Below are 55,616 nucleotides of genomic sequence, written 5' to 3'. Positions count from 1 at the left end.
GGTTCGACCTGCTGGAAGCGGTCGAGGACGCTGCGGGCGCCGAAGTCGGGGGCGCAGGAGGTCCACACGGCGCCGACGGCGGCGCTGGCGAGCAGGGCGACGACGGCCTGGGGGACGTTGGGCAGGTAGCCGCTGACGCGGTCGCCGGGGCGCACGCCGAGGCGGCGCAGGGCGGCGGCGAGGGAGCCGACCTGGCGGCGCAGGTCCGTCCAGGTGACCGGGTGCGGGTCGGTGCCGGTCTCGTCGGCGTGCAGCAGGGCGGGCTCGCCGGCCCGGGCGGGGTCCTCGGCGGCGCGCAGGGCGTGTTCGGCGTAGTTGAGGGTGGCGCCGGGGAACCACCGGGCGCCGGGCATGGAGCGGTCGGCGAGGACGCGCTCGTAGGGGCTGGAGAAGCGCACGTCCGTCCACTCGGTGACGGCGCGCCAGAAGCCTTCGAGGTCGGTGACGGACCAGCGGTGCAGGTCGGCGTAGCTCGCGACGGGGTCGCCGGGGCGCGGGGCGGGGGCGCCGTAGCGCTCGGCGGCGAGGGCGTGGAAGCGGGTGACCTGGGCGCGGGCGATGCGGTCCGCGCCGGGCCGCCACATCGGCTCGGGCTGTTCGGCGGGCTGCGGTGCGGTGGTCATCTCTCGGCTCCCGGCTGCTACGCGTCGTGGGCGGCACCGCGCACGGCGGGGTGGGCGCGTGTGGCGGCTGCCCAGACCATGCCATGTGATCGACTCGTGCACCAGGGCCGGTGTCACACGGGTGCGGGCGGGGCAGTCCCAAGCGGGGGTGAACGGGTGCGGAACGGTACGCGTGCCGGCCGGGGCCGGTGGCAGGGTGGGCGGCATGGACGTGGGTGACGTGGTGCGGTCGTCGAAGTGGGTGGCGTCGTTGCGGGCGGTGGGCAGCGCGCAGGGGTTGCGGTCCGTGCGGTCGGCGTGGCGGCGGCACCGGGCGGATGCGGTGGCGCTGCCGCGCCAGGGGGTGACCCGGGCGCGGGTGCCGGGGGCGGCGCAGGGCGCGGAGCCGGAGCCGGGTGGCGGGGTGGTGCGTTTCGCCCGGTCGTCGCTGCGGGTGCGGGTGGCGGCTGGCGGGGCGGTGTTCTGCGGCTGGGACGGGGCGGGGCCGGAGCCGTCGTACGCGCTGGCCGGCGGGGTGCCGGAGGTGGACGAGCGGGCGGTGCTGGAGCCGGACACCGACGGCGGCTGGCGGGTGGTCTCGGAGCGGGTGCTGGTGACGGTCTCGCGGCACGGGACGGTGGAGTTCCGTACGCCGGGCGGGGTGGTGCTGCGCCGAGACCTGCCGCCGCGCTGGTGGGAGGCGCCGGGCGGGCAGGCGGCCGCGCAGGCGGCGGGTGCCGGGCGGTGGATGCAGCGTTCGGAGGTGGCGGCGGACGCGCGGTTCTTCGGGCTGGGCGGCCGGGCGGCGGGGCCGCGGCTGCGCGACGGGGAGTACCGGCTGTGGAACACCGATCCGGGGGGCTCCTTCGAGCCGGGCGACGATCCGCTGTACATCACGATGCCGGTGCAGCTGGTGGTGGCGGACGCGGGCACGCACCTGGCGTTCCACGACAACACGTGGGACGGGCGGGTGCGGCTGTGGGAGGGCGAGGAGGGGGCGGGGTCGGGGCACGACCGGCCGGGCCGCTGCGAGGTGCGCATGGACGGCGGGCCGTTGCGCTCGTGGGTGCTGGTGGGCACTCCGGCGCGGGTGCTCGGCGGCTGGGCGGCGCTGACGGGGGGTGCGGCGGTGCCGCCGGCGTGGGCGCTGGGCCACCAGCATGCGCGGTGGGGGTTCGGCACCGAGCAGGAGGTGCGGCGGGTGGCGGCCGGCTACCGGGAGCGGGGGCTGGCGCTGTCGGCGTTGCACCTGGACATCGACCACTTCCGCGGGCACCGGGTGTTCACGGTGGACCGGGAGCGGTTCCCGGACCTGCCGGGTCTGGCGGAGGAGCTGCGCGCACAGGGGACGCGGCTGGTGTCGATCGTGGACCCGGCGGTGAAGGCGGAGCCGGGGCTGGCGGTGTACGACGCGGGGGTGCGGGCGGGGGCGTTCGTGAAGGACGCGCGGGGCCGCGAGGTGCGCGGCGAGGTGTGGCCGGGCGAGTCGGTCTATCCGGACTTCACCGATCCGAAGGTGCGTTCGTGGTGGGGTGGCTTGTACGAGGAGCGGCTGGCGCAGGGGTTCGCGGGCTTCTGGCACGACATGAACGAGCCGGTGTCCTTCGCGGCGTTCGGCGATCCGACGCTGCCGCGTTCGGCGCGGCATGCGCTGGAGGGCCGCGGCGGCGACCATCGCGAGGCGCACAACGTGTACGGGATGCAGATGGCGCGGGCCGGGTACGAGGGGCTGTGCGCGCTGCGGCCCGGTGAGCGGCCGTTCACGTTCTCGCGGTCGGGTTGGGCGGGGATGCAGCGCTACGGCGGGACGTGGTCGGGGGACGTGGCGACGGGCTGGCCGGGGCTGCGGGCGTCGCTGGGGCTGGTGCTGGGTCTGGGCCTGTGCGGGGTGCCGTACTCGGGGCCGGACGTCGGGGGGTTCACCGGTTCGCCGTCGCCGGAGTTGTACCTGCGCTGGTTCCAGCTGGGGTCGTACCTGCCGTTGTTCCGTACGCACGCGGCCATCGCGGCGGGGCGGCGGGAGCCGTGGGAGTTCGGGGCGGAGGTGCTGGAGCACGCGCGGGCGGCGCTGCGGGAGCGGGAGCGGCTGCTGCCGTACTTCATGACGCTGGCGCATCTGGCGCACCGCACGGGGGCGCCGTACGTGCGGCCGGTGTGGTGGCGCTCGCCGGAGGACCGGGCGCTGCGCGACTGCGAGGACGCCTTCCTGCTGGGCGACGCGCTGCTGGTGGCGCCGGTGCTGGAGCGGGGTGCGGACCGGCGGGCGGTGCGGCTGCCGCGGGGGCGGTGGTACGACACGGCGACGGGGCGGGCGTACGAGGGGCCGGGGCAGGTGCTGCTGGAGGCCCCGCCGGCGCGGGTGCCGGTGCTGGCGCGGGCGGGTGCGGTGATTCCGGTGGCGGGTGCGGAGGGCGGGGTGGAGCTGGAGGTGTGGGCGCCCGCGCCGGGTCGTACGGGTGGCGGGGTGCTGGTGCCGGACGCCGGGGACGGCTGGGAGCAGCCGCCGGTGGTGCGGTTCTCGACGCGGTGGCGGGACGGGGTGGTCGAGGTGGAGCGCGAGGGCGCGGCCGAGGTGGGTCATCGGGTGCGGCTGCTGGGCGGGTGAGGCATCGATTGCCGTTGCGGGGGTTCCCGGGGGCGGTGGCGGGCTGGTAAGCGAGGGGTATGCCGAGACTGTCCGCGCTGCGGCGCATGCTGATCGCCCTGGTGGCCGTGGTCTGTACGGCGGCGGTGTCCGTGCCGGCCTCCGCGCGGCCCCTGCCGTGCCCGGAGGCGCTGCCGCGGGGGTTCGTGGCCCTAGCGTCGGTGGACCCGACGATCCTTCAGGAGATGCGGTACATCACCCCGCACAACTTCACCGGTCACCGGGTGGCCGGCTACGAGCGGCCCCGGTGCCTGCTGACGCGGCCGGCGGCCGAGGGGCTGCACCGGGTGCAGCGGGCGCTGCTGCGGCGCGGTTATTCGCTGAAGGTGTACGACTGCTACCGCCCGCAGCGGGCGGTCGACGACTTCGTGGCGTGGGCGAAGGACCTGGGGGACGTGCGGATGAAGGAGGAGTTTTATCCGCGGGTGGACAAGTCGCGCCTGTTCGATGACGGCTACATCGCGGCGAAGTCCGGGCACTCGCGGGGCAGCACGATGGACCTGACGGTGGTGCGGCTGCCGGCGTGGCCCACGCGCCCGTACGTGCCCGGGGAGCCGCTGGTGAACTGCTACGCGCCGAAGGCGGCACGCTTCCCGGACAATTCCGTGGACATGGGGACGGGGTTCGACTGCTTCGACACGCTGGCGCACACCCTGGACCCGCGGGTCACGGGCGTGCAGCGGGCGAACCGGCTGCTGCTGAAGACGGCGATGGAGCGGGCCGGTTTCGTCAACCTGCCCGAGGAGTGGTGGCACTTCACGCTGCGCGGCGAGCCGTATCCGCAGACGTACTTCGACTTCCCCGTGCGCTGATCCGAATCGTCAGACCGCGGCCGGACTGCGGGTGATGCCGGTGGCCAGGGCGTGCTCGACGACGCAGACGAGCACCTCCTTGACGGACTCGCGGTCGCGGGCGTCGCACATGATCACGGGCACCTCCGGGTCGAGGTCGAGCGCGTCGCGCACGGCCTCCTCGGAGTGGCGGGCCGCGCCGTCGAAGCAGTTGACGGCGAGGGTGAAGGCGATGCCGCGGCGCTCGAAGTAGTCGACGGCGGCGAAGCAGTCGGCCAGGCGGCGGGTGTCGGCGAGCACGACGGCACCCAGCGCGCCCTGGGCCAGCTCGTCCCACAGGAACCAGAAGCGGTCCTGGCCGGGGGTGCCGAAGAGGTACAGCACGAGGTCCTCGCGCAGGGTGATGCGGCCGAAGTCCATGGCGACGGTCGTGGTGCGCTTGGCCTCCACGCCGGAGATGTCGTCGACGGGGCGGCCCGCCTCGGTGAGCAGTTCCTCGGTGCGCAGCGGCTGGATCTCGCTGATGGAGCCGACCAGCGTGGTCTTGCCGACGCCGAAGCCGCCGGCGACGAGCACCTTGAGGGCCACCGGCGGGACCGCGGGCCGTATGCGGCGGTCAGAGCGGCCGAACACCATGGGTTTTCCTCCGTCTTCAAGGGTCAGTGCGGCATCGCGCTCCCCCCGTGGTCCTGCTCTCCCCCGCGGTACTGATCGTTCCGCACGGACCGCCGCCTGTTCAACCCCCTTCCGGCCCCGTTCGGCCCCCTTCCGGCCCCGTCACAGGGCCCGCAGCCCGTCGATGACCTCGCGCAGGATGCCGGCGTCGGGCAGCTCGGCCGGCGGCACCGGGCGGCAGGCGCTGACGTAGCCGGCGTCGATGAGGTCGCCGATGAGGACGCGCACGACGCCGACGGGCAGGTCGAGCCCGGCGGCGAGTTCGGCGACGGACTGCGGCTCCTGCAGGACGAGCGCGGCGATGTCGAGGTGTTCCGGCGAGAGCGTCCGGTCGGCGATGGCGTGCGCGCCGCCGGGGTGGGCGAGCAGGAAGTCCTCGGCGACGACGAGCGCGATCAGGTCGAGCCGCTCGGCCGCCGCGGCCCGGGTGCGGCCGCGGGTCATCGTGTACGGGCGGACGACGGGGCCCGCCGCGTCGTCGTACCAGTGCGCGGCGTGCTCCGGTGCGTCCGGACCGGCCGGCCGCCGCGCGCCCGCGCCCGGGCCGGTCGCGGGGGCCGGCGGGCGGAAGGCGGCGGCGTCCTCGGTCATGCCGCCGGTCACGCGTCGGCGGCGCCGGCGCGCGGAGCAGTGGCCAGGTGCGCGCCCACGCGCTTGACGAGGAGGGTCATCTCGTAGGCGACCTGGCCGATGTCGGATTCGGCGTCGGCGAGGACGGCCAGACAGCTGCCGTCGCCGGCGGCGGTGACGAACAGGAAGGCCCGGTCGAGCTCGACGACGGTCTGGCGGACCTCGCCGGCCGCGAAGTGCCGGCCCACGCCCTTGGCGAGGCTGTGGAAGCCGGAGGCCACGGCGGCCAGGTGTTCGCCGTCCTCCCGGCTGAGCTCCTTGGAGGAGCCGGTGGCCAGTCCGTCGCCGGAGAGCACGAGCGCCTTGCGGATGCTGCCGACGCGTTCGACGAGGTCGTCGAGGAGCCAGTTGAGCCCGCCGGGTGCGGCATCCCCGCCCCCGGTGCGGTCAGTGGTGCGTATCGCGGCCTTCGGTGCGGTCATCGACCGTCCCCCTCGGTTGTCGTTCCTGGTGCGTTTCTGCCCGATGCCTTCGGTGGCGTCGTCGGTTCATTGTCCGCCCGGCCCCGTTGCCAGCCGCGCTGCAGCGCCGCCATGCGCGCGCGCACCTCCTCGGGGTCGCGCTCGGCGGGCCCGCCGGCCGGGTCGGGCACCGGCCGGGTGCGGGCGGCGGGCGGCTCCTTGAGCTGCGGGGCGAGGCTGGCCTGGCGCACCCGCCGGGGCAGGCCGCCGGGCGGGGTGGGGTCCGTCGCCGGGCCGTCGGCGGCCTGCTGGTGCTGCTCGCCGTCGGGTACGGCCCGGCGGGCGCTCCTGCGGCGCGGCAGCGGCACGGCGCGGGAGGTGTCGTCGTGGGCGCCGTCGGGCGACGGTTCGTACGGCGTGGCGTGCGAGCCGGTGGTGTACGGCTCGTCGTCCGGGTCCTCGTAGGCGTAGCCGGTGCGCCGCGCGGGGCGGCGGGTCGCGGGGCGGGGCACGGGCCGGCCGCCGGTGTCCTCCCGTCCGGCGCCCGGCGCGGTCTCGGTGAGCAGGCCGGAGGGGATGAGGACGACGGCGGTGGTGCCGCCGTACGGCGAGGGCTGCAGCGAGACCCGGACGCCCTGGCGCTGGGCGAGCCGGCTGACGACGAACAGGCCGAGCCGGTCGGTGTCGGACAGCTCGAACTCGGGCGTCTCGGCGAGGCGGAGGTTGGCCTCCAGCAGCGCCTCGGCGGGCATGCCCAGGCCGCGGTCGTGGATTTCGAGGGTGAAGCCGTTGGAGACGCGCTCGCCCGTCACGTGGACCGCGGTGTGGGGCGGGGAGAAGACGGTGGCGTTCTCCAGCAGTTCGGCGATCAGGTGGGTCAGGTCGGCGACGGCGGGGCCGGACACGGCCAGCCGCGGCAGCCGGCGCACCTCGATGCGCTCGTACGCCTCGACCTCGCCGACGGCGGCCCGCACGACGTCCATCAGCGGGACGGGCCGGCGCCACTGCCGGGAGGGGGCGGCGCCGGAGAGGATGACCAGACCCTCGGCATGGCGACGCATGCGCGTGGTGAGGTGGTCGATGCGGAAGAGGTCGGCGAGTTCCTCGGTGTCCTCGGTGCGGCGCTCCATGGCGTCCAGCAGCGTCAGCTGACGGTGCAGCAGGACCTGGCTGCGGCGGGCGAGGTTGACGAAGACCTCGGAGACGCCGCGGCGCAGCTCGGCCTGCTTGACGGCGGCCTCGACGGCGGCGCGTTGCAGGGTCTCCAGGGCCTGTCCGACCTGGCCGATCTCGTCCGAGCCGTGCTCGCGGCGGGGGGCCTCGGCCTCGATGTCGAGGCGGTCGCCGGCGGCGAGGCGGCGCATGACGCTCGGCAGTCGGACGCCGGAGACCTCGTGGGCCTCCTTGCGCAGCTGCTGCAGGTCCTTGACCAGGCCCCGGCCGATGCGCAGGGAGACGACGAGCGAGACGACGAGGGCGATGAGGCCCAGGATGCCGGCGACGATCGCCTTGGCCAGCACCCCGGCGGCCACCGGCCGCACCCGGCCGGCGAAGCGGTCGACGGTCTCGACGCTCATCCGGCTGAGGTCCTCCAGGACCGGGCCGGCGGTGCTCTGCCAGCGGTGCGCGTCCACGACGCGTACGGCCCTGGCCTGGCCGGAGAGGACGACGGCGTCCTCGGCGGCGACCAGGGCGCGGGCGTTGGCGCCGCGCCAGTAGTCCTCGTAGGTCTTCTGGTCGGAGGCGGGCAGGGCGGGCAGGTGGGTGGTGTAGAGGGTCCGGCGTTCGGCGATGCGGTCGGAGAAGGCGCGCAGGTCCTGGCGGGTCATGCTGCCGGCGGCCAGGGCGGCGGCCAGCAGGGCGTCCTCGCGGGCGACGGCCTCGCGGGCGCGGCCGAGGCCGACGACGGCCCGGCCCCAGCGGTCCATCTCGGTGTTCTGCAGGGGGCCGAGGCTGCCGAGGAAGTCGTAGTAGGGCTCGATGATGTCGTTGTAGGCCTGGAGGGCGTCGAGGCGGGTCAGTGCGCCGTCGGCGGCCTTGCGGCGCAGGTCGTCGAGACCGTCGAGGGCCCGCTCCAGGGCGCGGAACCGTTTCGCCGCGTCCGCGCCCATGTCCCCGCGCACATCGGCGTCCACGCCGGAGCGGAAGGAGGACACCGTCCGGTCGGTGGCGTGCTGCAGGGCCAGCAGCTCCGTGCGCACGTCCGCGCGGGCGGGGTCGGCGAGCTGGACGAGGGTCTGGCGACGCTCCTTCTGCAGGGCACGCACCATGTCGCCCGCCGGGTAACCGACCTTGCGCATGACGTCGGCGGCGGAGAGCAGCTGGACGGCCTCGCCGGCGGTGATGGACGTGGCGAAGACCCACAGCCCGGTCAGGGACACCAGGGGCACCAGCAGCAGCGCCACGATCTTCCGGCGGATCGACTTCCCGCGAAAGCGCATGGCCTCCCCCATGTCAACCCCCTTGGCGGGGGGTGGTGTTCCGTGTGCCGACAGCAACGCGGCGTGAGCCTACTACTGTGCGGTTCGGGACTCGAAGGCCAGTGCGGCCGAGGCACACCTCTCTGACCGGATTTCTCCTGCTGTTTCCCTCCCGCCGGGAACTTCCGGGCGCATTTGCGCGCTCTTTCCTTCAAGGAGGGGTCCGTTCGGGGCGTGCGTCCTGCCGCAAGGCATCGGCACCGGCCCGTCCGGGCAGCAGCCACATGGGGGAGGTGAGCCGCCATGGACCTGGAGCACGGCGCCCGGCCGTCCGGGCGCAGGCCGTTGTGGGTGGAGGAGAGCGCCGCCCGGCCGCGCATGCCCGATCCCGTGCGGGCCTCGGCGGTGCGCGCGGGGCTCATCGCCTCGGTCACCCTGATCGTCACCATGATCGCGATACTCTTCGCGCTCACCGGCAACTGGCTGGCGTTCCCCGCGGTGCTGCTGGCCGTGGCCGGCACCGTCGCGGCGACCTGGGCGGTCGCCGACGTCTGGGTGACGCGACAGGTGTGGCTGCAGCGGCACGGCGTGGTTTCCGTGCCGAGCAGCACGGCGCGGCCGGTGCGCCGCGCCCGCCACCCGCGCTACCCCTGACGGGCCGGCACGGCCGGCCCGCCGGGGGTGGCGGATGCGGGGTTACTGCACGGCCGGCACGGGCTCGGCCGGGGCCTCCTGCGCCGGGCGGCGGTACATCCGGGTCGCCGTGATCTGCCCGTGCACCTTCTCCTCCTGCGGGTCCTGCGGCTGCGGCAGACCGGGCCGCAGGTGCTCCTCGACGCTGATGTACTTCAGCCCCGCCCGCAGGTCCGCGTCGTTGCGCAGCCGGATCACCAGCGGGAACTCCGCCAGCGCCGTGGTGTCGAACAGGCCCGTGGTGTACAGCAGCTGCACGCCCAGCGCGTCCGCGACGGCCCGCTGCAGCTCCAGCAGGTACGTCGCGTTCGCCCGGCCGATGGGGTTGTCCAGGAACAGCGTGCCCGCGTGGCGCTGCTTGTCGCGGCCGCGGTCGTTGCTGCGCAGCGCGGCCATGGTGCAGTACAGCGCGATGGCCGCGGTCAGCAGCTGGCCGCCGGAGAAGACGTCGCCCATCTGGCCGACGGGGACGCGCTCGGCCCGCAGCACCGCGTCCGGCTTGAGGATCTCCACGGCCACCCCGCGCGGCAGCAGCGCCGCCCGCACCCCGCGCAGCAGCAGCGACATGCCGTCGCGGCGCAGGTCGGAGTTCTTCTTCACCGCCGAACGGGTCGCCTCGTCGATGACCTCGCCGAGGCGCTCGGTGAGCGTGGACTGGTCCGGGTCCTCGAAGCGGATGCGCAGGAACTCCTGCCCCGACCACTCCCCCAGGCCCTCCGGCAGCCGCGAGAGCCGCTGCGCGGAGCGCAGCGTGGTCAGCGACGACTCCACCAGGCCGCGCAGCCGGTCGACGATGCTGTCGCGGTTGCGCTCCAGCTGTTCGAGCTCGTCGGTCAGCACCCGCAGCCGCGGCGCGAACGCCTCCGCCCAGGCGGCGGCGTGCTCCGGCAGGGCGGCGGCGGGCAGTTCACGGATCTGCTGGCGGGCCGGGGTGCGCACCTGCTCGTAGCGGGTGGAGTTCGCGTGCCGCACGAGCACGTCCGACGCCTCGCGCACGGCCGCCTCCGCGGCCGACAGGTCGCCGGCACAGCCGCGCAGCGAGCGCCGGGCCTCGGCGGCGGCCTGCCGGGCCTCCTCCGGGCTGCCGGCGTACGGCTCGGCTTCCTCGGCCTCGTCCTCCGCGGAGTGGTCGCGCAGCAGGTCGCGCAGCATGGCCGCGGTGTCGTCGAAGCCGGTGGCCGCGTCCTCCGCGGCCCGGTGGGCGCGCAGCAGCCCGGCGTGGGCCGCGCGGGCCGCCTCCAGCGCCTCGGCGCGGGCGGCGAGGTCGGCGGTGGCGGTGCGCAGCAGCGCCCTGGCCTTGTCGGCATCGGCGGGCACCAGCTCCTCGGGGAGCTCGGTGTGGGCCTCGCCGTCCGCCGGGGCGAGGCGCTCGGCCTCGCCGCGCAGCCGGCCGAGCTGCTCGCTGGCGGCCGAGGCACGCGACTCCAGCGTCTGGACCAGCGCCTCGGCGCGGGCCGCGGCGGCCTGCCGGGAGGGGCCGTCGGCACCGTCGGTGCCTTCGAGCAACTGGGCGGCACGGGTGCGCACCTTGTTGGTGAGGCGGTCCAGCTCGGCGCGGGCCGCACTCTCGTCGCTCTCGGCCCGGGCCTGCTCGGCGCGCAGGTCGGCGCCGACGCCCACCTTCTCGTAGACCTGGGAGGCGGCCCGGTAGGCCTCGCGCAGGGCGGGCAGGGAGCCGGCCGGCGGCTCGGCGTCCCCCTCGACGTCGTCGGGGGCGCCCGCGATCTCCGCGCGCTCGGCGCGCAGCGCACGTGCCGTACGGCGCGCGTCGTCCGCGGCACGCTGGGCGGCGCGGCGCTCCTCGTCGGCGGCCCGGGCCCGGTCCACGCACTCCTCGGCGCGCTCCTCCGCCTCGGCGGCCTCCTCGGCGAGCTCGCGCAGCCTGCTCTGCCAGGTGGCGCGTTCGCGCAGCCGGTACGCGAGGCCGGCCAGGGCGTCGGCGACCCGGCGGGCGCGCTGGGCGGTCTCCTGCCGCTCGTCGCGCACGCGGGCCGTCTCGGCCGCCGCCTCCTCCGCCTCCGCACGGACCGTACGGGCCTCGGCGAGCGCCTGCTGTGCCGCGTCGGCGGCCAGGCGCGTGCGCTCGGCCTCGGCGGCCAGCTCGGCGAGCCGCCCCTGCGGGCAGCCGGCGCGCCAGGACGACAGCCGGGCGGCCAGCGCCCGGTCCCCGGCCAGCCGGGCGGCGACCGTGCGGATCTCCTCGTCGCGGGCCATGGCGCGCTCGCGCAGCGCATGCCGCTCCTCGTCGGCGGCCCGCTCGTCGTGCATGGCCGGGTTCGGCGGTACGAGGAAGACGCCGAAGACGCCCTCGCCCTCGCCCGCGGCGGCCGGGGCCGGCGCGAGCAGCGCGGCGGCCGTGCCGACGGCAACGGCCGAGCGCGGCAGCAGCGAGGCCGCGCCGAGCACCTCGCGGGCCCGGGCGTGCGAGTCGTTGTCGGTGATGACGACGCCGTCGACGAGCTCGGGACGGGCCGCCAGCACGGCCGCGTGCCGGGCCGGATCGACGGACTGGGCGAGATAGCGCCAACCCGGCAGGGCCGGGATGCCGTGCTCGCCGAGGAACTCCACGGTGGCCAGCACGTCGGGACCGGGCGGCAGCAGACCGCCGTCGCCGAGCGCACCGAGGATGCGCGAGTCCTCGGCGGCGGCCGTACGCAGCTCGAACAGCTGCCGCTCGGCGGCGGCGACGTTCTCGTCGAGCACCGCGCGCAGCGCATCGGCACTCCGGTCGAGCTCCTCGGCGGTCAGGGCACCGCCGGGTGCAAAGCCCTCGGGTGCGGGGTGTTCACCGTCGGCGTCGGCGGTCCCGCCGTCACCGGGAGCGCCCGCCCCGGAGGCGCTGCGCTGGGCGGGGACCTGGCCGGAGGGCGTCGGTTGGGGGAGGCCCAGGAGGTCGATCAGGCGCTGGTCGGCGCCGATGGACTCCGCCGCCCGGCGCTCGGCGTCGTACGCGTACTCCGCCGCCGTCGCCGCGTCGGCGGCCCGCGCCGCGGTGAGTTCGGCGCGGCTCTCGGCCGCGGCGGCCTCCTTCGCGCGGTCCGCGGCCTGCCGGGCCTCCTCGCGGGCCGCTTCGTACGCGGCCACGGCCGGCTTCTCGGCGTCGCTGGCGGCGAGCGCGGCCCTGGCCGGGTCGGCGTCCGGTGCGGTGTCGTCCAGCCAGCCGGCCCGTACGGCCTCGGCGGTCTCCTGCTCGACCTCGGCGAGGCGCTGGCGCAGGTGCTCGGCCTCGCTGCGGGCCCGCTGGGCGCCGGTGGCGGCGGCGGTGGCGTCGCGGTGGGCGGCCTCGCCGGTCTCCTGGAGGGCGGCCGAGCGCTCCTCGTGCTCGTTGGCGACGCGTTCGCCCTCTTCCGCAGCGGCGTTGAGGGCGCGTACGAGCTCGGTGGCCGCGCGGGAGCGGGCGGCGAGCGCGGGGGCGGCGTCGCGCTCGGCCTCGTGGATGGCCGCGGCGACGCGCGCCGAGCGGTCGGCGGCGGCGCGGTGGCGCAGCACGGTCTCGGCGGCCTGCCAGGCGGAGTGCAGCGTACGGGCGTCGTTGAGCTCGCGGCGCTGGGCGGCGGCGGCCTTCTCGCCGGCGGCCAGGGCGAGGGAGGCGTGGCGGTAGGCGAGTTCGGCGGCGATCAGGGAGCTGCGGTCGCGCTGCCGCTCGGCGTCGGTGACGGCATGCGCGGCGGCGGCGACCTGGCCGGCCAGTTCGACGGCGCGGCCGCGCTCGGCGGCGCCGCGGGCCGAGAGGCGGCGGGCGAGGGCGCGGGTGCGGCGCTCGGCGCCGGCGTGCACCCCGCGGGCGTGTTCGCGCTGCTCGGCGGCCTCGACGATGCGGGAGAGCAGGTCGAGGGAGCCGGCGGTGAAGTCCCGTTCGGCGGTGAGCTCGGCGCGCCGGCCGAGCTTGTGGGCGAAGCCGTGCACGAGGTCGGCGAGGCCGTCGGTGTCACGGGTGTCGGTGACGGCGCGCAGCAGCAGGTCGGTGAAGTCGGAGTCGTTCTTGACGGCGAAGAGGCCGGCGGCCTCGCCCTCGTCGGCGTTCATCTCGCGCTGGTAGCGGAAGAGTTCGGGGTCGAGGCCGAGCTCGCCGAGGTGCTCGTTCCAGCGCTCGTGGATCTCCTCCCAGACGACGTCCAGGTGGGGGTAGGCCTTGCCGGCCTCGGTGAGGGCGTCGCGGAAGCCCTTCATGGTGCGGCGGCGGCCGCGCGCGCCGGAGGCGCCGTCGGCGGACGGGCGCATGGCGGTGGATTCGGCCACGGGCAGCGAGTCCAGGCTCATGCCGGGGCCGGGGCGGAAGGAGTACCAGGCCTCGGCGAACTTGCGCGGGTCGTTGGAGACCTGGCGGCCGCGCCACTCGCTGACCTTGCCGACGACGACCGTCTCGCCGGTGAGCACGTGCTGCCACTCCAGGGCGACGTGGCCGCAGTCGTCGGCGAGGAGGAACTTGCGCAGCACGCCGGAGCTGGCGCCGCCGAGGGTGTTGCGGTGGCCGGGCAGCATGACCGAGAAGATCAGCTTGAGCAGCACGGACTTGCCGCCGCCGTTCTCCAGGAACAGCACGCCGGCGGGGGCCGGGCGGCGCGGCGGGCCGACGGGCTCCTCCGCGAAGAAATCCCCCTGCGCGGGTGCGGGGCTGGGCACCGGGGCGCCGACCCCGCGCAGGTCCAGCACGGTGTCGGCGTAGCGCGCACCGGCGGGTCCGATGGAGTAGAGACGGACCCGGGACAGCTCGTACATGGCGGACTCTCGTATGTCGGGAGGACTTCAGGAAGCGTGGAAGGGCAGGCCGGCGTCGGCGACCAGGTCGAGGGCGTCGGACTCGTCCGGCGGCAGGAGCGTGGCGCTGCCGTCGGCGACGGGCACGACGCCCAGCTCCAGCAGCTCGGCCATGGCGGCGCTGCCCGCCATGTCGCGGACCTGCAGCTGGTAGCGGGCCGTGGTGCGGTACGTGCCGCCGCCGTCGTCGCCGGTGCGCTGCAGGAAGCCGGAGTCGACGAGGAAGGCGACCGCCTTGGCGATGATGCCGGTGGTCGAGCCGGCCAGGCGGCGGGCGTCCTTGGTGGCGCCGGTGGCGCTGCGGCGGGCGTAGACCCGCCAGGCGGCCTCCAGGCCGGGGGCGTCGCTGACGGGGTCGGTGTTCTCGCCCTGCTCGGCGGCCCGCTCCTCCAGGCGGCGGCACGCCTGGCGGACGAAGGCGTCGACGCCGTTGACGGTGATGCGGCCGATGTAGCCGTCGTCGGCGAGGTCGGCGGGGCGGGGGAAGGCCATGGCGGCGACGGCGAGGTGGGCCAGGCCGTGCAGGAAGCGGTCGCCGGAGTCGGCGGTGGCCCGGCGCGCGTAGTCGCCCATGCGGACAGCGAAGACGGAGTCCTCGGCGGCGGTCACGGCCATGCCGGCACGGGTGGAGACCTCCAGCACGACGAGGCCGAGCCCGGCGGCGACGGCGTCGGCGAGCCGGGCGAAGGCCGGCTCGTCGCGGTGGCGGCGCAGCAGCTCGGCGTACTCGGCGTCGCGGGCGGGCTGCAGCTTGGGCTGCAGGCCGAAGGCGATCAGCCGCGCCGCGTCGGCGGCGTCGGCGGGCGTGACGGTGGCGCTCGCCGCTCGGGCCTCGCCGGTCTCACCGGTGCCGGCCTCGTCGGCGGCGCCCGGCTGGGCCGGGAGGTCGGCGTCGTACTCAGTCACGGTTGGTGCTCCTGCGGGGATCTGCGTGGGTTGCGGATGGTGCGGCACCGCCGGGCACGTCGCCGGGGGTCGCTCGCCGTTGCGGCGGGATGGGGCCCCGGTCCCGCCCTTTCACCGTTTCCCGGGGCTCCGCCCCGGACCCCGGCCGGGCCGGGAGGCTCGCTCCCAGGTCCCGGGACCGCGCCCTGGGGGTCCGGGGGCTCGCCCCTGGGGGCACCTCCCAGCGGTAGCCGGGGGAGAACCGGGAAGGGGCGGGGCTGGGGAACCTTCCTCCGCCGCGACGGCGCGCAACCACCGTGGCGGAGTGCGGCGGTGCCGAACCGGCAGCAACGCCGGGCAGCCCGGCGCCGCCGTTGTGCGCTCCGGCGCTCACGACGCCTCCTGCCGGTCCGCCGCCATGCCGGCCGCGTCGAGGAGGGCCGTGCCGACGACGAGGTCGGCGCCGCCGAATTCCGGGTCGTCCAGTTGCGTGCCGTCGTCGACGGCGAAGAGCAGGGACGGCTCGCCCTGGCGGTAGGCCGTGCCTACCGGGGGGCTGGCGGCGTGGACGGCGAGGAGGGCGACGAGGTAGGGCAGGTCGGGGTCGCGGCGGCGGGCCTCGGCCAGGAGGCCGGACAGCCGGCGGGGGGCGTCGGGCGGCAGGGTGAGCAGCTCGGTCGCGGCGGCGAGTTGTTCCTCGCTGAAGCGGCTGTCGTCGGGGGTCTCGACGAGGTCGGGCTCGGGCATCTCGGCGCCGAGGTGCTCGCGCTCGGCGGGCGGGGTGAGCAGCATCTCGACGAGGTCGCCGACGCGCACGGCGGCCGGTGTGCGCAGGCCCGTGCCGCGGGAGAAGAAGGCGTCGGTGACGCGGCCGGCCTGCTCCAGGGGCAGGGGCAGCAGGGGGGCGAGGAGCTGGCCGTACAGGTCGAGGCCGGCGCGGGCGGCGGGGGTGGAGAAGGCCTGGCGGTCCTGTTCGGCGCGGAAGAGGGGGCCGGCCTCCAGCAGCCGGGACTGCAGCTGGGTGTGGCGGCGGATGCAGTCCTTGACGATGTCGACGAGCTCGGCGGCGCGCCGCTTGTGCTCGGCGGTCTTCTCGTCGGGGCCGGCTTCCGCCTCGTCGCGCACCTTGCGGATGTTGGTGAGGATGGCGTTCTCGTGCCGGTAGCGGTCGGCGACGTGTTCGAGGGCCTCGGCGATCATGTCGGGCACGGCCTGCAGCCAGTCGACGGCGCGCACGTTGCGCCGGGTGGCGTCGAGGGTCTTGCGGAGCGTCTCGGCGTACTGGACGGTGCGGTAGCGGGCCTGCTCGGCGGCGAGCTGGGCGTCGGCGAGGCGGCCGCGGCTGATGAGGACCTCCAGCTTGACCTCGGCCGCGATCTGGGCGCTGGTGACGTCGGTGTCGAGGGCGCCGACGAGGACGTTGACGGCCTCGTCGGTGGTGCGCAGGAAGACGGTGCCGCCGGGGCCGGGCACTTCCTCGACGAGCTTGAAGTCGTAGTCGCGCCGCACGTAGACGCCGTCGGCGCCGAAGGTGCCGTAGACGGCGCGGAAGCCGCGGTCGGCGCTGCCGACGTTGATGAGGTTCTCCAGGACCCAGCGGGCGACGCGCTCGTGTTCGGCGGCGGGCCGCCCGGGGGCCTGGGCGGCGACGCGGGGCTGGAGCCTTGCGACTATCTGCTCGTGGTCGGCCCCGGTGTCGAAGTCCATGTTGAGGGTGACGAGGTCGATGGCGGCGAGCGCCACCTCGGCCATGGCGTAGACGCCGAACTCGCCCGCGAGGTTGGCCTTGCGGACGTCGAGGTCGTGCAGCGGCGCGGTGCAGGCGAGCGCGCGCAGGCGCCGGGCCAGGCCCTCGTCGGCGGCCGGGCCCGGGGCCGGGCGCAGCGGCCCGTTGAGCTGGGGCGGAACGGCCGCCGGGGCTGGAGAAGTCACGTCGCACAGAGTAGGCGGTCGCACCGACAACGGACGAAACGGCACGGGTGCGCCGGGCTGTCGGACGGCGGTCGGGGACGTCGATCCGGGGACGACAGTCTAGGACGACGGGGAACGGGCCGTTCCGCCCCCCACCCCCTCCCCTCTCCTCACACCGCAAAAGCAGACATGATGGCAATATTGCAACCGAGCAGGACGAATGCCGTGGGCAGTTGCGCCTTGATGGGCCCGTACCGGTCCGTCAGTTCCAAAAGGGCCGCCGGCACGAGGTTGTAGTTCGCGGCCATGGGCGTCACCAGCGTCCCGCAGAAGCCGGCGAGCATGCCGACGGCGAGGACGGCGGCGGGGTCGCCGTGCGCCTGTTCCACCAGGACCGGCCAGCCCACGGCGGCGGTCATGACGGGGAAGGCGGCGAAGCCGTTGCCCATGACGACGGTGAACAGGAACATCCCCGCGCAGTAGACGACGACGGCGAAGAAGACCGACCCGTGCGGCAGCACGGCGGTGGTGATGCGGCGGACCTGCTCGCCCACGCCGGCCTTGGCGAAGATGGCCCCGAGCGTGGCGAGCAGCTGCGGCAGCAGCAGGGCCCAGCCCGCGGACTCCAGGATCGAACGCCCGGCGTGCAGGGGCGCGAGCACGCGGCGCTCGCGCAGCAGCACCATGGCGACGACGAGGGCGGCCAGGGCGCCGATGCCCAGCCCCAGGATGGTCTCGCTGCCCTTCTGCAACAGCGGCTGACCGCCGGCGGTGACCTTCTTCAGGCCCACGGCGCACGCCAGGGCGACGGCCGGGATGGTCAGGGCGGGCACGAAGAGCCTGTTGCCGTGCCGGGCGGCGGCCGCCTCGCGCTGCTCGGGGCCCGGCGCGCGGGAGGTGCCGCGTCCGGTGCGGCCGAAGCCCGCCAGGCAGATCATGAGCAGGACGGCGGCGCCCAGGGGTTCGGCGGGCGCCCTGTGGTCCACGACCCAGGTGCTGTAGCAGAATCCGGCGCCCAGCAGGCCCCAGAAGGCGGCGCTGCCCAGGCGCTTGGGGTTGGTGCGGTCGGTGAGCATCTGCGCGGCCATGAGGAGGAAGATGCCGCCGACGAGCCAGTAGAACCACTCCGCCTTGATCATCGGAGGGTTCCGTCGAGCGTGCGGTCGAGGCGCAGCAGTCGCCAGCCGTGCACGGCCAGGGCGCACAGTGCCGTGGGCACGGCCCACAGCGCCAGCTGCAGGGGCTCCAGTTGCGTGTGGTACGTCGTGTTGACGAACCCGGTGATCAGCAGGATCGAGCCGACGGCGAGGAAGACGTCCTCGCCGAAGAAGAAGCCGACGTTGTCGGCGCTGGCCGCGAAGGAACGTATCTTCTCGCGTGCCGTGGCGCTCAGCTCGCCGTGCCGGCGCTCCGCGGCCCCCTCGGCCATGGGTGCGGCCAGCGGGCGCACGGTCTGGGCGTGCCCGAGGACGCCGCCGAGGCCGACGGCGGCCGTGACCTGCCGCAGCAGGAGGTACAGGGCGAGGAAGCGGCCGGTGGTGAGCCCGGTCAGGCGGCGGACGAGGTTGCGCGCCTGTTCCTGCAGGCCGTGGTGTTCCAGCAGGCCGATGACGGGCAGCGTGACGGCGAAGATGCTCACCGCGCGGCTGCCGGCGAAGCCGGTGCCGAAGGCGGCGAGGATCTCGCGGGGCGAGAGCCCGCCCAGCGCTCCGGTGACGATGCCGGCGGCACCGACCACGAGCAGCGGGTTGCGTCTCGTGGCGAAGCCGGCCACCACCACGAGGACGCCCAGGAGTACGAGCATGCGCGGGCCTTCCGCATTCTCGGACCTCACTCGACGAGGTGAGGCGACTGCGAGGACGCTAAGATATTGTTGAACAATCCTCAATGGGCTGAGCGGAAAACCTCCGTGGGATCCCCGGGAGAGGCCATGGCCAACTCCAGCGCCGCCTCGCAGCGCATCGCCTGCGCGCTGCGCGAGCGCATCGAGGGCGGCGGCCTGCCGCCCGGCACCCGGCTGTCGGAGGAGGCGCTCGGGCGGGAGCTCGGCGTCTCGCGCAACACCCTGCGCGAGGCCTTCCGGCTGCTGGTCCACGACGGTCTGGTGGTGCACCTGCTCAACCGCGGCGTGTTCGTCAGGGTCCTCGAACCCGCCGACGTCACCGACATCTACCGCATGCGCGCGGCGCTGCAGAGTGCGGGCGTACGGGCCGCGGCCATGGCACCGGCCGCGCTGCGGGAGGCCGTCACCGCGGCGGTGGCCGACGCCGAGGACGCCGCGCACGCCGGCGACTGGAGCCGCGTCGCCACCGCGGACCTGCGCTTCCACCGGGCGCTGGCCGCCCTGGCCGGCAGCGCCCGCATCGACGCGGCCATGGACCGGCTGCTGGCCGAACTGCGCCTGGCCTTCCACGCGATGCCCTCGCCCCGGCACTTCCACGCACCCTTCGTCGCCCGCAACCGCGCCCTGGCCACGCTGCTGGAGCGCGGCGAGCACACCGCGGCGGAGGCCGAGCTCGCCGCCTACCTGACGGACGCCTGCCGCCTGATCCTCGACGCCCTGCGGACCGGCCCCGCCGCACGAACCCCCGTCGTTCGGGCCGATGCCGCGCCCCCCGAGGAGGAGAGCCGATGACGACCGCAGCCCCGCAGGGCCCCGCCCCCTCCCCCCTCCTCGACCTCAACGCCGATCTCGGCGAGGGCTTCGGTCGCTGGCAGCTGACGGACGACGACGCCCTGCTCGCCGCCGTCACCAGCGCGAACGTCGCCTGCGGCTTCCACGCCGGCGACCCGTCGACCATGCGGCGGGTGTGCGAGCGGGCCGTCGAGCGCGGTGTGCGCATCGGTGCACAGGTCTCCTACCGCGACCTCGCCGGCTTCGGGCGGCGGGCGATGGACGTGCCGCCGCAGGAGCTCGCCGACGAAATCACGTACCAGATCGGTGCGTTGCGCGTCTTCGCGCAGGCGGCCGGCGCCGACGTGGCGTACGTCAAGCCGCACGGCGCCCTGTACAACCGCGTGGTGGCCGACGCCGAGCAGGCGGAGGCCGTGGTCGCCGGTGTCCTGCGGGCGGGCGGGCGGCTGCCGGTCCTGGGCCTGCCCGCGTCGCAGCTGCACGAGGCCGCCGCCCGGGCCGGACTGCCAGTGGTGGCCGAGGCGTTCGCCGACCGGGCCTACACGGCGCTGGGCACCCTGGTGCCGCGCCGGGAGCCCGGTGCGGTGGTGCCCGACCCGGACGCCGTCCTCGCCCGCAGCGTGCGCCTCGCCCGCGACGGCGCGGTCACGGCGCTCACCGGCGAGGAGGTGGCCGTACGGGCGCGTTCGCTGTGCGTGCACGGCGACACCCCCGGCGCGGCGCTGCTCGCCCGGCGCGTGCGGCAGGCGCTTGAGGCGGCGGGCGTGCGCGTGGAGGCGTTCGCATGACGGCCGGGGAGCACACGGCCCGGCGCGCGCTGCCCGTCGGCCGCGACGCGCTGCTGGTGGAGGTGGCCACCGCCGAGGAGGCCCAGGCCCTGCACGCCGAGTTGCTGCGCCGCCGCGCGGCGGGCGCGCTGCCGCCCGTACGGGAGATCGTGCCCGCCGCCCGGACGGTCCTGCTCGACGGGCTGGCCGACCCCCGCGCCCTGGCGGCGGACCTGGAGCGGTGGCACGTGCCGCCGCTGCCCGCCGCCGGTTCGGCGCCGCTGGTGCTGCCCGTCCGCTACGACGGCGCCGACCTGGCGCGGGTCGCCGAGCTGTGGGGCGTCGGCGAGCGCGAGGTGGCCCGCATCCACGCCGGCATCGAGTACCGGGTGGCGTTCTGCGGCTTCGCACCCGGTTTCGGCTACCTCACCGGGCTGCCGCCGCACCTGCACGTGCCACGCCGGGACACCCCGCGCACCGCCGTGCCGGCCGGCGCGGTGGGCCTGGCCGGCCCGTACACCGGCGTCTACCCCCGCTCCTCCCCGGGCGGCTGGCAGATCGTCGGCCGCACCGACGCCGTCCTGTGGGACCCGCGGCGCGAGCCCGCCGCCCTGCTGGCGCCCGGCACCCGGGTGCGCTTCGAGGAGCACGGCCGATGACGTTGACCGTCGTGCGCGCCGGGGCCCTGACCACCGTGCAGGACCTCGGCCGGCCCGGGTACGCACACCTGGGCGTGCCGCGCTCGGGCGCGCTGGACGAACCGGCGCACCGCCTCGCCAACCGCCTGGTCGGCAACCCCGACGGGGCGGCGACGCTGGAGACCACCGTGAACGGCTGCGCGGTGCGCACGGACGCCCCCGTCGTCGCCGCGGTGACCGGCGCGCCGTGCCCCGTACGGGTGGACGGCCGGCCGGCGGCCTGGGGCGAGCCGCTGTTCCTGCCGGCGGGCGCGGTGCTGGAGGCGGGGCCGGCCACCGCGGGGGTGCGCACCCACCTCGCCTTCGCCGGGGGCATCGCCGTACCGGAGGTCCTCGGCAGCCGGTCGCGCGACCTGCTGTCGGGCCTGGGCCCGGATCCGCTCGTGGACGGCGCGCTCCTCCCCCTGGGCCCGCCGTGCGGCCCCCCGGCCGCGGCGGACGTGGTGCCGTGGTCGGCTCCGGGGCCGGGCGGGCTGGTCCTGCCGCTGATACCGGGCCCGCGCGACGACTGGTTCGCGCCGGACGCGCTGCGCCTGTGGGCCGCCGGCGGTCTGGTGGTCTCGCCCGAGAGCAACCGCATCGGCCTGCGCACGCGCGGCCCGGCGCTCGCGAGGGTCCGCGAGGGCGAACTGCCCAGCGAGGGCGTGGTCCTGGGCGCGGTCCAGGTCCCCCCGGACGGCCTGCCGGTCCTCTTCCTGGCCGACCACCCCACCACGGGCGGCTACCCGGTCGTCGGCGTCATCCCGGCCGCCGCCCTGCCCGCCGCGGCCCAGGCCCCGCCGGGCACGCCCCTGCGGTTCGTGCCGGTGCGGACGTGACGGCCGTACTCCGCAAGGATGACAGCGAGCGGCACCGGAAGGTGATGTCCGGCGGCCCATCCGGGACCACCATGGTCCCGTGCCGAAAGACCATGCCTTACCGAACGTGCCGCGCTGGGCGCGGCGCTCCGCGCTCGGGGCGGCGCTGACCAACGTGCCGTCCGCCGTGTGGCGCATCGCCATCGCCGTGGGCCTTCCCGTGGGTCTGGGCCGGTCCGAGTACGAGCAGTTGCACGCCCCCGGCTGGGGCTCGTTCTACCTCGTCGGGCTCAGTCTGGTCTCCGAGTTCTTCGCCTTCCTCGCCCTCGGGCTCGTACGGCCCTGGGGGGAGGTCTGGCCGCGCTGGATGCCCTGGCTGGGCGGGCGCCGGGTGCCGGTCCTGCTGGCCACCACGCTGGCCGCCCTCGGCGCCGTGGCCGCCACTGTCTTCGGCGTGCTGTTCGTCCTGACGTCCCTCGACGCGGACATGGACACCACCGCCTGGGGCAGGTGGCTGCTCAACGCCGTCTACGCACCGCTGCTGCTGTGGGGTCCGCTGCTGGCCGCGGTTACCGTGCACTACCACCGGCGCCGGACCGCCGCCCCCGAGGCCACGGATCAGACCGCCAGGGCCCGGGTCGCGCGGGCGGCGAGGACCTCGTCGTAGTGCGTCAGCAGGCGGTCCACGACGGACGGCCAGGTGCGGGCGAGGACGGCGGCGCGGGCGGCGTGGGCGTAGCGGGAGCGGGTGCGGCGGGCCGCCTCCAGGGTCAGGACGGCCTCGCGCAGGGCCTCCGGGTCGCGGGGCCGCACCAGCAGCCCGGTGCGGGCGTGGTCGACGAGGTCGAGGGGGCCTCCGGCGGCGGGGGCGACGACGGGCACGCCGCTGGCCTGCGCCTCCTGGATCGTCTGGCAGAAGGTCTCGTGCGGGCCGGTGTGCACGAAGACGTCCAGCGAGGCGTAGATGCGGGCGAGTTCGTCGCCGGTGCGGGTGCCCAGGAAGCGGGCGCCGGGCAGCAGGGTGCGCAGCCGGGCCGCCTGCGGGCCGTCGCCGGCGACGACGACGCGGATGCCGGGCAGCGCACACACGGCCGCCAGCAGGTCCACGTGCTTCTCGGCCGCGAGGCGGCCCACGTAGCCGACGATGAGCTCCCCGCCCGGGGCGAGGGCGCGGCGCAGTTCGGGGTCGCGGCGGGCCGGGTGGAAGCGCTCGGAGTCGACGCCGCGCGGCCACAGTTCCACCCGGGGCACGCCGTGGGCGAGCAGGTCGCGCACGGCGGCCGAGGAGGGCGCGAGCGTCCGGTCGGCGGCGGCGTGGACGGCGCGGATGCGGTGCCAGGCGTACGTCCGGCCCATGCCCAGGTAGGTGCGGGCGTAGCCGCCGAGGTCGGTCTGGTAGACGGCGACGGCGGGCAGGCCCAGGCGGGCGGCCGCGGCCATGGCGCGGGCGCCCAGGACGAAGGGGCTGGCCAGGTGTACGACGTCGGGCCGGTGCGCGGCGAGGGCGGCGGTCGTGCGGCGGCTGGGCAGGGCCACGCGCAGTTGCGGGTAGCCGGGCAGCGGGGCGGACGGTATGCGCACGACGGGGCAGGGCATGGCGGCGTCCGGGGCGGCGGAGCGCCGGGCCGGGGCGGGGGCCACCACCAGCGGGTCGTGGCCCCGCAGGGCGAGGTGCCGGGCGGTCTGCCAGGCGCAGTGCGCGACGCCGTTGACGTCGGGCGGAAACGATTCGGTGACGATGACGACACGCATACCGCTGTTGTCGTCGGGCCGCGCGCCCGGTGGGTCACGTGGATCTTTCCGCCGGGGGAACGTCCCGTGAGCGTCAGTCCTCGCCGTCGGTCCGTACGGTCGTCCGTCGAGTCGGTCGGTCCGCGCCGTCAGTCCACGCCGCGGATGATGTGGGATTCGGGGTCCTCGTCCTCGGCCGCGGCCGAGGTCCGGCCGGTGGTCTCGGAGGCCTCGGTGCGGGTGCCGGTGCGTTCGTCGGGTCCGTCGGGATCCTGCATGGGTGGGTCGCCTCCCCCTCGAGTGGTCTTCCGGGACCTGTAAGCATTCCCCGCCGCCCCGACCACATACGCCGCCAACCGGGTGAATTGGCGGGCAATTGGGTTAAAATGCAAGTAGGTCGGACCTTTTCGCTGAAAGAAGGTGGCTGACGTGACCGCCCCTACGTCGCCGCGGATCGACCAGCACCCGGACATCGTGGCGCTTCGCGCCTACTCCGAGGAGACGACGTCGACCCCTGTCGCCCAGGCCGTCGAGGCCCTGGCGCTCCTGTGCGGCGTGTACCTGGCCGCTTCACCGTGGATCGTGGGCTTCAACGGCGCCACGACCCTGTCGGTCAACAACCTGATCACGGGCATCGCCTTCGCCTGCCTGGTCGGTGGATTCGGCCACGCCTACGAGCGCACGCACGCCATGAGCTGGGCCGCGCTGTGCCTGGCCGTGTGGACGATCATCACCCCGTGGGTCGTCTCGGGCCATCCGTTCACCACCGGCGCCGCGGTCAGCAACGTCATCGTCGGTGCCGTGGGCTGCCTGGTCGCGCTGGCCCTGGCGGGCATGGGGGTCCGGCGGGCGCGCCGCTGACACCGGCGCGCGCCCGGCACCGCACCGCCCGCCTTCCGCCCGCACCCGAGTTCCCTTCCCCCAGGCCCCGCCGCCCGCTGCTCCGGGCGGCGGGGCCGCGTACGGTCGCGGCCGGCCCGTCATGCCCGGCCGTCGTGCCGGCCCGTCATGCCCGGCCGTCGTGCCCGGCCGCGGCCGGCCGGTCGGCCGGCTGCCGGTCCGGTCCGGCGGTCACCGGGTCGTGCGCGGGCAGTTGGCCGCGGCCCTCGCCGCCCTCGCCCCGCACGGCCCAGCCCGACGGGGCGTCCTGGGCCCGGCGGGCCCGCTTGCGCAGCTCCGTGTTCATGTCCAGGCGAATACGTCGGATGATCTCATCCATGTCAGGCATGCGGGCGACGGTAGAAGCCGCGCGGCGGCAAGAGAACGCAGGCCAGAGGGTATTCACCCGCTCGGATGAATACTCAGCTGATCTTCGGCGGCCCCGGTTCGCCGGTCGGGAAGTGGCAATGCTCCCCTCCCCCATCGGCCCCCAGAACCGCAAGAGGTGTCAGGCATGACGACCGCGACGGTGTGCGGCACCCCGGGCTCCGCCGACCCGGCCCCCACCCAGGCCCTGCCCGCGGCCTCCCCGGGCGAGAACCTCCGACTCGCCCTGTGCTGCTTCCTGCCCGAGTACGCCCGCGGCATCTTCCGCACCCGCCCCCGGCTCGCCCGCCTCGTGGCCCGCACGGAGCCCGAGCGGCGCGGGGCGGAGCTGCTGCAGGCCCTGCGCCGGCGGCACGGCCGCGGCCCGGTGCGGGTGCGCGGCCTGTCCGGCCCCGCGCTGCTGGTGCTCGACGCCGAGGACGTCCGGCAGGTGCTCGAGGGCCCGGTCGCGCTCTACGCCGTCGACACCCGGGAGAAGGTGCGCGGCTTCGCCGCCGTGCAGCCGCAGTCGCTGCTCGCCTCGCACGGCCGCCAGCGCACCGCGCGGCGCGCCTTCAACGATGCGGTGCTGGACGCGGGCAGCGAAGTGCACCGGCTCGGCGGGCACTTCCTGCGCATCGCCGCCCACGAGGCCAGGGCCCTGCTCGGGCCCGAGGCGGAGGCCGGGCTCTCGCAGGAGCAGCTGCGCGAGCGGATCGAGCGCATGGGGCGGCGCTGCTTCCTGGGCGAGGCGGCCGCCGACGACCTGGAGTTCTCGCGCCTGCTCGGCGCCCTGCTCGCCGAGGCCAACTGGCTGGGGGCCCGGCCCCGGCGGGCCCGGCGCACCCGCCGCCTGCGGCGGGCGATGATGCAGCGTCAGGCGCGCTACCTGTGCGAGGCCGACCCGCGGAGCCTGGCCGGGCTGTTCCGCACCGCGCCCCGGGGGCCGGAGAGCGCCCCGGAGGGGCAGGTGGCCCAGTGGTTCATGGCGCTGGGCCTGGTGCACGCGGCGGTGGTGCGCACCCTGACCCTGCTGGCCACGCACCCGGAGCAGCACCGGCGCGCCGCCCAGGAGGTCCGCGAGGCCGACCGGCGGCACGCCACCCCCACGGTGCCGGGCTTCAAGGACATGCCGTACCTGCGGGCCTGTGTGCTGGACGCGGTGCGGCTGTGGCCCCCGGTGCCACAGCTGCTGCGGCGCACCACCGGCGAGACGCGCTGGCGCTCGGCAGTGGCCCCCGGCGGCATCGACGTACTGGTGCCCGCCGGCTTCCACGCCCGGGACGCCGAGCGCCTGGAGCACGCGCACCGCTTCGCGCCCGAGACATGGCTGGACGGCTCGGCCCGGGCCGACTGGGCGACGAGCCCGTTCGGGCGGGGCGAGGCGCGGTGCAGCGGCATGGAGGTGGGGCTGCTGCTGGCCACGGGGTTCGTCGCGGAGTTCCTGCGCGGTGGGGAGCTGGCGGTGGCGGGCGTACGGCTGGGGCCGGCGCGGCCCTTGCCGTACGCGCTGGACACGGGGCGGTTGCGCATCGGGTACCGGCCGTACCGGCGGGCGTAGCGTCCCCGCGCCGCCCCCGCCGCCCCGCCGCCCCGGCCGTCAGCGACTGGCTCCGGCCGCGTACCAGCGGTCGCCGCGGAGCTCGGCCAGGCCCTGGCCGGACAGGCCGGTCATGTGCTTGAGGATGGTGCGCGCCTGGTAGCCCACCGCCGCGCTCAGCTCCTCGATCGACGCGCCCCCGGTGCCGCTCGCGCGCAGCCCCTCCCAGGTGCGTGCCTCGTGGCGGCCCAGGCTGCGCGGCTCGGGCCCGGCCGCCGTGCGGGCCGGGGAGGTGCGCACGGGGCGGGGGGTGCGGTTGACCCTGCGGTGTCGGCGGCCCTTCTGGCGCTTGCTCATCGCTGAACCACTGCTCCGTCCTGCGTCGTCGATCCTGCGGTGCCGGTAGGGCAACCCGGGGCGGCACCGGCCGGTTACGTCCCTTCCACGAAGTGTGCGCGACATCACCCACCGTGACCCCGATGGCGGGCGCCGCGGCGCTTCCGGGGGGACGATGGGGGCATGCTGCTGGCCGAGGTCGCGCGGGTCTCCGGGCAGGTCGCGGCCACCACCGCCCGCACGGAGAAGACCGCGCTGCTGGCAGAGCTGTTCCGGCGCGCCGAGCCGGACGACGCCCCCGTCGTCATCCCCTACCTGGCGGGCCGGCTCCCCCAGCGCCGTACCGGCGTCGGCTGGAGCGCCCTGCGCCACCCCCCGCCGCCGGCCGCGGAGCCCACGCTGACCGTACGGGAGGTGGACCGCACCCTTCAGGCTCTCGCGGCGGTCGCGGGCCCGGGCGCCCGGGCCGAGCGGCAACGGCTGCTCACCGGGCTGCTGGGCGCCGCAACGGCCGGCGAGCAGGACTTCCTGGTGCGGCTGATCGTCGGCGAGCTGCGCCAGGGCGCCCTGGACGCCCTGGCCGTCGAGGGTCTGGCGGCCGCCACGGGCGCCGGCGCCGCGGAGGTGCGGCGCGCGGTGATGCTCGGCGGGTCGCTGGGGGCGGTGGCACGGGAGCTGCTGGCCCAGGGCCCGGCGGCGCTGGAGCGGTTCCGCCTGGAGGTGGGCCGACCGGTGCTGCCGATGCTGGCGCAGAGCGCCAAGGACGTCGACGAGGCCCTGGACCGGCTCGGCCCCTGTGCGGTGGAGGAGAAGCTGGACGGCATCCGGGTGCAGGTGCACCGGGACGGAGACCGGGTGCGCGTCTACACCCGCACCCTCGACGAGATCACCGAGCGCCTGCCGGAACTCGCCGAGCAGGCGCTGGCGTTGCCGGTGTCCTCGGCGGTGCTGGACGGGGAGGTGATCGCGCTGGACGCGGCCGGGCGGCCGCACCCGTTCCAGGACGTGGCCGGCCGGGTCGGCTCCCGCCTGGACGTGGCGGCCGCGGGCCGGGCCCTGCCGCTGTCGCCGGTGTTCTTCGACGCCCTGTCCGTCGCCGGCCGCGACCTGCTCGACCTGCCGGCCGCCGAGCGCCATGCGGTGCTCGCCCAGGTGGTGCCCGGACCGCTGCGCGTACGCCGGCTGACCGTGCCGGACCCCGCCGACCCCGCGGCCCGCGCGGCCGCCCGCGACTTCCTGCGCGAGGTCCTCGAGCGCGGCCACGAGGGCGTCGTGGTCAAGGCCCTGGACGCGCCGTACACCGCCGGCCGGCGCGGCGCGTCCTGGCTGAAGGTCAAGCCCGTGCACACCCTCGACCTGGTGGTGCTGGCCGCCGAGTGGGGGCACGGCCGGCGCCGCGGCAGCCTGTCCAACATCCATCTCGGCGCCCGCCGCCCCGACGGCTCCTTCGCGATGCTCGGCAAGACCTTCAAGGGCATGACGGACGAGATGCTGGCCTGGCAGACGCACCGCCTGCGCGAACTCGCGGTGAGCGACGACGGCTTCACGGTGAGGGTGCGCCCGGAGCTGGTGGTGGAGATCGCCTACGACGGCATCCAGCGCTCCTCGCGCTACCCGGCCGGCGTCACCCTGCGCTTCGCCCGGGTGGTGCGCTACCGGGAGGACAAACGCCCCGAGGACGCGGACACCGTGGAGACGGTGCTCGCGTCCGGGGGCCCGACGACTGGTGCGTCTACTACCGGTTGACGTCCGCCGGGCACAGGCGGCGCGGCTCCTTGTCGCCCTTGAGCTTCGCATCCACGCAGCCGCCCGGCAGCCCCTCGTACGCGCCGGTGCCGAAGTTCGCCGTCACCGTGAGCGTGCCGTCGCCGAAGGTCGTGCGCTGCACGGTGCGGTCGCCGGTCAGGGTGCGGAAGGACGTCATCGGCTCGGTGCCGGCCGCCTTGTGCAGGGGCGAGAAGTACTTCTGCAGGGCCGCCAGCTCGCTGCCCTGCTTCTGCAGCGTGCCGGTGCCGATCACGAAGTTCAGCGGCGTGTTGTAGAGCATCGCCAGCAGCGCCCGGTCGGTCTTCTGCCGCGGCAGCTTGTCGTACGGCAGCTCCCAGCGCTCGACGTTGACCAGGGAGTCGTGCAGGGCCGTCTCGAACAGCGGGACGCGGTAGGTGGGGTCGTACATGGCCTTGGCGACGTCCGCCGGGAGCTCCGCGGGCCTGAAGAAGGTCTCGGGCGCCTTGGCCGGGGTGTAGCCGCCCCAGTTCTTCTTGTCCCGCTCGGCGGCCCACAGGCCGTCGTGGACGGGGGTGCCGGAGCCGTGGTCGTAGGAGAGCACCTCGTTGGCCCAGGCCCCGGCGGACTCCGAACCGAGGGCCAGGCGCCTGCCGTCGGCGATGCGCTGCATCCGGGCCAGGCGGTTGGCGCGGTCCTGCGCCTTGGTCATGGGGTGGGCGCTGCTGTGGTCGCGGAAGAACTCGCCGGCCGCATCCACGTCGAGGAAGTAGGAGTCGGCGCCGTTCGCCGTCATCCCGCGGGTGCGCTTGTCGAGGTAGTGGCGGGTTGGCTCGGCCTGCTCGAAGGCCTGCGAGCTCATGTAGCAACCGCGGTCGTGGAAGCCGGGCTCGGGCTTGCCGTCGGCCTTCTGGACGCAGTAGCCGGGGTAGATGCCGTCCGGCCAGGCGGAGGTGGGGGTGTCGGAGGTCTCGGGATTCTGGCCGTTGGCGAAGGAGTCGTACGGGCCGACGAGGTAGCCGGCCTTCTTGGCGGCGGTGACGGCGGCGGCGTCCATGGGGTCGTCGCCGGCGTCGTAGCCGAGCCACATGCGGTCCACGCCGAGGGAGCGCAGTGCGCCCACCCCCTCGGCGGTGCGGGCCTGCCCCCACAGGTAGGCGTGGAAGGCGCCGAGCAGCTTGCCGTTGGCCGGCACGGCCGCGATCTTGCGCTTGAGGCTGCCCAGGTGCCCGTGCTCCTTGAGCCAGGCGCGGTAGTCCAGCGCGGGGGCGACCGGGGAGCCGTCGGTCAGGGCGAGGGTGACGGTGTATCCGGTGGTGCCCTCGGCCCGGGAGAAGGAGTGCACGGCGGTCGTGCGCAGCCGGCCCCGCTCGGAGGAGATCCGCAGCTCGGTGCCGATGTCGGTCGGGACGAGGTAGCTGGCGCCGCTGCGGCCGGCGGAATAGCCCCACAGGGGCAGGGACAGCCCACCGGCGACGGCGGTGCTGCTGCCGGCGAGACCGGCGGCGGACGAGTTCCAGAAGCGGTCGCCCACGGGTATGGACAGCCCTTCGCCCCGCGGCAGTTGCAGGGCGGTGACCGCGGGGTCGGCACCGGTGACGGGCCACTGCAGGGTGCGGTCGGCGCTGCCGGTGGACTGCACGTCCACCACCAGGCGCCCGGCCTCGGCGCGCACGGAGACGGTCAGGCCGCTCTGCGCGTAGCTCCACCGGGCGCCGCCGGCCGTGGTCGTGATGCGGCCGGGCGTACCGGGCGCGTCGGCCGCGGGCGCGGACATCTCCCAGGTGGCCCCGGCGTCGGTACGTGCCGTCACGCGCAGCGTCGCGGCGTCGACGACGGCGGTCCCGCCCTTGAGGGGCACCTCCACGGACTGCTCGTGCACCCGCACGTCCCCCGCAGGGCGCGGCGCGGCGTGCACGGGGGCCGCGAGGGTGAGGCAGGGCAGGGTGGCCGCAAGCGCAACGGCGGCCGCGCGGGCGGTGCGGCTGGAGTTCAGGAAGGTCATGGGGAGTTGATAGCGAGCGGGTCTAAGAAGGTTTTAAGAAGAAGGTTTTGAGAAGCCGTCGCCTCGGCGGACGGCTCCCGGTGGTGGGGCGGGAGCCGTCCGGGGTCTTGCGGGACCCTTACTTGCCCTGCAGGAGCTCCAGGAGGTCCTGGCGGGCGAACATGGCGGCGGTGTCCAGGGCGGAGGGCACTCCGGCCGCCGGGTCGGCGCCGTGGGCGACGAGGAGGCGCACGACCTCCTGCTCGCCCTTGAAGACGGCTCCGGCCAAGGGGGTCTGGCCGCGGTCGTTGGGCCGGTCGGGGTCGGCGCCGCGCTCCAGCAGGGCGGTGACGGTCGCCGGATGACCGTGGTAGGCGGCGAGCATGACGAGGGAATCGCCCTTGTCATTGGTGAGATTCACCGGAACACCGGCGTCCACGTAGGCGGCGAGGGTGTCGGTGTCCCCGTGCCGCGCCAGGTCGAAGACCTTGGCCGCGAGCTGGAGCACCTCCGGGTCGTGTGCGGGCTCTTCGGACGCGGGCATCTGCTCGGGCATGGTCTGTCATCCTCCGTACGGGTGTATCACCGGTTGCCGTATTAATACTTTCTGTGAAGCTGGAGGGACTTGAGGTGACCGCCCCCCAGTTCCCAGGAGATTCCCATGATCCTCTCCATCTCGGGCGTCGTACTGCTCGGTGTCGTCGTGTTCCTGTTCTTCCGCAAGGACAACCTCAAGGCATCGCACGGCATCATCTGCGCCCTGTTCGGCTTCTACCTCTCCGGGACCGGGATCGCCCCCAGCATCCGGGCCGGCGGGGCGAGCCTGGCCGACCTGCTCGGCGGGATCAAGTTCTGACGAGCCTGAAGAGGAGGCCGACGTGGGCCGGCGAGCACTGCCCCGCACACTGACGCCCGCCCCCGCGTCCCCCCGGGGCCGCGACCTCGCGCGCACCGCCGCCGACAGCGCCAGGGACGTCCTGCACCCCCTGCTCGTCGTCCTGCGCGGACTGCGCGCCCTGGCCGGGCGCGGGCGCCGCACATGGGAGCGGACCCCCCGGGACCGGCGTGGCCCGGCCCTGCTGCTCGCCGTCTCCTGCCTGGTCATCGTCGCCCTCGTGCCCTACGGCCCCACCCTGGGCACCGCGGCCCTGCTCGCAGCCGGCGCCTGGGCCGGGCGCGGGCAGGCCCGGGCCGCCGGGCAGGGGCCCCGCACCGCCGCCGCGCAGCCGGACACACCCGAGAGCACCCGGCTGCAGGCCCTGTACGAGGCGCTCGTGCCCTACTTCTCCGCGCCCCAGGACCCCCGGCCGCTGTACGAGCACGGCGGCGACTGGCGGACCGCCTTCGACGAACACGCCTTCGACGAGCACGGCCGGCTCACCGGGCTGCGGCTGCGCTACCCCGGCTACTTCACCGACGGCGAGGACGGGGCCCGCTCCCGGATCGAACAACTGCTGCAGCTCAAGGCCGGGCGCGGCCCCGAGTACCGCTTCGACTGGGACGAGGCCGACAACCGCCTCACCCTCACCGCACTGCCACCGCTGTCCACCGGCATCCACGCCCAGCGCTTCGTGACCGCGCCCGGCGAGACCGTGCTGGGCTTCACCGACGACAGTGCCGTCCAGCGCACCCTGCCCGTCACCGACGGCGAGGAACTGCGCGACGCCCCGCCCGTCGTCTGGCGCACCGGACCCCGCTCGACCGAACCCCACCTGCTCGCCCTCGGCCAGGCCGGCAGCGGCACCACCACCCTGCTGCGGTCGGTGACACTGCAGGCCCTGCAGCACGGCGACGTCGTCGTCGTGGACGGCGGCGCCACCGGCGAGTACGCCTTCCTCACCGGCCGCGAAGGCGTCCTCGCCGTCGAGTCGTCCGTCGCCGGCGCCCTGTCCGTCCTCGAATGGGCCTGCCGCGAGACCGAGCGGCGGCTGCTGGCCGCGAACTTCGCCCGCCGCCAGGGCCATCCGGCGCCCGACGACGTCCGCCGGCCCCTGTGGATCGTCGTCGACCGGCCCGCCGCCCTCGGCCACCTGGCCGCCGGCGAGGGCCGCGCCGACCCGCAGGGCCTGCTGACCGTGCCGCTGCGGCACGGGCGCACCGCGAACGTCACCGTCGCCGTGGGCGAGCAGTACGAGGCCGCCGGCCTCCTCGGCGAGGCGCTGTTCACCCACACCCGCGCCCGGGTCGTGCTCGGCCCGCTCACGCCCGAGCAGATCGCGGCGGTCCTGGGGACGGCGCCGCACACGACGCCGCCGGAGTGCGTGCCGCCGGGGCGGGGGTACGCGCGGGTGGGGGCGGGGCCGGTGCACCGGCTGCAGGTGCCGGCGACGCCGGATCCCTACGACGAGGAGGCGCCGGAGCGCTTGCGCTGTGCGGTGACGGCCCTGGTCCCGGAGCCGACCGAAGCGCCTGCGGCGGGCTGAGCCCCGGGGGCGCCAGGGGGAGCAGCCCGCCGCAGGCGTCACGCCACGTACGTGCGCGGCATCTCCGCCGCCGCCACCGCGCCGCTCGCGACCAGGCGGGTGGCTTCCGCCAGGCGCGTGGCCGCCTGGTCGGCCACCGCGCCGGCGACCGTGAAGGGCAGGCGTACGTAGCCCTCGAACGCGCCGTCGACGCCGAAGCGGGGGCCCGAGGGGACGCGGACGCCCAGGCGCTCGGCCGCCTCGGCGATGCGCGAGCCGGACAGTCCGCCGGTGCGGGCCCACAGGGTCAGGCCGCCCTGGGGGACGGCGAACTCCCACTCGGGGAGGTGGCGGCGCACGGCGGCCACGAGCGCGTCACGGTTCTCGCGTGTTTGTTCGCGCCGCTGTGCGATGGCCTGCTCCCAGCCGCCGGAGCTCAGCAGCCAGGTGACGGCGAGCTGGTCCAGGACGGGCGTGCCGAGGTCGGCGTAGGCGCGGGCGGCGACGAGGCCGCGGATGACGTCGGGGGCGGCCCGTACCCAGCCGATGCGCAGGCCGGCCCAGAAGGACTTGCTGGCGGAGCCGACGGTGATGACGGCGCTGCCGGCGGGGTCGAAGGCGCACACGGGTCGCGGGAGCCGCAGGTCGGGGTCGAGCACGAGCTCGGACATGGTCTCGTCGGCGACCAGGAGCGTGCCGGCGGCCCGGGCGGCCTCGACGAGCTCGCGGCGCTGTTCCTCGGGGGCGAGGGCGCCGGTGGGGTTGTGGAAGTCGGCGATGACGTAGGCCATGCGGGGGGCTGCGTCGCGCAGCACCTGGCGCCAGGCGGCGAGGTCCCAGCCGGCGAGCCCGTCGGCCATGGCGACGGGCACCAGGCGGGCGCCGGCCTCGCGCATGAGCTGCAGGACGTTGGCGTAGGAGGGGGATTCGACGGCGACGCGCTCGCCGCGTCCGGCCATCAGGCGGCAGATGGCGGCGACGGCGCCCATGGCGCCGGTGGTGACCATGATCTGTTCGGGCATGGTCGGTATGCCGCGGGCGGTGTAGCGGTCGGCGATGGCGCTGCGCAGGGCGGGCAGGCCGGCGGGGTAGTCGCCGTGGGTGTGGGCGTAGGGCGGCAGCTCCTCCAGGGCGCCCTGGACGGCGCGGGTGAGCCAGGGCTCGGGGGCGGTCAGGGCGGCGCAGCCGAGGTCGATGACGGAGCCGGCGGCCTCGGGGGGCAGCGGGTCCAGGGCCCGGGTGGGCAGGGGGCTGCCGGCGGGTACGGCGGTCCAGCTGCCGGCGCCGCGGCGCGATTCGAGGAAGCCCTCGCCGCGCAGGGCCTCGTAGGCGGCGGCCACGGTGGTGCGGCTGACGGCGAGGGCGGCGGCGAGCTCGCGTTCGGCGGGGAGGCGGGCGGCGACGGGGACCCGGCCTTCGAGCACGAGGGTGCGTACCCCGTCGGCCAGGGAGCGGTAGGCGGGGGTGCGGCGGCCGGCGAGGGAGGTGACGGAGCCGCGTCCGTTCTGGGAGCCGAGGAGGCGCGCCAGCTGGGGCGCCCCCACCGAAGAGGTCCACGGGCTCATTGTTTCCGGTCCACCTTTCGGGGATTGGCCATGGATCTGTGCTCGACCCGGTCCACAGACTGTCATGTCTCAGGCCACTGATACCACCGCAGGGGGGAATTCTCATGTCCGCGCCCGATGCCGAGCCGTCCGGTGCCGAGCCGTCGCCCGCATCCGTTCCCGTGCCGCCACCGGCCGGGCCGGGGCTGCTGCGCCGGCTGGTCATGCTGTACGCCGGACTGGTGCTGTACGGGGTGAGCGAGGCGCTCCAGCTGCGGGCCGGGCTCGGCCTGGGGCCGTGGAGCGTGCTCAACCAGGGTGTCGCGCGGCACACGGGTCTGACGATCGGCGAGGCGGGCATCGTCGTGGGTGCGACGGTGCTGCTGCTGTGGATCCCGCTGCGGCAGCGCCCGGGGCTGGGGACGGTGTCCAACGTGCTGGTGATCGGTCTGGTGATCGATGCCACTTTGGCCCTGCTGCCGGCGCCGGGTTCGCTGTGGGTGCGCGTACCGCTGCTGGTCCTGGCCGTGGTGCTGTGCGCGGCGGCGACGGGGTTGTACATTTCGCCGCGCTTCGGCCCGGGCCCGCGGGACGGGCTGATGACCGGGCTGCACCGGCGCACCGGGCGCTCGGTACGGCTGGTGCGCACGACGATCGAGCTGTCGGTGCTGGTGACCGGCTTCGCGCTGGGTGGTTCGATCGGCGTGGGCACGGTGGTCTTCGCCCTGGGGATCGGGCCGCTGGCCCAGTTCTTCCTACGCCTGTTCGCACCAGCTCCGGCGGGGGCGCCCGGGACCGGCCAGGCGGCGGACGCGGCGAATCCGGTCATGTCGGACCGGTCGGTTCCGGACCCGGTTTAGGTGGTGACCGGGCAAGGCCGGTAGTGTACGCCTTCGACCCACCAGGCGGATCGTTACTGCGCGTTCACAGCGTCGCAGCACAGGGTGACAACCATTGCCAGATGTGACAAAACGGGCGCCGATGGGTACAACAAGGGGCGGCACGACGGGCGACGCATGTCCCTCAACGGGGAATCTTCACCGCCGACCGGACGTTGACCGGATGACGACGACAGCGACACCTGTCCTGTGGGCGACAAGCCCGGGAGGCACGATTCATGAGTGAGCGAGCTCTCCGCGGCACGCGACTTGTGGTTACCAGCTACGAGACCGACCGCGGCATCGATCTGGCCCCGCGCCAGGCGGTGGAGTACGCATGCCCGAACGGCCATCGATTTGAGATGCCGTTTTCGGTGGAGGCGGAAATTCCGCCGGAGTGGGAGTGCAAGGCGTGCGGCGCCGTGGCACTCCTGGTGGACGGCGACGGTCCTGAGGAGAAGAAGGGCAAGCCCGCGCGTACGCACTGGGACATGCTCATGGAGCGACGCACCCGCGAGGAGCTGGAGGAGGTGCTGGCCGAGCGGCTGGCCGTCCTGCGCTCCGGCGCCATGAACATCGCGGTGCATCCGCGGGACACGCGCAAGTCCGCGTAAAGCGCGGGCGGCGCGCAGCGCAGCGTACGACAAAGGGCCCGGGCCACTGCTTCACGCAGTGGCCCGGGCCCTTTGTTACTGCAGTGCGGGGTTACTGCAGTGCGGGCTGTCGTGGCTGATCGCGCCGTTCCCCGCGCCCCTTACAGGGCGCTACCGCGGCAGCTGCGGGCCCGCGGGGCCCTGCCCCGGGCCGGGGCGCTCGTCCTCACGGATCACCTCGCCCTGGACGACCTTGCCGTCCGGCTGGTGCATGCGCACCTGCTGGAACGCCCCGCCGAGGGTGCCCGGACGGCTCAGCCACCGCTCCCCCGCCCGCCGCAGCAGCGCCCGCGTCGGGGGGAAGAGGCACAGCAGGCCCGCCACGTCCGAGACCAGGCCCGGCACGATCAGCAGCAGGCCGCCCAGCATCGTCAGGGCGTTGCCGCCGCTCTCGCCGGGAGCCGGTGCGGCCCCGCCGGCGCCGGGCGCCTGCAGGGAGCCCGTCAGGCGCTGCCAGGCCCGCCGGCCCGCGCGCTTGATCACGTACGAGCCGGCGACCACGCCGGCCACCAGCAGCGCGAGCACCGCAAGGCCGCCGGCCAGGTCGGCCACGAGGGTCAGCAGCCACACCTCCAGGACCACCCAGGCGGCCACGCCGAGCGGGACCAGCCTGCGGGCCCGGCTGCGGCGCGGCGGCCGGCTGTGCAACGTCTCCTGCTGTGCTCCGAACGTCATGCCTCAAGTGTGCCCGCAGTGCGCGGATACGGCCGGGGCGTCCTTATCCATCCTTGACGGACCGTCCGCGCTCCTTCGCCGGCGGCTGGGTGAGCGCCTTGCCCACCTTCGCCACGCGGGAGCCGATGCCCCAGGAGGTGACGCGCCACAGCGCCTCGGCGACGATGTCCCGGCTCATCTTGCTGTCGCCCAGCTCGCGCTCGACGAAGGTGATGGGCACCTCCACGACGTGGAAGCCGGCCTTGACGGCGCGCCAGGCGAGGTCGACCTGGAAGCAGTAGCCCTGCGAGGCGACCTCCTCCATGCCCAGCCCCTCCAGCGTCTCCCTGCGGAAGGCGCGGTAGCCGCCGGTGACGTCCCGGATGGGCACGTCCAGCATCAGGCGGGAGTAGGTGGAGCCGCCGCGGGAGAGGAACTCGCGCGACTTCGGCCAGTTCACCACCCGGCCGCCGGGCACCCAGCGCGAGCCGAGCACCAGGTCCGCACCCTTGAGCGCGGTCAGCAGCCGGGGCAGCTCCTCGGGCTGGTGGGAGCCGTCGGCGTCCATCTCCACGAGGACGCCGTAACCGTTGTCCAGGCCCCAGCGGAAACCTGCGAGGTAGGCGGCGCCGAGGCCCTCCTTGCCCTGCCGGTGCAGCACCTTGACGTGGTCGTCCTCGGCCGCCATCTCGTCGGCGAGCTTGCCGGTGCCGTCGGGGCTGTTGTCGTCGGCGACGAGGACGTGCGCCTCCGGTACGGCCTCGCGCACCCGGGCGACGATGGGCTTGATGTTCTCCGCCTCGTTGTAGGTCGGGATGATCACCAAGGTCGTGCCGAGCGGACCGAATCTCCGCTGACCGCCGTCGTTCACTGCTGGCCCTTCTTGTCCATGTTCTCTACGGGTCCCGCCGGCCGGGTCCGACGGCCCATCAGGAGAGCGGCCGCCCAGGACAGAAGTCCCACGATAGCGAGCGCCCATTCGGGCGCCGCACCGACGCGGTCGGCGACCGTCGTGCCGTCCCGCAGGGGGATGCGCGCACTGATCACATCACGCGTGAACTCCTCGCTGCGCTGCAGCACCCTCCCGTCGGGCGCGACGACCGCGCTGATGCCGCTGGTGGCCGCCGTGACCACGGCCCGGCCGTGCTCGATCGCCCGCAGCCTGGACATCGCCAGCTGCTGCTCGGGCTGCCCGGTGCGGCCGTAGGTGGCGTTGTTGGTCTGCACGACCAGGGCACGGGCGCCGGCGCGGACGGTGTCGTGGACGATCCCGTCGTAGGCGACCTCGAAGCAGATGACGTCGCCCAGCCGCGCCGGGCCCACCTGCAGCACGCCGGTGCGGTCGCCGGGGTAGAAGTCGCGGGGGACGCGCTGGAGCCGGGAGATCACCTGGCTCAGCTGCTCGCGGAAGGGCACGTACTCGCCGAACGGCACGGGGTGCTGCTTGGCGTACCAGGCACCCGGCCCGGTCACCGGGTCCCAGACGATGCCCTTGTTGTCGATGAAGCCCGGCTTGCCGGGGTGGTCGACCAGCGCGCCGACCAGCACCGGCACGCCCACGGCCTGCACGGCCCGCTGGATGCGGTCGTAGGCCTGGGAGTACTGGAAGGGGTCGAGGTCGGAGGAGTTCTCCGGCCAGATGACCAGGTCGGGCCGGCGGACCTTGCCCGCCTGCACGTCCCGGGCCAGCTGCAGCGTGGCCTCCACGTGGTTGTCGAGCACCATCAGCGGGCGGCCGAGGAAGTCCATGCCGGGCTTTTCGACGTTGCCCTGGACGATCGCCACGTCCACGGTGTCGTCGGCCCGGGTGGGCACGGGCACGGCGTACCCGGCGCCGATCAGGGCGCCGGTGAGCACCAGCGCCCCGGCGCCCGGCAGCGCGGCCCGCAGCCGTCCGCCGCCGGCGCCCAGCGCGCGGCGCGCGGCGAGCGCCGCGTACGCCAGCGTGCCACCCGCCAGGGCCACGGCGAAGGTCACCAGTGGCGCGCCGCCGAGCGCGGCGAGCGGGGTGAAGGCGGAGCCGGTGTTGGCGAAGGCGAGCCGCCCCCAGGGGAAGCCGCCGAAGGGCAGCCGGTCGCGCGCCCACTCCTGGGCCACCCACAGGCAGGCGCCCCACAGCGGCCAGGCCGGCAGCCGGGAGGCGCGCGCGAGGCCGGCGCCCAGGACGGCCAGGAACGCCGCCTCCACGATCGACAGGCCCACGACCGCGTCGTAGCCCACCACGTGCAGCCAGCGCAGCAGGAAGAAGAAGAACGGCAGCCCGAGGGCGAAGCCCGTCCAGGCGCCCTGCCGGGCGGTGCGGCCGCGGGTGAGCAGGGCCAGGGCGGCCACGGCCACGAGCGAGAGCGGCCACAGGTCGTACGGCGGGAAGGCCGCGGCGAGGCAGCCGCCGGCGAGGGCCGCCAGCGCCGTGCGCGCGGCCTCGCGGCGGGCGAGCCGCGCCAGGCGCACGGCCCGGCGCGGGCGCGCGCCGGCGGCCGCGGGCGCGCCGGTGGCCGGCCGGGCGCTCGCGGCGGGTTCCTCAGTGGTTTCGGGACCGGGGGGCACGGTGCTTCTTCCTGGAGCGTGTCAGGGGTATCAGCTGACCGTACCTCGAACGGCGCAGGCGGTGGACCGCCGGGGAGAGGGAGGGCGGAATGGGGACCCGGCGTCCTTCGGGCCGGCCCCGGAACCGCCGGCTGCGGTTGCCGGGAGCCGTTGTCTACTGAACATCCGGGCCCCACCCGGGTCGCACCTGCCGGTCCGGCGGAACCTCCCCCGCCCCCGTGCCCTGGACCTGGCTCCCAGCGGCGGCGCGCGTCCCGGCGCACCGCCCCGTGGCCCAGCGGCGTTCGACGACTGTGCGAAGGCACCCCGACCGGACGTCCTGTGGTGGACAGCGAGAACCTACCGGCCGCCGCCCGCATCGTGTCAACACCCTCACCACCAGCGCGCCTTGGCCAAATCAGCAGGTCAGTGCGCGGGGGTGGGCCGCCGCACCACGGGGTGCGGCATCATCGTTCGGCGGTACGCGGATCGGGGGGCGTCACTCGTTAGGCCCCGCGTACACGGTGTGCCCGGCCACCACGGTGCGCAGGCAGACCGGCAGCGCGGTGCCGGGGGTGAGGTCCGGCAGGCCCGGCGTGCCGGAGCGGGGGTCGGTGGACCAGTTGGCGACGCGGTCGTCGGGGACCTGCACCACGAGGTCGCCGGTGCGCCAGATCGCGTAGTCGGCGGGGGCGCCGGGCACCAGCACGCCGGCGTCGTCCCGGCCGGTGGCCCGCCAGCCGCCGCGGGTGTGCGCGGTGAAGGCGGCGCGCACCGAGATGCGGTGCTCGGGCGTGCGGTGGAAGGCCGCGGCGCGGACGGTGCCCCAGGGGTCGAGCGGGGTGACGGGGCTGTCGGAGCCGAGCGCGAGCGGCACGCCGGCGCGCAGCAGGGCCGCGTACGGGTTGAGGGTGCGGGCGCGCTCGGTGCCCAGGCGCCGGGCGTACAGCGCGTCCTCGCCGCCCCAGGCGGCGTCGAAGGCAGGCTGCACGGAGGCGGTCAGGGCCAGTTCGGCGAAGGCCGCGATGTGCTCGGGGGTCATCATCTCGGCGTGTTCGACGCGGTGCCGGGCCGCGCGGATGCGGGCGAGGCCGAGGTTGTCGGCGGCGGCGCGCACGCCGTCGACGACGGCGGTCAGGGCGGCGTCGCCGATGGCGTGGAAGCCGGCCTGCAGGCCGGCCTCGGTGCAGGCGGTCACGTGGGCGGCGACGGCGGCGGCGTCCAGCTGGGCGGTGCCGGTGTGGCCGGGCCGGTCGGCGTAGGGCTCGTGCAGGCAGGCGGTGTGCGAACCGAGGGAGCCGTCGGCGAACAGGTCGCCGGCGGCGCCGACCGCGCCGAGGGCCCGGATGCGCTCCGCGTCCGCGGCGGAGGTGACGGCCTCGGCCCAGTAGCCGGTCACGCGCGGGCCGGGCTCCTCGGCGGCCAGGCGCAGCAGCCCGGTCAGGTCGTCCTCGCCGGAGATCTCCGGACCGGCGCACTCGTGCAGCGAGCCGATGCCCAGGGCGGCGGCGCGGGCGCGCGCGGCGCGCTGTGCCTCGGTGCGCTGGGCGGGGGTCAGGGCGCCGTACGCCGCGGCGCGCACGGCGTGGTGGGCGGCGCCGGTCAGCGGCGCGTCGGGGGCGTACCCGGGCAGCTCGCGCACGCCGGGGACCAGGTCGAGCAGGGCGGTGGTGGCGACGGCGGAGTGCACGTCGGTGCGGGTGAGGTACAGCGGCCGGCCGCCGGTGGCCTCGTCCAGCTCCCGGCGGGACGGGGGCCGCTGCTCGGGCCAGGCGCTGGCGTCCCAGCCGTGGCCGAGCAGCACCCGGTCCGCGGGCCGGGCGGCGGCGTGGGCGCGGATGCGCTCCAGGGCGGGGGCCAGCCCCGCCACGCCGGTCAGGTCCAGGCCGGTCAGGGCCAGCCCGGTGGCGGTGGTGTGCACATGGGCGTCGGTGAAGGCGGGGGTGACGAGGGCGCCTTCGAGGTGGACGACCTCGTCGACGCCGTCGGCGAAGGAGTCCGCGGCGCCCTCGGAGCCGACCCAGGCGATGGAGTCGCCCTGGACCACCATCGCGGTGGCGAACGGGTCGGCGGGGCTGTGGACGTCACCGCCGCGCAGGAGCACGGTCTTTTCGGAGCGCGAGGTCATGGCACCTAGTGTGACGTGGCGGTGACCCGCTTCCCCACCCGCCCCCGCGCAGGTCACCCCACGCGCGGGGGGCGCGCCTCGTAGGGGGTGGACAGCACGATCGTCGTCCGTGTGGAGACGCCCGCCAGGGAGCGGATGCGCGCCAGCAGGTGTTCGAGCTCCAGCGGGGTGGCGACGCGGACCTTGAGTATGTAGTTCTCGTCGCCGGCGACGCTGTGGCAGGCCTCGATCTCGGGCACTTCCGCGAGCCGGTCCGCGATGTCGTCGGGGGCGCTGGGGTCGAAGGGCTTCACCGAGATGAAGGCGGTCAGCGGCAGGCCGACGGCCTCGGGGTCGACGACGGCCGCGTAGCCGCGGATGACGCCCCGCTGTTCGAGCCGGCGCACCCGCTGGTGCACCGCCGAGGTGGACAGGCCGGTGGCCTTGCCCAGGTCGGTGTAGCTCATCCGCCCGTCCTTGACGAGCAGTTCCACGATCTCTTTGTCCAGCTCCTCCACGCGGATCAACCTACTGTGTCGTGGCGCGCGCGGCACAGTCGGCGGCGCCGCAGGCGCACAAGGTATGTGACCAACGCCACAGGTATGCACCCGTGTCCTCCCGGAGGCGGCGATTACGCCACTCGCCCGGCGGGAAGTGCTTCGTGTGGCCGGGGCCGGGGTGCCCCGCCGGTTCATCCGAGGGGGAAGACCACTATGCCCAGCAGCCTGGACCACGCCGGTCACGACGGCGAAGGCGACTTCGGCTCGTACGACGAGACCTACGAGATGTTCCGGGTCGTCTGCCCGGACTGCGCCCGGCCCATTGCGCTCCTCGCGGACGAGGAGGTGCTGCCGGAGCACGCCCGCTGCCCCTCCCCGTGGAACCCGTTCGGCCTGACCGTGTGTGCCGGCTCGGGGCGCTCGGTGGAGGAGGCCGCGCCGGCCGACGAGTCGCTGGACTCGCAGGAGCTGGACGCGGCGATGCTGCTGACGCTGCCGGAGGGGCTGGACTGGCGGACGCAGCCCTTCTCGCACATCGGCGGTCCGGGCTCGCGCCCCCTGCGCGTGCCCGAGCCGCACGCCCACCACTGACGGCACGCCCACCACTGACGGGGATCCCGCATGCCGGTGCCTGTCCGACGGGCCTTCCACGAAGAGCCGCCGGACAGGTTCGGGAGCGCGAGATCGGCACGGCGGCCGGCCCGTGCCGTTCGGTCAGCGGGTCTCGGGGCCGACCAGGTGGCGGGCGACGACCATCCGCTGGATCTGGTTGGTGCCCTCGACGATCTGCAGGACCTTCGCCTCGCGCATGTAGCGCTCGGCGGGGAAGTCGGCGGTGTAGCCGTAGCCGCCCATGAGCTGGACGGCGTCGGTGGTCACCCGCATCGCGGCGTCGGTGCAGAAGAGCTTGGCCATGGCGGCCTGCTTGGCGAAGGGCAGGCCCGCGTCCCGCAGCCGGGCCGCCGCGAGGTACAGGGAACGGCCGGCCTCGATCTGGGTGGCCATGTCGGCGAGCATGAAGCGCAGGCCCTGGAAGTCGGCGACGGGCCGGCCGAACTGCCGGCGCTCGGCGGTGAAGGCGAGTGCTTCGTCGAGGGCGGCCTGGGCGACGCCGACGGCGCAGGCGGCGATCCCGAGGCGGCCGGAGTCCAGGGCGGACAGCGCGATGGCGAAGCCCTGCCCCTCCTCGCCGATGCGCCGGGCGTCGGGGACCTCGACGCCGTCGAAGTGCAGTTGGGCGGTGGGCGAGCCCTTCATGCCCATCTTCCGCTCGGGTGCGGCGGCGCTCAGGCCGGGTGCGTCGCCGGGCACGAGGAAGGCGGTGATGCCGTGGGAGCCGGGGCCGCCGGTGCGGGCGAGGACGGTGTAGAAGTCGGCGACGCCGCCGTGGGTGATCCAGGCCTTGGTGCCCTCGAGGGTCCAGGTGTCGCCGTTGCGGGTGGCGCGCGTGCGCAGGGAGGCGGCGTCGGAGCCGGCGGCCGGTTCGGACAGGCAGTAGGCGCCCAGCAGCCCGCCGCCGAGCATGGCGGGCAGGTGTTCCTGGCGCTGTTCCTCGGTGCCGTAGCCGGCGAGGGCGTGGCAGGCGAGGGTGTGGACGCTCACCCCGAGGCCGACGGTGAGCCGGGCGGCCGCCAGCTCCTCCAGGACCTGCAGGTAGACCTCGTACGGCTGGTCGCCGCCGCCGAACTCCTCGGCGTAGGGCAGCGCGAGCAGGCCCGAGGCGGACAGCAGCCCGAAGATCTCGCGCGGGAAGCGGCCGGCTTCCTCCTCCTCGGCCGCACCGGGCCTGATCTCCCGCTGCACCAGCTCGCGGACGAGTGAGATCAGGTCGCGTGCCTCCTCGGTGGGCAACTGACGCTCCACCGGCTGTGGGCCGTGATCGGTCATGAGGCGGCTCTCCTCCCTGTCGGGCGCGGCGGCGGCCGGCGCGCCGGGGTGTCGGCGCCGTCGCCGTTGATGCCCAGTCCATGGTCGCGCTCCGGGTCTCGGAGGGGCGTGACCTGCGGCTGTGGCGGGTTGGAGTATGCCCGATCGCGGGCCTGGCGTCACGGGTTGACCGATCATGAAAAACCGTTCCGCCGGGGGCGGGCCCCGGCGGATTTGGTACGAACCATTGACCGTATTGGTCTAGTCCTCCTACGGTTTCCCCACCGTTCAACGCGTCCATGTCAAGAGCACGTTTCTCCCCCACCGAGGAGACCTCATGCCCAGACCGTACGGACAACGCGCCCGCGCCTGGCTCGCGGCGCTGGCCGCCGGCGCCACCCTGCTGACGGGCGGCCTCGCCGCAGGTCCGGCCACCGCCGCCACCGCCGCCCCCACTGCCTCCACTGCCTCCACCGCCTCCACCGCCGACGACACCCCGGACACCACCGACACCAGCGCCGGCCGGCGCGTCGTCGGCTACTTCACCAACTGGGGTGTCTACCAGCGCGGTTACCACGTCAAGAACATCGAGACCTCCGGCGCCGCCGCCCGGCTCACCCACATCAACTACGCCTTCGGCAACGTCAACGGCGGCAGGTGCACGATCGGCGACTCCTACGCCGACTACGACAAGTTCTACGACGCCGCCGGCAGCGTCGACGGCAAGGCCGACACCTGGGACGACGGCGCCCTGCGCGGCAACTTCAACCAGCTGCGCAAGCTCAAGAAGCTGCACCCGGGCCTGAAGGTGGTCTGGTCCTTCGGCGGCTGGACCTGGTCCGGCGGCTTCGGCGAGGCCGCGAAGAATCCCGCCGCCTTCGCCGAGTCGTGCTACGGGCTGGTGAAGGACCCGCGCTGGGCCGATGTCTTCGACGGCATCGACATCGACTGGGAGTACCCCAACGCCTGCGGCCTGACCTGCGACACCAGCGGCCGTGACGCCTTCCGCGAGGTGCTGGCGGCGCTGCGCGCGAAGTTCGGCAGGAGCAACCTGGTCACCGCGGCCATCACCGCCGACGCCTCGGCCGGCGGAAAGATCGACGCGGTGGACTACGCGGGCGCCGCCCGGTACGTCGACTGGTACAACCCCATGACGTACGACTACTTCGGCGCCTGGGACGCCAAGGGCCCCACGGCCCCGCACTCACCGCTGACGTCCTACCCCGGCATCCCCAAGGCCGGCTTCGACACCGAATCCACCATCGGCAAACTGAAGTCGCTCGGCATACCCGCGGGCAAGCTGCTGCTGGGCATCGGCTTCTACGGCCGCGGGTGGAGCGGCGTGACGCAGTCGGCGCCGGGCGGCACCGCCACCGGACCGGCCAAGGGCACCTCCGAGGCCGGCTTCGAGGACTACCGCATCCTCAGGACCCGCTGTCCGGCCACCGGTACGGTCGGCGGCACGGCGTACGCCAAGTGCGGCGACGAGTGGTGGAGCTACGACACCCCCGCGACGATCGCCGGGAAGGTCGCCTACAAGAACCGCCAGGGCCTGGGCGGCACGTTCTTCTGGGAGCTGGGGGGCGACACCCCCGACGGCGAGCTGATCAGGGCCATCGGCTGACCCACCCGCACCACGAAGGCGCCTCCCGCCCGCCGGCCCCGCCAGGGGCCGCGCGGACGGGAGGCGCCCTGCGTCATGCCTCCTGCGCCCTACCCGGCCGGGAACAGGCCGGGCTCGATCTCCGGCTGCTCGAGCGGCCGGGTGGCCAGCGAGGTGTCGGCCCTGGCCCGCTCGGCGATCTCCCGGCAGGTCAGGAACTCCACGTCCCCGTGCGAGAGGCCGTACGCGATCAGGGAGCGCAGCGCCTCGGCGCGGCCCGGACGGCCGCTGAGGAAGGGATGGTTGGTGAGCATGAACAGCGAGTGGTAGCGGCGCATCGCGTCCAGCTCGTACTTCCACATCGACAGCACCTTCTGCGGGTCCTCCATGACGGACCCGATCTGCGGCGCCGGCAGGAACGCGTACTGTTCCCAGTCGTCCAGCGACCAGTGCGGGGGCAGCTCCACCACACTGCCCTGGTCGGTGGGCACGTGGTAGGGGCGGTCGTCGTTCATCATCGACGAGTCGTAGGTCAGGCCGTACTCCGCCACCAGCGACGCCGTCTGCCAGCTCGCCTCCCACAGGCCCGCCCGGTGGCCGTACACCGGCACGTCCTGCTTCTGGAAGACCTCCAGGGCCCGTTCGAAGTCGCGCCGCTCCTCGGCCGCCGTCATCGAGGTGGCCGGCACATGGCTGTAGGAATGGTGCGCCACCTCGTGGCCCGCCTCCACCACCTGCGCCACCAGATTCGGACGGCGTTCGGCGACCCAGCCGGGGAAGAAAAAGGTGGCCGGCACGCCGAGATCCCGCAGAATTCCCAGGATGCGCGGCACGCCGACGTCGGGGCCGAAAGCCTGGTGAGTCATGGTCATGGCGTGCCGTGCGTACTTCTCGCCCATGGAAAGAACACCGGTCTCCGCGTCCACGTCGAAAGTGAGCGCCACCGCTGCGGCCTTTCCGGGGCCCAGCCAGGATGTAGTCATGAAAGGGACTCTAAACAGGGGCGCAACCCTTCACAATGGAGATTCGCACATGATCACTGCCGGTTGCGTGGAGAAGTACACAACGCCCCCGCCCCACCCCTCTGAAGGCAGCCATGACCTGCACGGTTACGGTCACTTGAGGACGTCTCACCACTCGTGCGGGTAGCCGCGCTCCACTGCCCGAAGAGGTAGTGGAGGTGCTCCGCCGGCACCTCGTGGAGTCGGGACCGTCCCCGAGAAAAGCCCTCGCGGAAATGGCAGCGACAGTGAGGGCATTACCCCCGACGTCCCCGGTCCGGACGGAACCTCCACCGTGCCCGGAGCGGGAATTCCGCGCGGCTGCCGGAAAATTCGCCTCCGGCGTCAGCGGCTGCCTCAGCTACTTCGACTGCCGCCTGGAGAGCGTGGTGGGCGGCGGTGACCACGCGATCCCGGCGCCTGCGCGCTCGTCTGGCACGGTGAGGGCCTCACGTACGGCGAACTGGACGCGTTGGCACAGGACTTCCGCGCCTATCTGGACCGGCTGGGCGGCGAGCGCGGGGCGCCGGTGTGCGTACCCGCCCGCAAGTCGCCGCGCACCCTCGCCCTGTTGATCGCCGCACTGCGCGAGGGCCGGCCCGTCCTGCTGCCGGCGCCGGAGACCGGGTCCGGTTCGGGTTCCGGCCGTTTGCTTACGGCGTGTTTTGCGGCTGCACAGCCGTATCGGCGTCGTGCGCGCGGGCGTCGGCGAGGGCGACGGCGGCCAGTGCCGCAAGTACGGCGGCGACCAGGACGAATCCGGTGGCGTAGCCCGTGTACTGGGCGACGAGACCGACGCAGAAGCCGCCGAGTCCCAGGCCCGCGTCGAAGGCGAGGTTCCACTGGGCGCTGCCGACGCCGGCGTCACCGGCGCGTTGCAGGACCAGGACGAGGGTGGCGTTCTGCAGGGTGCCGAAGCCGGCGCCGAAGACCACCATGAGCGCGAGCAGGACGCCGGTGTGCGCGGTCGCGGTGCCGCCGAGGACGCCGACGGCCGTCAGTACGGTCGCCGGCAGCAGCAGGACGCGGTGGCCGTGGCGGTCGCCCAGGCGGCCGGCCGCCCAGCGGCTGCCCGCGGCGGACAGCTGCAGGCACAGAAGGGCCAGCGGTGTCAGCCACACCGGGTCGCGGGGCGCGGCCGGCGGCAGGAAGGTCACGACGGTGCCGGAGGCCATGGTGCCGGCGGTCAGCAGGGCGAGCGGGCGCAGGATCGCCGGCCGGGCGATGCCCGCGACGACCCGGGTCCGTCCGGCGGGCCGGGGCCGGGGCCGGGGTGCACCGACGAACAGCGCGGCCACCAGGCCGCACGCCGGGGCCAGGGCGCCGGCGGCGAACAGCGGCCCGTAGCCGAACTCGTGGGCCAGCAGCACCCCGAGGGGGGTGCCCACGGCTCCGCCGAGCCCGGCGGCCAGCCCGTACCAGCCGGTCGCCGCCCCGCGGCGGGCGGGCGGTGCCAGCTCGGCCGCGGCCGCGCTGCCGACCACCACGAAGATCCCGAATCCGGTGCCGCGCAGCACGGCGCATCCCAGCGTCACGGCGAGGTCGTCGGTGGCCAGCGGTACGACGGCCGGGGCGCCGAGCAGGAGCATGGCGGCCAGCAGGGCCGCCCGGTGGCCGGCGGCGGCGATGAGGCGGGGCATGGCGGGCTGCACCACCACGGTGGCGCCCATCAGCAGGCCGGTGACGGCGCCGCCGGCGGCCCGGCCGCCGGCGTCCGCGGCGAACTCGGGCACGGTGGCCAGCAGGAGGTAGAAGCCCGTGAAACCGCTGAAGGTGCACAGCAGCACCGCCGTCATGGAGCGGGTGAGCAGGGATGACGAGGCGTCAGGGGTGAGGGTGGCGGACGGCTGTGCGGGGGGAGGTTTCACGTCAAAGATCTCAGCCGTTCCGGCCGCGCCGGACCAGTGGACAGATCTCCATTACTACGGCTGTTGACTGTGCGATCGTCCACCATGGGCCCGGGGGCCGGGGGGAGCGGGTGTCCTGATTCCGGTGGCCTGCGCGGCTGTCGGTGGACACCGGCCCGCCCGCGGTGTTGTGTCCCGCGGGTGATCTTCTACGACCAACCGTCCGCGGCGGGGCAGGCCGACGGCACCCCGGTGCGGCTGTGCGACCTGCTCGCCCTGCCGGGGCTCGGCCTGCAGGCCCTGCCCGGCACCGGGGACCTGGACCGCCCGGTCCGCTGGGCCCACGTCACCGAGCTGCCCGACCCCGGCACCTACGCGGGGCCCGGCGAACTGGTGCTGACCAACGGGCTGTGGCGGGAGCAGCAGGAGGACGCCGCCTACGTGGCCCGCCTGGTCGACGCGGGCGCCGCCGGCCTGGTCCTCGGCCTGCGCGAGACGGTGCCCGCCGTACCGCCCGGGCTCGTCGCGGCCTGCCGGGCCGCCGGGCTGCCCCTGCTGCAGCTGCCGGTGGAGGTGCCGTTCACCGCCGTGACCCGGGCCCTGGCCGGCGCCCAGGCCGAGCAGCGCCAGCGGCAGCTGCTGGACGCGCTGCGGCACAGCAGCGCGCTGACCCGTGCCGTCTCCGCCGGCGACGGCCTGCGCGGCGTCCTGGCGGTGCTGGCCGGCCCCGCCCGTACGCAGGTGGCCCTGGTCGACGGGCTCGGCACCGTCCTGGACCACGTCGGCCCGCCCCCGGCCGAGCCCGACGTCCGCGCCGTCGCCGAGGGCATCGCCGCCGGCGAGGGCGCGCAGGCGGAGCACCCGCTGCGGCTGGCCTCCGGCGCCGAGGCCACGGTGATCCCCGTGCGCGGCGTCGCCGGCTTCGACCTCGCCGTCCTCTACGGCCGCCCCGTCTCCGAACTGGGCACGGCCGAACGCCTGGTGCTGGAGCAGGGCGTGCGCTTCCTGACCGTGGAACTGGCGCACCGGCAGGCGCTGCGCGCCATCGAGATGCGCTTCGCCGGGGAGATCCTCGACATGGTCCAGAGCGGCCCGCACCGCGCCGGCGAACTCGCCGCCCGCCTGCGCTCCTTCGGCCTCAACCCCGACAGCGCGCTCGCCGTCCTGTGCGTCACCGTCCCCGACTCCCCCGGCCGCGGCACGTGGCCGCTGCCCGACACGGCCGCGGTCACCGACCACTTCCTCGCCCGGGGCCTGGCCTCGGTGGCCACCGGCAGCGGCCAGGACGTGGTGGCCGTCGTCGGCCTGCCCGGCGCGGACGCCGACCCGTCCGCCCTCGCCGAGGACCTGGCGGCGGCCCTGGGCCCGACGCCCCCGGCGCCCGGGCCGCGCGTCGGCGTGGGCCGGGTCGCCGCCGGCCACCAGGAGCTGCGGCGCGCCCTGCTGCAAGCGCGGGAGGCCGCCCGGGTGGCCCGCTCCCGGCGGCGCGGCCCGCGGGTGGTGTCGTTCGCGGACGTGGGCTCCTACCGCCTGCTGCTGGCCCTGGTGGACCGCCGGACCCGCCGGGACTTCGCCGACGCGGTGCTGGGCCCGGCCGTGGAGTACGACCGGACGCACAACAGCGAACTGCTGCACAGCCTGGACGCGTTCCTGGCCTCGGGCATGAAGTGGGGTCAGGCCGCGGACTCCCTGCACATCCACGTCAACACCCTGCGCAACCGCCTGGCGAAGCTGGAGACCCTCACCGGCCGCGACCTGGGCTGCGCGGAGGACCTGGCGGACGTCTTCCTGGCCCTGCGGGTGCGCGACGAGGAAGGCTAGGGCGTGTCCCGGCCCGCACTACGCTGGGCCGCCCGAGCCCGTCCAAGGAGCCGCCGCCGATGACCGTCACGCTCGATGCCTCCTTCTTCCGCCGCTTCCTCGACCGCACCGCACAGGTCGTCACCGCCGAGGCCGACCGCCTGACCGAGCTGGACGCCGCCATCGGCGACGCCGACCACGGCGCCAACCTCAAGCGGGGCTTCACCTCGATGGCCGGCGCGCTGGCCGACGCCGGCGCATCCCTGCCCGGCGAGCTGCTCACGGCCGCGGGCGCCCACCTGACCAACACCGTCGGCGGCGCCTCGGGCCCGCTGTACGGCACGGTGCTGCGGCGCATGGGCAAGGTGCTCGGCGAGGACGCGGTCGTCCGGCCCGAGACGCTGGGCCGGGCGCTGACCGCGGCCGTGGCGAGCGTGCGCCGGCTCGGCGACTCGGCGCCCGGCGACAAGACCATGGTCGACGCGCTGCAGCCGGCGGCCGACGCCTACGCCGCGGCCCTGCCCGAGGGTGGTACGGCCGGGGCGCTGGAAGCCGCCGCGCGGGCGGCCCGGGAGGGCGCGGAGGCGACGGTCCCGCTGCGGGCGCGGCGCGGCCGCGCCAGCTACCTGGGCGAGCGCAGTGTGGGCCACCTCGACCCGGGCGCGGCGTCCTCGGCGCTGCTGATGACCGCGCTGTACGAGGCGACGGACCCCGAGCTGTGCGCCACCGCGCCGCAGCCGCGGGCCCAGGACGCGGCCGAGCCCGCACAGCAGCGGGCGGGCCGGGTGGGCGTGGTGCTGGTCTCGCACAGCCGGGCGGTCGCCGAGTCCACCGCGGCGCTGGCGCGGGCGCTGGCGGGCGGTGGCGTGCCGGCGCGCGTCGCCCCGGCCGGCGGGCTGCCGGACGGCACGGTGGGCACCAGCGCCGAGCTGGTGCGCCGGGCGACGGCCGACGCGGACGAGGGCGTCGGAGTGGTGGTGCTGTGCGACATGGGCAGCGCGGTGCTGACGGTGAAGTCGCTGCTGGAGAACAAGGAGCTGCAGGGCGTGCACATCGCCGACGCCCCCTTCGTGGAGGGGGCGGTGGCGGCGGTGGTGACCGCCTCCGCCGGCGGCGACCTCGACGCGGTGCTGGCCGCGGCGGACGACGCCCGGGCGTACCGCAAGCTCTGAGGGGACGGGCGGCGGGGCGGCCGGAAAGCGCCGACACGAGGCTTGGCACCGGGCATTCGGGACGAAAGTCTGGAATTGTCTACGCGTTCGCCCCCCGTTCGTCCGTCCGCGAAAGGTCCCGCCCCGGTGTCGCGCACCGCCACGCTGTCGTCCGCCGTGCCCTTCGCCGCGGTCCTCGCCTACCTCACCGGCATCGTGGTCACCGACCTGGTGACACCGTCGTACCTGCGCCTGGACGTCTACGCCGCGCTCGCGCCGGTGACCGCCGCCGCGGTGTGCACCTACCGGCAGACGGTCTTCGTCGGAATCGCCGACTTCCTGCTGATGGCGGCCCACCACGGCGTGCTCGGCGACGACTCCTCGGCCGTCAACCGGGTGGGCGCGGTGCTGGGCAACCTGCTCATCGTCGGCGCGGCCGTCGTCGTCGCGCGGCTGCGCCGCGACGGCGAGGCGCTGCTGCAACGGGTGCGGGCCACCGGCGAGGCCGCGCAGCGCGCACTGCTGCGCCCGCTGCCGCTGCGCACCAGCGGCGTCGTCGTCGACGGCTTCTACGTCTCCTCGCAGCACGAGGCGCTGGTGGGCGGCGACATCTACGAGGTCGTCGACACCCCCTACGGCGCGCGGGTGCTCCTCGGGGACGTCCGTGGCAAGGGCCTGGGCACGCTGGGGGCGGGGGCCGCGGTGCTCTCGGCCTTCCGGGAGGCCGCCTACCACCGGCCGGACCTGGCCGGCGGGGTGGTGGCGACGGAGGAGGGCCTGTACCGCTACCACCGCTCGGCCGAGTACCAGGCCCGTGCGCACGATGCGCACGCCGCCGAGGAGTTCGTCACGGCGCTGGTGCTGGGCACCGAGGAGGAGGCGGGCGCGGTGGCGCTGGTCTTCGTCGACTGCGGGCACCCGCCGCCGTACCTGATCCGCGCGGACGGCACGGTGCGCGAGCTGGAACCGGCCGAGCAGGGCCTGCCGTTGGGCCTGGGCGAGCTGCTGCCGGGCCGCCGGCCCGGGCGACGGATCCCGCTGCCGCCCGGCGGCCGGGTGCTGGCCTGCACCGACGGGGTGACCGAGGCCCGGGCGCCCGGCGGGGGGCGGGAGCTGTACCCGCTCGCCGAGCGGCTGGCCGGCTGGGCGGCGCTGCCCACCGCCGAGCTGCTGGCCCACCTGCGCGCGGACCTGGCCCGGCACACCGGCGGCCGGCTGCAGGACGACGTGGCGGTCCTGGTCCTGGAGCGCGCGCCCGTGGCCGCTAGCGGGTGAACAGCTCGAAGGCGACCCCGGGGCACCCGCCGAACCGCTCGGCGACGGCGGCCATGCCACCTTCGAGGAACCTGCGGCAGTACTGCTCGGGGGGCTCGTCGGTGAGCGCCTCGATGTATGTGCGATGACACAGCAGCGACTGCACGGCCCGCTCCAGGCCGGCGCCCGCGTCCATGGCGTGCGTGGGCGTCGGGGAGCCGGCGACGGCCACGTAGCGCACGCCGTTCCAGGGCGCGAGGCCGTCCTCGGCGAGGTCGGGGAAGATCCAGCGGTTGCCGGCGTCGCCGACGGCGTCGAGCACGGCCCGGCCGACGGCCCGGTGGTCGGGGGTGTTCCAGGAGCCGCCGGGCCAGGTGTCGTGGTGGTTGAGGGTGAGGACCAGCTCCGGGCGGTGCCGGCGGACGGCGGCGGCGATCTCGCGGCGCAGCGCCATGCCGTACTCGAGCACGCCGTCGGTGTGCCCGAGGAACTCCACCGCCGTGGCCCCGACGACCACGGCGCTCGCCCGCTGCTCCGCCTCGCGCAGCTCGGCCGCCTCCTGCGGCGCAAGGGTGTCGATGCCGGCCTCGCCGAAGGTGGCCAGCAGGTAGGTGCACTCGCGTCCCTCGTCGCTCCAGACGGCGACGGCCGCGGCGGCGCCGTACTCCAGGTCGTCGGGGTGGGCGGCGACGGCCAGGGCGCGCCGCCAGTCGGTGGGCATCGGCGCGAGCTGCTCGGCCATGGCTGCCTTCTCCCTTGCTTCTCCCTTGCTGCGGATCTTCTGCACGCATGGTCGTGCAGTTTCTCCGGCCCGGCCGGGAACCGGGCCGGGGCGCGGTCCGACTACCTGATCCGGGTCGCCCGGTCGGCGGCCCGTGCGGATGCGATTGTCTGGAGAGTTACTGATGCGTCCTCGTGCGTGGTGCGGTGTGCTGGCCGCTGTGGCCCTGTCGGCGACGGCGTGCGGCGGTGGCGGCGGGAAGAAGGCGGACGACGCCGGTGCCGCTGCAGCCGCCCGGTCCGGCTTCCCGGTGGGCGTGACCGACTGCATGGGGACCAGAACGACGTTCGATGCGGCGCCGCGCAGGATCGTCACCAGCAACGCGGCCGGCCTGGAGCTGCTGATGTGGCTGGGCGCCGGTGACAAGGTCGTCGGTACCGGCTTCCCGCCCGGGGCCGGCACGCTGCCGCAGCAGTACGCGGCACAGGCCGCGAAGGTGCCGGTGCTGGGCAGGACGGTGATCCCGAAGGAGAAGCTCCTCGGCTCCGGCGCCGACCTGTACCTCGATTCCTTCTCCTCCATGAAGAACATGGGCAAGATGGGCGACGCCCCGACGGCGGAGGAGTTCAAGGCCGCCGGCATCAAGCACGTCTTCCTGAAGTCCACGGCCTGCGCCGCGATGAACAAGGCCGCCCGCACCGACCTGTCCGGTGTCGAGGCCGACGTCCAGGAGCTGGGCAGGGTGACCGGCACCTCGGCGCGCGCCGGGGAGCTGGTGGCCGGCATGCGCAGGAAGACCGACGAGGTCCGGGGCGCGCTGGCGGACCTGCCGGCCGACAAGCGGCCCACCTACTTCCTCTTCGACTACGACGCCGGCACCAAGCAGCCGATGGCGGTGTGCAACCGGCAGGTCGCCAACGCGGTGATCACTCTGGCGGGCGCCCGCAACGTCTTCGCCGACTGCGAGGGCGACTTCAAGCCCGTCGGCTGGGAGGACGTCGTCGCCAAGGACCCGGACTGGATCCAGCTGGCCGTGCGCAACCGCGGCAGCGAGGAGGCGAACGCCAAGGCGTTCGACGAGGCCGCCGAGTTCCTGCGCACCTTCCCGGCGACCGCGGGCCTGAAGGCCGTCAAGGAGGGCCACTTCCTGCGCATCGGCTCCGAGCGCACCACGATCGGCGGCGTGCGCAGCGCGGACACCGTGCGCGAGATCGCCCACACCCTGCACCCGGACCGGGTCAAGTAGATGGCGGTACTCGCCCGGGCGGCGGCGCGGCGGGCAGGCGGGGACGCCGAGGCGCGCACGGTGCGCGCCGGCCTGGTCTGTGCCGTGCTCGGCTGCGCCCTCGTCCTCGCCCTGACCGCGTCGGTGTGCCTGGGCTCGACGAACGTGCCGCTGGCGGACGTGTGGTCGGCCGTGGTGCGCGGCATCACCGGCCAGGCCCCGGCGCCGGGCACCCAGGATTTGATCGTGTGGCGCCTGCGGGTGCCGCGCGCCCTGCTGGCGGCGGTCGTCGGCGCGGGCCTGGGCCTGGTCGGCACGGCCGTGCAGGCCCTGGTCCGCAACCCGCTGGCCGATCCCTACCTGCTGGGCATCTCCAGCGGCGCCTCTCTCGGCGCCGTCGCCGCCCTGGTGCTGGGCGCCGGGGCGGGCGGGGCCCTGGGGCTCGGCCTGGCCTCGGCGGCGTTCGCCGGGGCGCTCGCCTCCTTCGCGCTGGTGTGGGCCTTCGCCCGGCGCGGCGGCGGCTTCCGGCCGCTGCGGCTGGTGCTGGCGGGCGTGGGCATCGGGCAGTTCCTCTCGGGCTTCACCCACTACCTGGTGCTGCAGGCCGGCGACGAACAGCGCACCCACGGGGCGCTGTTCTGGCTGATGGGGTCCCTGGGCGGCGCCCAGTGGTCCACCCTGGCCCTGCCCGCGGCCGCCGTGCTGCTGGGCCTGGCCGTGCTGCTCGCGCGCGGCCGGGCGCTGAACGCCGTGCTGATGGGCGACGAGACCGCCGCCGGCCTGGGCGTCGACGTCGCCCGGCTGCGGCGCGAGCTGTTCGTCGTCACCAGCATGCTGACGGGCGTGCTGGTGGCGGTCTCCGGGGCCATCGGCTTCGTGGGGCTGATGGTGCCGCACGCCTGCCGCATGGTCGTCGGCGGCGACCACCGCCGGCTGCTGCCGGTCTCCGCCCTGTTCGGCGCCGTCCTGCTGACGGTCGTCGACCTGGTGGCCCGCACCGCGCTGCCCGACCAGGAACTTCCGGTGGGCGTCGTGACGTCGCTGGTGGGCGCGCCCGCACTGCTGTACCTGCTGGACCGGCGACTGGAGCGCGCATGAGGATCGCCATCGAGGACCTCGCGGTGTCCCTGTCGGGGCGGACCGTGGTCCACGGCATCGACGTCATCGCCGAGGACGGCGAGATCGTGGGCCTGGTGGGCCCCAACGGCAGCGGCAAGTCCACCGTGCTGCGCACCGTCTACCGCCACCTCGCGCCCGACGCCGGGCGCGTCCTGATCGGCGGTACGGACATCCGTACGCTGACGCCGGCACAGTCGGCGCAGCGGGTCGCGGCGCTGCCGCAGGAGCGCGGCAGCGACTTCGAGCTGTCCGTGCGGGAGGTCGTCGCCATGGGCCGCACCCCCTACAAGCGGGCCTTCGCCGGCGAGGACGGCACGGACGCGCAGCTGGTCGCGGCCGCGCTGGAGCGGGTGGGCATGGCCGGCGCCGGGCGGCGGCGCTTCTCGGCGCTCTCCGGCGGCGAGCGCCAGCGCGTCCTGCTGGCCCGCGCCCTGGCCCAGGACCCGCGGGTGCTGGTGCTCGACGAGCCCACCAACCACCTCGACGTACGCCATCAGGTGGAGCTGCTGGCGCTGCTGCGCGAGCAGCGCCGCACCACGCTGATCGCCCTGCACGACCTGAACGCGGCCGCGTCGGTGTGCGACCGGCTGCACGTCCTGCACGACGGGGCACTGGTGGCCTCCGGCGCCCCGCGCGAGGTGCTCACGCCCGACCTGCTGGCCGAGGTGTTCGGGGTACGGGTGGCCGTGATGGAGCACCCGCTGACGGGCGATCCGCTGATCGCCTTCGACCACCGCTCGCCCGCGGACGCCCTGCCGGGCGCGGCGACCGCCGCTCCTTCAGGAGTCTCCTAGGGCGTGTGCGGCGGATCATGCAGTGCCCCGTAAGGGGCGCGGGGAACTGCGCGATCGGCCAGCGACGGCCCGCAGCTGACACACCACCCCGAGGGGCCGACTG

49 protein-coding genes and 1 pseudogene (1 of these 50 running past the window's edge) are annotated in these 55,616 nt (G+C 75.2%); 24 read left to right on the top strand and 26 right to left on the bottom strand.

The genetic code is table 11. From position 1 onward, the window contains the following. Positions 1–623: the start of an acetoacetate--CoA ligase gene (locus AB0K17_RS26165; protein ID WP_365984426.1), read on the bottom strand. Its footprint begins 1,384 nt before the window's first position; 623 of the gene's 2,007 nt are visible here — the first part of the coding sequence; its start codon is at positions 621–623; its stop codon lies off the left edge, out of view. A gap of 205 nt (positions 624–828) precedes the next feature. On the opposite strand from AB0K17_RS26165, the gene AB0K17_RS26160 reads away from it, so the two are divergent. Beyond that, the gene (locus AB0K17_RS26160; RefSeq protein WP_365968701.1) at positions 829–3,207 is read left to right on the top strand and encodes a glycoside hydrolase family 31 protein; all 2,379 of its coding nucleotides are present in this window, start codon (positions 829–831) and stop codon (positions 3,205–3,207) included. A gap of 59 nt (positions 3,208–3,266) precedes the next feature. Continuing rightward, complete coding sequence (locus AB0K17_RS26155; protein ID WP_365968702.1) at positions 3,267–4,058, top strand: M15 family metallopeptidase; 792 nt, start codon at positions 3,267–3,269, stop codon at positions 4,056–4,058. A gap of 9 nt (positions 4,059–4,067) precedes the next feature. Here AB0K17_RS26155 and AB0K17_RS26150 read toward each other — a convergent pair whose 3' ends face one another. From AB0K17_RS26150 to AB0K17_RS26135, 4 genes are all read right to left on the bottom strand, one after another. Beyond that, on the bottom strand, positions 4,068–4,673 hold the full coding sequence (locus tag AB0K17_RS26150; RefSeq protein ID WP_365968703.1) for an ATP/GTP-binding protein: 606 nt from the start codon (positions 4,671–4,673) through the stop codon (positions 4,068–4,070). Positions 4,674–4,814: 141 nt separating this feature from the next. Then, the gene (locus AB0K17_RS26145; RefSeq protein WP_365968704.1) at positions 4,815–5,303 is read right to left on the bottom strand and encodes a DUF742 domain-containing protein; all 489 of its coding nucleotides are present in this window, start codon (positions 5,301–5,303) and stop codon (positions 4,815–4,817) included. 8 nt (positions 5,304–5,311) lie between these two features. Then, a complete protein-coding gene (locus tag AB0K17_RS26140) occupies positions 5,312–5,764 on the bottom strand; it encodes a roadblock/LC7 domain-containing protein (RefSeq protein WP_365984425.1) in 453 nt (150 codons plus the stop codon). Further along, positions 5,761–8,184, bottom strand: a complete 2,424-nt coding sequence (locus tag AB0K17_RS26135; RefSeq protein ID WP_365984433.1) for a nitrate- and nitrite sensing domain-containing protein — start codon at positions 8,182–8,184, stop codon at positions 5,761–5,763. The genes AB0K17_RS26140 and AB0K17_RS26135 overlap by 4 nt, the downstream gene beginning before the upstream one ends. Before the next feature lie 282 nt (positions 8,185–8,466). Between AB0K17_RS26135 and AB0K17_RS26130 the strand changes: the two genes are divergently transcribed. Beyond that, positions 8,467–8,817 (top strand): hypothetical protein, encoded by a 351-nt coding sequence (locus tag AB0K17_RS26130; protein ID WP_365968706.1) that lies wholly within the window; start codon positions 8,467–8,469, stop codon positions 8,815–8,817. Positions 8,818–8,859: 42 nt separating this feature from the next. Here AB0K17_RS26130 and AB0K17_RS26125 read toward each other — a convergent pair whose 3' ends face one another. The 5 genes from AB0K17_RS26125 to AB0K17_RS26105 all read right to left on the bottom strand — a co-directional run bounded on the left by AB0K17_RS26125 (position 8,860) and on the right by AB0K17_RS26105 (position 18,214). After that, the gene (locus tag AB0K17_RS26125; RefSeq protein WP_365984424.1) at positions 8,860–13,575 is read right to left on the bottom strand and encodes a hypothetical protein; all 4,716 of its coding nucleotides are present in this window, start codon (positions 13,573–13,575) and stop codon (positions 8,860–8,862) included. Between the two features lie 27 nt (positions 13,576–13,602). Then, positions 13,603–14,520 carry a hypothetical protein gene (locus AB0K17_RS26120; protein WP_365984423.1) on the bottom strand — a complete coding sequence of 306 codons (918 nt, stop codon included), beginning with the start codon at positions 14,518–14,520 and terminating at the stop codon, positions 13,603–13,605. A gap of 369 nt (positions 14,521–14,889) precedes the next feature. After that, complete coding sequence (locus AB0K17_RS26115) at positions 14,890–16,431, bottom strand: hypothetical protein (protein ID WP_365968709.1); 1,542 nt, start codon at positions 16,429–16,431, stop codon at positions 14,890–14,892. Between the two features lie 149 nt (positions 16,432–16,580). Next, positions 16,581–17,549 carry a DUF979 domain-containing protein gene (locus AB0K17_RS26110; protein WP_365968710.1) on the bottom strand — a complete coding sequence of 323 codons (969 nt, stop codon included), beginning with the start codon at positions 17,547–17,549 and terminating at the stop codon, positions 16,581–16,583. Continuing rightward, positions 17,546–18,214 carry a DUF969 domain-containing protein gene (locus tag AB0K17_RS26105; protein ID WP_365968711.1) on the bottom strand — a complete coding sequence of 223 codons (669 nt, stop codon included), beginning with the start codon at positions 18,212–18,214 and terminating at the stop codon, positions 17,546–17,548. The genes AB0K17_RS26110 and AB0K17_RS26105 overlap by 4 nt, the downstream gene beginning before the upstream one ends. 126 nt (positions 18,215–18,340) lie before the next feature. Here AB0K17_RS26105 and AB0K17_RS26100 point away from each other — a divergent pair, with 126 nt between their 5' ends. From AB0K17_RS26100 to AB0K17_RS26080, 5 genes are all read left to right on the top strand, one after another. Further along, complete coding sequence (locus AB0K17_RS26100) at positions 18,341–19,045, top strand: GntR family transcriptional regulator (protein ID WP_365968712.1); 705 nt, start codon at positions 18,341–18,343, stop codon at positions 19,043–19,045. After that, positions 19,042–19,833: a 5-oxoprolinase subunit PxpA gene (locus AB0K17_RS26095; protein ID WP_365968713.1), complete on the top strand. Its 792-nt coding sequence runs from the start codon at positions 19,042–19,044 to the stop codon at positions 19,831–19,833. Before AB0K17_RS26100 ends, AB0K17_RS26095 begins: the two co-directional genes overlap by 4 nt. Next, entirely contained in the window at positions 19,830–20,471 is a 642-nt protein-coding gene (locus AB0K17_RS26090; protein WP_365968714.1) for an allophanate hydrolase subunit 1, read from the top strand. Before AB0K17_RS26095 ends, AB0K17_RS26090 begins: the two co-directional genes overlap by 4 nt. Beyond that, complete coding sequence (locus AB0K17_RS26085; protein ID WP_365968715.1) at positions 20,468–21,328, top strand: biotin-dependent carboxyltransferase family protein; 861 nt, start codon at positions 20,468–20,470, stop codon at positions 21,326–21,328. The genes AB0K17_RS26090 and AB0K17_RS26085 overlap by 4 nt, the downstream gene beginning before the upstream one ends. A gap of 79 nt (positions 21,329–21,407) precedes the next feature. Continuing rightward, positions 21,408–21,974, top strand: a complete 567-nt coding sequence (locus AB0K17_RS26080; protein ID WP_365968716.1) for a hypothetical protein — start codon at positions 21,408–21,410, stop codon at positions 21,972–21,974. Here the strand turns inward: AB0K17_RS26080 and AB0K17_RS26075 are convergent. Then, on the bottom strand, positions 21,926–23,059 hold the full coding sequence (locus AB0K17_RS26075; RefSeq protein ID WP_365968717.1) for a glycosyltransferase family 1 protein: 1,134 nt from the start codon (positions 23,057–23,059) through the stop codon (positions 21,926–21,928). The two genes, AB0K17_RS26080 and AB0K17_RS26075, sit on opposite strands and share 49 nt — an antisense overlap. Before the next feature lie 128 nt (positions 23,060–23,187). Next, positions 23,188–23,316, bottom strand: a complete 129-nt coding sequence (locus AB0K17_RS26070) for a hypothetical protein (RefSeq protein ID WP_365968719.1) — start codon at positions 23,314–23,316, stop codon at positions 23,188–23,190. A gap of 151 nt (positions 23,317–23,467) precedes the next feature. Here AB0K17_RS26070 and AB0K17_RS26065 point away from each other — a divergent pair, with 151 nt between their 5' ends. After that, positions 23,468–23,899: an SPW repeat protein gene (locus AB0K17_RS26065; RefSeq protein WP_365968720.1), complete on the top strand. Its 432-nt coding sequence runs from the start codon at positions 23,468–23,470 to the stop codon at positions 23,897–23,899. A gap of 145 nt (positions 23,900–24,044) precedes the next feature. On the opposite strand, the gene AB0K17_RS26060 is transcribed toward AB0K17_RS26065, so the two are convergent. Then, entirely contained in the window at positions 24,045–24,266 is a 222-nt protein-coding gene (locus AB0K17_RS26060) for a hypothetical protein (protein WP_365968721.1), read from the bottom strand. A 165-nt stretch (positions 24,267–24,431) separates the two neighbouring features. On the opposite strand from AB0K17_RS26060, the gene AB0K17_RS26055 reads away from it, so the two are divergent. After that, the gene (locus AB0K17_RS26055; RefSeq protein WP_365984422.1) at positions 24,432–25,844 is read left to right on the top strand and encodes a cytochrome P450; all 1,413 of its coding nucleotides are present in this window, start codon (positions 24,432–24,434) and stop codon (positions 25,842–25,844) included. Between the two features lie 39 nt (positions 25,845–25,883). Here AB0K17_RS26055 and AB0K17_RS26050 read toward each other — a convergent pair whose 3' ends face one another. Then, on the bottom strand, positions 25,884–26,180 hold the full coding sequence (locus AB0K17_RS26050) for a hypothetical protein (protein WP_365984421.1): 297 nt from the start codon (positions 26,178–26,180) through the stop codon (positions 25,884–25,886). Positions 26,181–26,342: 162 nt separating this feature from the next. Between AB0K17_RS26050 and AB0K17_RS26045 the strand changes: the two genes are divergently transcribed. Then, a complete protein-coding gene (locus AB0K17_RS26045; protein WP_365984419.1) occupies positions 26,343–27,905 on the top strand; it encodes an ATP-dependent DNA ligase in 1,563 nt (520 codons plus the stop codon). Here the strand turns inward: AB0K17_RS26045 and AB0K17_RS26040 are convergent. Together AB0K17_RS26040 and AB0K17_RS26035 are read right to left on the bottom strand one after the other, a co-directional pair. Continuing rightward, the gene (locus tag AB0K17_RS26040) at positions 27,895–29,889 is read right to left on the bottom strand and encodes a glycoside hydrolase (protein WP_365968725.1); all 1,995 of its coding nucleotides are present in this window, start codon (positions 29,887–29,889) and stop codon (positions 27,895–27,897) included. The genes AB0K17_RS26045 and AB0K17_RS26040 overlap by 11 nt on opposite strands. A 118-nt stretch (positions 29,890–30,007) precedes the next feature. Further along, positions 30,008–30,424, bottom strand: a complete 417-nt coding sequence (locus tag AB0K17_RS26035) for an ankyrin repeat domain-containing protein (RefSeq protein ID WP_365968726.1) — start codon at positions 30,422–30,424, stop codon at positions 30,008–30,010. 105 nt (positions 30,425–30,529) lie between these two features. Here AB0K17_RS26035 and AB0K17_RS26030 point away from each other — a divergent pair, with 105 nt between their 5' ends. Beyond that, positions 30,530–30,724, top strand: a complete 195-nt coding sequence (locus AB0K17_RS26030; RefSeq protein ID WP_344440042.1) for a hypothetical protein — start codon at positions 30,530–30,532, stop codon at positions 30,722–30,724. 22 nt (positions 30,725–30,746) lie between these two features. After that, the gene (locus AB0K17_RS26025) at positions 30,747–32,291 is read left to right on the top strand and encodes a hypothetical protein (RefSeq protein WP_365984417.1); all 1,545 of its coding nucleotides are present in this window, start codon (positions 30,747–30,749) and stop codon (positions 32,289–32,291) included. A gap of 38 nt (positions 32,292–32,329) precedes the next feature. Here AB0K17_RS26025 and AB0K17_RS26020 read toward each other — a convergent pair whose 3' ends face one another. Continuing rightward, complete coding sequence (locus tag AB0K17_RS26020) at positions 32,330–33,835, bottom strand: PLP-dependent aminotransferase family protein (protein ID WP_365984416.1); 1,506 nt, start codon at positions 33,833–33,835, stop codon at positions 32,330–32,332. Positions 33,836–34,038: 203 nt separating this feature from the next. Between AB0K17_RS26020 and AB0K17_RS26015 the strand changes: the two genes are divergently transcribed. Then, positions 34,039–34,674 carry a hypothetical protein gene (locus tag AB0K17_RS26015; RefSeq protein ID WP_365984432.1) on the top strand — a complete coding sequence of 212 codons (636 nt, stop codon included), beginning with the start codon at positions 34,039–34,041 and terminating at the stop codon, positions 34,672–34,674. A 257-nt stretch (positions 34,675–34,931) separates the two neighbouring features. Then, entirely contained in the window at positions 34,932–35,306 is a 375-nt protein-coding gene (locus tag AB0K17_RS26010; protein WP_004948858.1) for an RNA polymerase-binding protein RbpA, read from the top strand. 150 nt (positions 35,307–35,456) lie between these two features. Here the strand turns inward: AB0K17_RS26010 and fxsA are convergent, their stop codons facing one another. The 5 genes from fxsA to AB0K17_RS25985 all read right to left on the bottom strand — a co-directional run bounded on the left by fxsA (position 35,457) and on the right by AB0K17_RS25985 (position 41,150). Beyond that, the gene (gene fxsA / locus AB0K17_RS26005) at positions 35,457–36,020 is read right to left on the bottom strand and encodes an FxsA family membrane protein (protein ID WP_365968729.1); all 564 of its coding nucleotides are present in this window, start codon (positions 36,018–36,020) and stop codon (positions 35,457–35,459) included. A gap of 43 nt (positions 36,021–36,063) precedes the next feature. Next, positions 36,064–36,870, bottom strand: coding sequence for a polyprenol monophosphomannose synthase (locus tag AB0K17_RS26000; protein WP_365968730.1), 807 nt, complete (start codon positions 36,868–36,870; stop codon positions 36,064–36,066). Beyond that, positions 36,867–38,450: an apolipoprotein N-acyltransferase gene (gene lnt / locus AB0K17_RS25995; RefSeq protein WP_365984431.1), complete on the bottom strand. Its 1,584-nt coding sequence runs from the start codon at positions 38,448–38,450 to the stop codon at positions 36,867–36,869. Before lnt ends, AB0K17_RS26000 begins: the two co-directional genes overlap by 4 nt. 574 nt (positions 38,451–39,024) lie before the next feature. Continuing rightward, a complete protein-coding gene (locus tag AB0K17_RS25990) occupies positions 39,025–40,653 on the bottom strand; it encodes an amidohydrolase (RefSeq protein WP_365984415.1) in 1,629 nt (542 codons plus the stop codon). A gap of 53 nt (positions 40,654–40,706) precedes the next feature. Further along, a complete protein-coding gene (locus tag AB0K17_RS25985) occupies positions 40,707–41,150 on the bottom strand; it encodes an Lrp/AsnC family transcriptional regulator (RefSeq protein WP_344433990.1) in 444 nt (147 codons plus the stop codon). A 195-nt stretch (positions 41,151–41,345) separates the two neighbouring features. Here AB0K17_RS25985 and AB0K17_RS25980 point away from each other — a divergent pair, with 195 nt between their 5' ends. Next, positions 41,346–41,723: a hypothetical protein gene (locus AB0K17_RS25980; RefSeq protein ID WP_365968732.1), complete on the top strand. Its 378-nt coding sequence runs from the start codon at positions 41,346–41,348 to the stop codon at positions 41,721–41,723. 123 nt (positions 41,724–41,846) lie between these two features. Here the strand turns inward: AB0K17_RS25980 and AB0K17_RS25975 are convergent, their stop codons facing one another. Then, positions 41,847–43,019, bottom strand: a complete 1,173-nt coding sequence (locus AB0K17_RS25975) for an acyl-CoA dehydrogenase family protein (RefSeq protein WP_365984414.1) — start codon at positions 43,017–43,019, stop codon at positions 41,847–41,849. A 316-nt stretch (positions 43,020–43,335) separates the two neighbouring features. On the opposite strand from AB0K17_RS25975, the gene AB0K17_RS25970 reads away from it, so the two are divergent. Further along, positions 43,336–44,622, top strand: a complete 1,287-nt coding sequence (locus AB0K17_RS25970; RefSeq protein ID WP_365984413.1) for a glycoside hydrolase family 18 protein — start codon at positions 43,336–43,338, stop codon at positions 44,620–44,622. Between the two features lie 89 nt (positions 44,623–44,711). Here AB0K17_RS25970 and AB0K17_RS25965 read toward each other — a convergent pair whose 3' ends face one another. Together AB0K17_RS25965 and AB0K17_RS25960 are read right to left on the bottom strand one after the other, a co-directional pair. Next, positions 44,712–45,584 (bottom strand): polysaccharide deacetylase, encoded by an 873-nt coding sequence (locus AB0K17_RS25965; RefSeq protein ID WP_365968735.1) that lies wholly within the window; start codon positions 45,582–45,584, stop codon positions 44,712–44,714. 671 nt (positions 45,585–46,255) lie between these two features. Further along, on the bottom strand, positions 46,256–47,470 hold the full coding sequence (locus tag AB0K17_RS25960; protein WP_365984412.1) for an MFS transporter: 1,215 nt from the start codon (positions 47,468–47,470) through the stop codon (positions 46,256–46,258). A gap of 180 nt (positions 47,471–47,650) precedes the next feature. On the opposite strand from AB0K17_RS25960, the gene AB0K17_RS25955 reads away from it, so the two are divergent. The 4 genes and pseudogenes from AB0K17_RS25955 to AB0K17_RS25940 all read left to right on the top strand — a co-directional run bounded on the left by AB0K17_RS25955 (position 47,651) and on the right by AB0K17_RS25940 (position 51,675). Further along, positions 47,651–49,270, top strand: a complete 1,620-nt coding sequence (locus tag AB0K17_RS25955) for a PucR family transcriptional regulator (protein ID WP_365984411.1) — start codon at positions 47,651–47,653, stop codon at positions 49,268–49,270. 59 nt (positions 49,271–49,329) lie between these two features. Continuing rightward, a pseudogene (gene dhaL / locus AB0K17_RS25950) lies at positions 49,330–49,950 on the top strand (dihydroxyacetone kinase subunit DhaL); the annotation flags it as partial. Further along, complete coding sequence (gene dhaM, locus AB0K17_RS25945) at positions 49,933–50,421, top strand: dihydroxyacetone kinase phosphoryl donor subunit DhaM (RefSeq protein ID WP_365984430.1); 489 nt, start codon at positions 49,933–49,935, stop codon at positions 50,419–50,421. The pseudogene dhaL and the gene dhaM, both read left to right, overlap by 18 nt. A gap of 126 nt (positions 50,422–50,547) precedes the next feature. Beyond that, positions 50,548–51,675 carry a PP2C family protein-serine/threonine phosphatase gene (locus AB0K17_RS25940; RefSeq protein ID WP_365968738.1) on the top strand — a complete coding sequence of 376 codons (1,128 nt, stop codon included), beginning with the start codon at positions 50,548–50,550 and terminating at the stop codon, positions 51,673–51,675. Here AB0K17_RS25940 and AB0K17_RS25935 read toward each other — a convergent pair. Then, a complete protein-coding gene (locus AB0K17_RS25935; protein ID WP_365984410.1) occupies positions 51,665–52,396 on the bottom strand; it encodes a PIG-L deacetylase family protein in 732 nt (243 codons plus the stop codon). The genes AB0K17_RS25940 and AB0K17_RS25935 overlap by 11 nt on opposite strands. A 163-nt stretch (positions 52,397–52,559) precedes the next feature. On the opposite strand from AB0K17_RS25935, the gene AB0K17_RS25930 reads away from it, so the two are divergent. The 3 genes from AB0K17_RS25930 to AB0K17_RS25920 are packed head-to-tail and all read left to right on the top strand — an operon-like array spanning position 52,560 to position 55,513. Next, entirely contained in the window at positions 52,560–53,621 is a 1,062-nt protein-coding gene (locus tag AB0K17_RS25930) for an ABC transporter substrate-binding protein (RefSeq protein ID WP_365984409.1), read from the top strand. After that, a complete protein-coding gene (locus AB0K17_RS25925; protein WP_365984408.1) occupies positions 53,622–54,698 on the top strand; it encodes an iron ABC transporter permease in 1,077 nt (358 codons plus the stop codon). Then, positions 54,695–55,513 carry an ABC transporter ATP-binding protein gene (locus AB0K17_RS25920; protein ID WP_365984407.1) on the top strand — a complete coding sequence of 273 codons (819 nt, stop codon included), beginning with the start codon at positions 54,695–54,697 and terminating at the stop codon, positions 55,511–55,513. Before AB0K17_RS25925 ends, AB0K17_RS25920 begins: the two co-directional genes overlap by 4 nt. The last annotated feature ends 103 nt before the right edge of the window (positions 55,514–55,616 follow it).

This window comes from Streptomyces sp. NPDC049585, assembly GCF_040675615.1.
GTDB lineage: Bacteria > Actinomycetota > Actinomycetes > Streptomycetales > Streptomycetaceae > Streptomyces > Streptomyces luteosporeus.
This window is presented reverse-complemented; position numbering and strand designations above follow the sequence as displayed.

Coding starts and splice junctions, on each gene's coding strand:
- AB0K17_RS26015 (WP_365984432.1), top strand. CDS start 34,039: ATGCTGTACGCCGGACTGGTGCTGTACGGGGTGAGCGAGGCGCTCCAG.
- AB0K17_RS26105 (WP_365968711.1), bottom strand. CDS start 18,214: ATGCTCGTACTCCTGGGCGTCCTCGTGGTGGTGGCCGGCTTCGCCACG.
- AB0K17_RS26040 (WP_365968725.1), bottom strand. CDS start 29,889: ATGACCTTCCTGAACTCCAGCCGCACCGCCCGCGCGGCCGCCGTTGCG.
- AB0K17_RS26095 (WP_365968713.1), top strand. CDS start 19,042: ATGACGACCGCAGCCCCGCAGGGCCCCGCCCCCTCCCCCCTCCTCGAC.
- AB0K17_RS25935 (WP_365984410.1), bottom strand. CDS start 52,396: ATGGCCGAGCAGCTCGCGCCGATGCCCACCGACTGGCGGCGCGCCCTG.
- AB0K17_RS26010 (WP_004948858.1), top strand. CDS start 34,932: ATGAGTGAGCGAGCTCTCCGCGGCACGCGACTTGTGGTTACCAGCTAC.
- AB0K17_RS25980 (WP_365968732.1), top strand. CDS start 41,346: ATGCCCAGCAGCCTGGACCACGCCGGTCACGACGGCGAAGGCGACTTC.
- AB0K17_RS25965 (WP_365968735.1), bottom strand. CDS start 45,584: ATGACTACATCCTGGCTGGGCCCCGGAAAGGCCGCAGCGGTGGCGCTC.
- AB0K17_RS26035 (WP_365968726.1), bottom strand. CDS start 30,424: ATGCCCGAGCAGATGCCCGCGTCCGAAGAGCCCGCACACGACCCGGAG.
- AB0K17_RS26070 (WP_365968719.1), bottom strand. CDS start 23,316: ATGCAGGATCCCGACGGACCCGACGAACGCACCGGCACCCGCACCGAG.
- AB0K17_RS25925 (WP_365984408.1), top strand. CDS start 53,622: ATGGCGGTACTCGCCCGGGCGGCGGCGCGGCGGGCAGGCGGGGACGCC.
- AB0K17_RS25920 (WP_365984407.1), top strand. CDS start 54,695: ATGAGGATCGCCATCGAGGACCTCGCGGTGTCCCTGTCGGGGCGGACC.
- AB0K17_RS25930 (WP_365984409.1), top strand. CDS start 52,560: ATGCGTCCTCGTGCGTGGTGCGGTGTGCTGGCCGCTGTGGCCCTGTCG.
- AB0K17_RS26055 (WP_365984422.1), top strand. CDS start 24,432: ATGACGACCGCGACGGTGTGCGGCACCCCGGGCTCCGCCGACCCGGCC.
- AB0K17_RS26090 (WP_365968714.1), top strand. CDS start 19,830: ATGACGGCCGGGGAGCACACGGCCCGGCGCGCGCTGCCCGTCGGCCGC.
- AB0K17_RS26030 (WP_344440042.1), top strand. CDS start 30,530: ATGATCCTCTCCATCTCGGGCGTCGTACTGCTCGGTGTCGTCGTGTTC.
- AB0K17_RS26125 (WP_365984424.1), bottom strand. CDS start 13,575: ATGTACGAGCTGTCCCGGGTCCGTCTCTACTCCATCGGACCCGCCGGT.
- AB0K17_RS26060 (WP_365968721.1), bottom strand. CDS start 24,266: ATGCCTGACATGGATGAGATCATCCGACGTATTCGCCTGGACATGAAC.
- AB0K17_RS26155 (WP_365968702.1), top strand. CDS start 3,267: ATGCCGAGACTGTCCGCGCTGCGGCGCATGCTGATCGCCCTGGTGGCC.
- AB0K17_RS26135 (WP_365984433.1), bottom strand. CDS start 8,184: ATGCGCTTTCGCGGGAAGTCGATCCGCCGGAAGATCGTGGCGCTGCTG.
- AB0K17_RS26130 (WP_365968706.1), top strand. CDS start 8,467: ATGGACCTGGAGCACGGCGCCCGGCCGTCCGGGCGCAGGCCGTTGTGG.
- AB0K17_RS26020 (WP_365984416.1), bottom strand. CDS start 33,835: ATGAGCCCGTGGACCTCTTCGGTGGGGGCGCCCCAGCTGGCGCGCCTC.
- AB0K17_RS26150 (WP_365968703.1), bottom strand. CDS start 4,673: ATGGTGTTCGGCCGCTCTGACCGCCGCATACGGCCCGCGGTCCCGCCG.
- AB0K17_RS26160 (WP_365968701.1), top strand. CDS start 829: ATGGACGTGGGTGACGTGGTGCGGTCGTCGAAGTGGGTGGCGTCGTTG.
- AB0K17_RS26075 (WP_365968717.1), bottom strand. CDS start 23,059: ATGCGTGTCGTCATCGTCACCGAATCGTTTCCGCCCGACGTCAACGGC.
- AB0K17_RS26110 (WP_365968710.1), bottom strand. CDS start 17,549: ATGATCAAGGCGGAGTGGTTCTACTGGCTCGTCGGCGGCATCTTCCTC.
- AB0K17_RS26145 (WP_365968704.1), bottom strand. CDS start 5,303: ATGACCGAGGACGCCGCCGCCTTCCGCCCGCCGGCCCCCGCGACCGGC.
- AB0K17_RS26050 (WP_365984421.1), bottom strand. CDS start 26,180: ATGAGCAAGCGCCAGAAGGGCCGCCGACACCGCAGGGTCAACCGCACC.
- AB0K17_RS25990 (WP_365984415.1), bottom strand. CDS start 40,653: ATGACCTCGCGCTCCGAAAAGACCGTGCTCCTGCGCGGCGGTGACGTC.
- AB0K17_RS26085 (WP_365968715.1), top strand. CDS start 20,468: ATGACGTTGACCGTCGTGCGCGCCGGGGCCCTGACCACCGTGCAGGAC.
- fxsA (WP_365968729.1), bottom strand. CDS start 36,020: ATGACGTTCGGAGCACAGCAGGAGACGTTGCACAGCCGGCCGCCGCGC.
- dhaM (WP_365984430.1), top strand. CDS start 49,933: ATGACCGCGCTGTACGAGGCGACGGACCCCGAGCTGTGCGCCACCGCG.
- AB0K17_RS25970 (WP_365984413.1), top strand. CDS start 43,336: ATGCCCAGACCGTACGGACAACGCGCCCGCGCCTGGCTCGCGGCGCTG.
- AB0K17_RS26100 (WP_365968712.1), top strand. CDS start 18,341: ATGGCCAACTCCAGCGCCGCCTCGCAGCGCATCGCCTGCGCGCTGCGC.
- AB0K17_RS26140 (WP_365984425.1), bottom strand. CDS start 5,764: ATGACCGCACCGAAGGCCGCGATACGCACCACTGACCGCACCGGGGGC.
- AB0K17_RS25975 (WP_365984414.1), bottom strand. CDS start 43,019: ATGACCGATCACGGCCCACAGCCGGTGGAGCGTCAGTTGCCCACCGAG.
- AB0K17_RS26045 (WP_365984419.1), top strand. CDS start 26,343: ATGCTGCTGGCCGAGGTCGCGCGGGTCTCCGGGCAGGTCGCGGCCACC.